The following is a 57671-nucleotide window of genomic DNA, read 5'->3' on the forward strand; positions in this document are numbered from 1 at the left end:
GCCCGCGCCGATGCGCCAGCCGCAGGCGGCGCTTCCTGCGCCTGCGCCGCATCCGCGACCGGCGTGCCGCCCGGCGCGGATGCGCGCAGCACTTGCTGCTCGTGCTCCGCACCGAGCAGCTTCAGCACGCGCCCCACCCACGGCTCCGCCGCGGGGGTGGGGCGCGTGGCCGTCGGCGAAGGCCCTGCGGGCCCTTCGCCTTGCGCCTGCGGCGCGGCCGCTGCCGCCGAGCCCGAGCTCGGGGCGGCCGCGGCCACGCCAAAGCCTCCCAGCGTGCCCGCGCTGGGAGGCGCGCCTGCCGGGCCGGCCGTGCCCCGGCCCGGCACCGTACCTGCGTCCATGCCATCCTGAAGCATGGCCCTTCCCAGCTCCGCCAACGCCGCCTGCAGCTTCGCGACCAGCGCCCCGCCGGATCCCTCGGCTCCCTGTCCCTGGATGCCCGCCTGGGCACCTTGGGAATCTGAGCCGACCGTAAATGCTCCCTGCCGGGCCAGCTGCACCAGGCTTGCCGCCTGGTTCGGCTGAGACGCTCCGCCGGCCGCAGCCGCGGAGTCCCCCGCATGCGTACCCGCCAAAGCGGCCGCTCCGGTCTGGGCCCCCGTCGCAGAAGCTCCCGCGCCGGCCCCTGGCGAACCCGGAGCCGCAGCGGCTTGCCCCGGTTGTCCCGTCTCCCCGGCAGCGCCACGGCCCACTGCGGCCCCGGCTCCCGCCGTTTCGTTCCCCGGCTGCCGCAGGGAATTCGCCAGCTGCTCCTCCAGCGAGGACAACAGCACATGCAGCGGCGGTCCAAAAACGGCCTGATGCAGTCCCGCCACCGATTCGCCGGTGATCGGAAGACCGCGGCTAAAAGCGATCCCCGCCGCCTGGATCCATTCCGACAGCGGCACGCCGGCCGGCTTTTGCCCGGATAGCTGCAGCATCAGCGAGACATTCTCTTTCGATAAAGGCAGCCCGCTTTTTTGCATCAACTGAAGCAGCTCCCGATTCGTCGCCGAATTGTCGAGGCCCAGCGATTCCAGCGCTTTGGCCAAGGATGCAGCCGATAACACGGTGGCCGGAGCAGAGTCCATCGGCTTTAGTATCGCAAGACCGCCTTTCGAGTCCGGCTGCACCTGAAGCATTGTCGTCTCCCCGGCGCGCAGCGGCGTTTCCAAGACGGCATGCAGTTTGACCCCCTGAACCTGGATCACGGCCTCTTGACCGTCTTCGGACACGGACAGCACCGTGCCGCGGACCACCTGCCCCGTTTTCAATTCCAGAGATTTCGGTTCTCCGGTTCGTACGTCCCCCATCATGCTGCGCAGCAGCGGTCCGATATTCATAAGTTCCCCCCTTGCCTCCCCTCGTAAGCGATACGATACGGAAAACCCGCCAGATGTGCCGGCGGGTCCTCCTAAAGCGGTTTAAAACAATGTTTGTTCCTCCACGAACAAATTGCGCATAAAACTTTTGCGATGCATCGGCGTTGGACCGAGAGCCTGGATTTGTTCGCGGTGCAGCTTGGTCGCGTAACCTTTATGTACGGCGATTCCGTATTCCGGATAACGCGCATCCCACTCGCCTTGGCACAACCTGTCCCGCGTCACCTTGGCGATGATGGATGCCGCGGCGATCGACTGGCTGGTCGCGTCGCCCTTGATGACCGCCAGCTGAGGAATTTTGACATCCACCTTCTCCGCATCGACCAAGAGAAAGTCAGGCTTGACCGGAAGCTGCTCCACCGCCTGCTTCATCGCCAGCCGCGTCGCCTGCTTGATATTGATCCGGTCGATCGTTGCGGCATCCGCGTAGCCGACTCCCACGGCAATGGCTTGTTCCATGATGATTTCGTACAGCTTGTCGCGTTTTTTCGCGCTTAGTTTTTTCGAATCGTCCACGTCTTGCAGCACGAGATTTTGCGGCAAAATGACCGCAGCGGCAACAACGTCGCCGAACAGGCAGCCACGCCCGACCTCATCGATTCCCGCGATCTGGCGATAGGATGACTGCCAGTACTCCCGCTCATATTTTAACAAATCGTCCATAGTGCCTCCTTGTTCTTGACGAACCTTCCCCCGGTGCTAGCTGTTCTAGGATGATAAATCTGGTTGTTCCGGTAACCCGGACATTCGAGGTTCCTTGCTTTGGAGTGCTACAATCGATCAACATCCGTCTCTATTTTTTGCATGTTCAAAAAGTCGGCTTTTCAGCATTGAGAAGGTTGGATGATGCTAGGGACTGAGTAGCGCAGCGTAGGTAAGCCTACGTGAGCAACTGAAATGTTTCCGCAGGAAACATACATCGGAAGCATACGCTAGTCCCGGCTGAACTCAAGATTCGACGTCGAATCCGCTTCCGGGAACTACATCGTGAGCAAAAGATGACTTTTTGAACGACCACTATAAGAATGCCTCTTCCCCTATTATCGGCTTCCCTTCCTAGATTCTACAGCCTTTCGCCGAAAAAACAAATAGCCGCCGGCAAGTTGCCGACGACTGTTGTTTAGTAAGGCGCTTCCAATGAATATCTGCCCAGCTTTCCGGCTCTGAGCTCCCGGAGCATGATACCCGACGCTTTTTCCAGATCGACCCGACCGCCGCTTACGAGGCAACCCCGTTTTCGTCCGACCGCTTCCATGACAGCGACGATTTCATCCGGATCCTCGTAATCCTTCGGCGGCTGACCCAGCTCGAACCTTTCGCGAAACGGCTCCCAATAATACCGGACCAGATATTTCACCGCAAAAAACGCGATGTCCTCCACGTTCAAAATCTCCTCGCGGATCGCGCCCGTCACCGCCAGCCGGTAGCCGACGTTTTGATCCTCGAACTTCGGCCACAAAATGCCCGGCGTATCGAGCAAGTCCATCTCCGTGCCGACCTTGATCCATTGCTGTCCTTTGGTGACGCCCGGACGATCCCCGGTCGCCGCGATTTTCCGTCCGGCCAACCCGTTGATCAGCGTCGATTTGCCGACGTTCGGAATCCCTACGATCAATGCCCGCACGGCTCGAGGATTGATGCCTTTGGCGATTTGCCGTTCGATCTTCTCCTTGAGCAGCTCTTTGGCCAGCTGCGGAATTTCCTTCAGCCCCTGGCCGCTGGAAGCGTCCGCTTCGACGGCCAGATGCCCCTCCTGTTTGAAATAGGCGATCCATTGCTTCGTTACGGAAGGATCGGCCAAGTCGGCTTTATTCAGCACGATCAAGCGGGGTTTCCCCTGCAATATTTCATCAATCATCGGATTCCGGCTGGATAAAGGCAACCTGGCGTCAAGCAGCTCAATTACGACGTCGATCAGCTTCAGCTTTTCTTGAATTTGCCGGCGAGCCTTGGTCATATGACCGGGAAACCATTGAATTGTCATGTTCGTTCACCTCATATTTCCAAAGAACGCGCCTATTCCTTCGGCTAATGCTTGATAAATTCGAGATCCGCCAGCGGCCAGAATACCAAATCGGCCCGCCCTACGATATCGCCGTATGGAACGAAACCGATCCGCCGGCTATCCGTACTGTTCGAGCGGTTATCTCCAAGCACAAACACATAACCTTCCGGCACGGTTCCTTCGGGAACCACTTCGTTCGGAAAATTCGCTTCTGTATTGTACAGTTCATTATTGTTATGTTTCTCAATAACGGCATCTTTGATGTAGGTCTCATCTACGACTTGCCCGTTAACGGTCACCGTATCCCCTTCCACCCGGACGGTGTCGCCGGGAACCCCGATCACCCGCTTGATGAAATCGCGTCCCTCGGACGGTACATGGAACACGACAACCTCCCCATGCTTCGGTTCCCGGATGTCGTAAATGATCTTGTTCACGATGATGCGTTCGCCGGTATGAAAATTCGGCTTCATCGAAGGGCCGTCGACGATAAACGGAGCAAAGAAAAGCCAACGAATCAGAAGAACCAGCACAACGGCGATCACAATAGCTTTCAGCCATTCCAGCGCCTCGCTTTTATCCTTTTTGCCTGAAGGCACGGCTTCCACTGCTCCCGGCTCCTCCGGTCGTTCCGGCGGGTCGGATGGTTGCGGATAGTCCGGATGGTCTTGTTGTTCTTGTTTCTCCATGGATCGTGACCTCTCCTTATCTCATAATATGTATGATAGAAAAAGTAAAGGGGCTTGAATGGATACAAGCCCCCTGTTCGTTAATGAAATTAACGACGCACTTCTTTAATTCTCGCTGCTTTACCGCGAAGTTCGCGAAGGTAATACAACTTCGCACGACGCACTTTACCACGGCGAGCCACTTCGATTTTATCGATTTTCGGGGAATGAAGCGGGAAAGTTCTCTCCACGCCTACACCGTTGGAAATTTTACGAACCGTAAAAGTTTCGCTGATTCCGCCGCCACGACGCTTAATAACAACACCTTCGAACAATTGGACACGTTCACGAGATCCCTCGATAACCTTAACGAACACTTTCAAAGTGTCACCAGGACGAAAGCTCGGAATATCTTTGCGAAGTTGTTCCTGCGTAATCGCTTGTACGATATTCATCTATGACTCCCTCCTTCCACTCAGGTGTTCATGCCTCTTCCGGAGAAACCTCGTGTTCTCCTTCATCATCCGCAGCGGACCACCGAATTCACAACAAAGAGAATTTTATCATATTTCCCTAGGCATAGCAAGAAAAATATGCATCCTCACCGATTCGGAGATGGGAGATATTCCTAATCCTATCATATCCCGTTTCCATAAAAAAATGCCCCCAATCGATTGGAGGCAAATGCATAATCCCTTTCCCGGTTAAATCAATGCAATCGCCAGCAGCGTGAACAGGCTGAGCGTTAAAATATCTTCGCTTGCCGCATAAGGGCCATAACCATAACCGTAGCCGTAAGGCGGGATAAACGCCGATGTTTGTACCCGGCCGCCCGGCGATTTTTTCAGATATACATTCTCCCGGTCCACCTTCACGATCGTACCTTCAAGAACACGTCCGTCACGGGTCAAAATCCGGACTTTCTTGTTCATGCAATGCAAACAATTATAATAGGCCTCGACCATTCCCCAAGTTCCCCTTCCTTTGCAAGCTAATGCATAGTATGAGCCGGGTGGACGGACGGTGTAGGCGGTCATGCAGGCGGATGCATCCTTCTTTTGCCCAAAAATTCGGTTCAATGATTTTCTTGATACAATTGTATTATATTATGTCGCCGATATGGATGTATCGGTTGCTTAAAATGGCTATCCACCAAAATACGCCGAATTTATCAATCAGATTGGAGCAACACGGATTCCAATCACATGGACCCAAGGGGTCAATAACGGTACCGCCGTCGCGTAATGTATCATAGGCCTTTTGCACAACCCTCTGACGTATACCTGCGAACTTATCTTCACCGTGCGCCCCTCCCGGATTTGATATAAATGGAACATCGACTTCATGCGCATAAGAAAAAGACGGTATAAATCTGCACATTTCAGAAAAAATGTTCAGACTCATACCGTCATTCATTATGATATCGGAGTAGCGGGATTCGAACCCACGGCCTCACCCACCCCAAGGGTGCGCGCTACCTGACTGCGCCATACCCCGACGTCAATTTCAGGTACCATTAATTATAAGCGATGAAGTCGCCGGCCCGCAATAACAAAAGTAAAACGCTATCAGAAAAAAAACCGCCGACAGAGCGGCGGATTATTCGTTAGATCAGGTTGCGGGAGACCGGGGATTACCCTTCCGATGGCGACTCCGCTTCCACCCGCAGCTGCTTCAACCAGCGTTTATCCTGTTCGGTCAGCTCCAGCCCGTCCAGCAGATCGGGACGGCGCTCCCACGTGCGGCGAAGCGCCTCTTTACGCCTCCAATCGGCGACGTTGGCATGATGCCCGCTTAGCAAAATATCCGGCACCTTCCACCCGCGGAAATCGACCGGACGCGTGTAATGCGGATACTCCAGCAGCCCCGTACTGAACGAATCCGTAACCGCGCTCGTTTCATTGCCGAGCACGCCGGGAAGCAGGCGCGTCACGCTATCGATAACCACCATGGCCGGCAGTTCGCCGCCGGTCAAAACGTAATCGCCGATCGAGATTTCGTCCGTCACGAGATGCTCGCGGATCCGTTCATCGTAGCCCTCGTAATGCCCGCAAATGAACACCAGATGCTCTTCCTTGGCCAGCTCCTCGGCTTTTTGCTGCGTAAACGTCTCCCCCTGCGGACACATCAGGATGATGCGCGGCGGAAGCCCGGCCTCATTCGAAGACAATCCGGCTTTATCCCGATCCTCTTGGGCCCGGACGGAGCCCTCCCCGCTTGCCGCACGCCCTAGCAGATCTTCGACCGCATGGAAGATCGGCTCCGGCTTCAGCACCATTCCACCGCCCCCGCCATACGGCGTGTCATCCACGCTGCCGTGTTTATTTCCAGAGTAATCGCGGAAATTCACCGCATTTAGCGAGACGATGCCTTTTTCCCGGGCCTTGCCAAGGATGCTGCTCCCGAAAACGCCGGCGAACATTTCCGGAAACAGGGTCAGGACATCCATCCGCATTCCTATAACAGTCCTTCCATTACATGAACTTTGACAAGCTTTTCCTTCACGTTCACGTCCAGCACGACGTCTTCGATCACGGGCAACAGCAGCTGTTTGCCGGACGGCAGCTTGACCACCCAAACGTCATTGGCGCCCGGACGCAAAATTTCCACGATTTCGCCAAGCTCCTCGGCTTCGTCGCTCACGACGCGGCAGCCGATGATCTCGTGGAAATAATATTCGTTTTCCGGCAACTCCACCGTTTCCTCTTTGGATACCTTCAGGTCGCGGCCTTTGAACTTCTCTACTTCATTGATATTGGAAAATTCGGCAAACTTCACGATATACATTTGCTTATAAGGACGTGACGCCTCTACGGTGACCGTCAACCGCTCCCCGCTTTCCTGGTGAAGGAGCAGGAGACGGGTCTTCGGAGCGAAGCGGACTTCCGGAAAATCCGTTTGCAGCAGCACCTTCAGCTCCCCGCGAATTCCGTGAGTATTTACGATTTTGCCTACCGACAATAAAGAGTCAGACATAACAACCTCCCAGTCCTGTGCGGCCGAGGCTCGCCTCAGTGCGTGCCCGGCGCATCCAAACCATACTTAGTTAACAACGAAAATATTGCATTTTGCACAACAATTATGCCTCTACAAAGCAATCTAAAGAGGAATTATTGTAAAAAGTGCAACATTTCAGTTTCTTTCGAAGAGTTAAAGCTATATTTGTTGTAGAGAATATAACATTTACTCGCTACCATAGTTATTTCGGTCTCATTGTTGTATATCGTGCAACAATTTTACCGTCTCCGCTTCCCCCTGTTTCAGCATGTACGAAAAAGGGCTAGGACAAACATCCTAACCCGCTTTCGTATATCTTTAAAAGGTTGTTCAAAAAGCCATCTTCTAATCACGCAGTAGGCCAAGAAGCAGATTCGGCGTCGAATCTTGAATTCAGCCGGGACTTCCGTTGCTCACGTAGGTTCGCCTACGCTCCGCTACTCATTCCCTAGCTTCATCCAACCTTCTCGGTGCTTAAAACCTGTCCTTTTGAACCTTCATTGAAACGGTTGTTCAAGACATGATGTCCACGGTGACCCGCTTATCCATCTTGACCGCTGCCGATGCCACAACCGTGCGGAGGGCCTTGGCGATTCTCCCCTGCTTGCCGATCACTTTCCCTACATCGTCGGGATGCACGGAAAGCTCATACACGATCAGGTGATCCTTCTCCACAACCTCCACACGGACATCGTCCGGATGATCAACAAGAGCCTTCGCAATAACGCCGACTAATTGTTCCATATACGACCCTCCGAATCAGCAATTATTTCTGCTGTCTAAGCTCATGGAATTTCTTCATAACGCCTGCTTTGCTAAGCAAATTGCGAACGGTGTCGGATGCTTGCGCACCGTCTTGGAGCCATTTCAATGCTTTCTCTTCATCGATGTTGACTACAGCCGGCTCAGCAACCGGGTTATAGTAACCAATCTCCTCGATAAAACGGCCGTCGCGCGGGGAACGGGAATTCGACACCACGATACGGTAGAAAGGAGCTTTATGAGCACCAATGCGTTTCAAACGAATACGAACTGCCACGAAATTCACCTCCTTCAAAGAATGAACTAAATGTATGAATACCTTCCCTCTTCGCCAAGCGGATCAACACCCGTTAACGGAAAGGGAATCTCATGCCTTTTCCGGCCTTGCCGAGCTGCTTCATCATTTTGTTGCCTTTGCCTTTCGGCCCCATCATATCGGAGAGCTGCTTCATCATCCGGCGCATTTCGTCAAACTGCTTGATCAGCCGGTTGACGTCCGTGACCGTCGTTCCGCTGCCGGCGGCAATCCGTCTGCGGCGGCTTTGATTGATCATGTCGGGATGTTGCTTCTCCTCTTTGGTCATCGAATGAACGATGGCTTCCACCCGGCCCATTTGTTTCTCGTCGACCTTGACGTCCTTCATCTGCTTCATCTTGCCCATGCCCGGGATCATATCCATGATCTGATCGATCGGGCCCAGCTTCTTGACCTGTTCCATCTGCTCCAGGAAATCGTCGAACGTAAATTCCGCGTTACGCATCTTCCGTTCCATTTCCTTGGCTTTTTCCGCATCGATGTTCGACTGCGCTTTCTCGATCAGCGACAGCATGTCGCCCATGCCGAGGATCCGCGAGGCCATCCGTTCGGGATGGAACGGCTCCAGCGCGTCGATCTTCTCGCCCAGCGCCGCGAACTTGATCGGGCACCCGGTGACCGCTTTGACCGATAACGCCGCACCGCCGCGGGTGTCGCCGTCCAGCTTCGTCAGCACGACCCCGGTCAGGCTCAATTGCTGATTGAAGCTTTCCGCCACGTTGACCGCGTCCTGGCCGGTCATCGCATCCACGACCAAGAGCACCTCGTCCGGCTTCGTCACTTCATGGATTTGCCGCAACTCCTCCATCAATTCCTCATCGATATGCAGGCGGCCTGCGGTATCGATCAGCAGGTAGTCGTTGCCGTTATCTTTGGCATGCTGCAGCGCTTGACGGGCGATTTCGACCGGGCTGTTGCCCTCGGGCAGCGAAAATACCGGCACTTTGATCTGTTCGCCGAGCACCTGCAGCTGCTTGATCGCCGCCGGGCGGTAAATATCTCCCGCCACCAGCAGCGGACGGTGATTGTCCTTGAGCAGCAGCTTGGCCAGCTTGGCCGAGGTCGTCGTTTTCCCGGCACCCTGGAGACCCGCCATCATGACGACGGTCGGCGGCCGATTGCTGCGGGCCAGCTTGGCTTGGCTTCCGCCCATCAGCTCCGTCAGCTCTTTGTTGACGATATCGATGATGACCATGCCCGGCGTAAAGCTGTCCATGACCTCTTTGCCGATGGCCTTCTCCTTGACCTTGGCGATGAATTCCTTGACAACTTTAAAGTTAACGTCCGCTTCCAGCAAAGCGAGCCGTACTTCGCGCATCGCTTCGTTGAGATCGTCCTCCGAGACCTTGCCCTTGCCCCGCAACTTGCTGAATACGTTCTGCAACCGGCTTGTCAAACCTTCAAATGCCATGTGGCCGTCACCTCCGTTCTCTTTAAAAGGTTGTTCAAAAAGTCATCCTTCGATCACGATGCTATTCATGGAAGGTTATTCGACGTCGAATCTTGAATTCAGCCGGGCCTTCCGTTGCTCACGTAGCTTCTCAGTCCCTAGCTTCATCCAACCTTCTTGGTGCTCAAAACCTGACTTTTTGAACTCTAACTTATAGCACCATCTTACAATTGCTCTGCCTCGCGAAGCAAATTTCTGGCCGCTTCTTTATGTAACGGGGACATCGAGCTGTCTTTCACCAGCTGCTCCAGCCGGAATAACACGCCGCTCCGCGCCTCATGCTTTTGTAATAGGCCCAGCTTCTCTTCATACGTTTCCAGCATGCCTTCGGCCCGTTTAATATGCTCATATACCGCCTGGCGGCTAATCTCGAACTCCGCAGCGATTTCCCCCAGCGAGAAATCATCGAGAAAATAATATTTTAGGAAGGTCTGCTGCTTTTCCGTCAGCAGCGTTTCATAGAAATCAAACAAAAGGTTGATCCGATTCGTTTTCTCAAGCCTATTCTCCTGACTCATTTGGGCACTCCCTCCGTCAAGGAAAAACACTTTACAGCGCATCAACTTTACCTATGATACAGAAAGCCGCAAAGGATGTCAAGCATTTTGCCTTAACATCCTGCGAAAGCGCTGATCCCTTCGTTTCCGCAGCAAAAAGCCGCCTGCCGAACGTCCCGGAAGGCGGCTTGAAGCCGTAACTTTAGTGTTGAGGCAGCAAGTACAGCAGGATTGCAAAAAAGTGGGTGACGCTGCCGCCCAGCACGAACAAATGCCAGATCGCGTGGTGGTAAGGAAAACCTCGCCAGACGTAAAAGACCGTGCCCAGCGTATACGATAACCCGCCCGCGACCAGCAGGACGATACCCTGATGCGGCATGGCCGCGGTCAGCGGACCCCAGACGATCACGATCAGCCAGCCCATGATCAGGTAAAACACCGTCGACATGAACAGGAACCTTTTGACGAAAAACGCTTTGAATACGACGCCTAGCAGCGCGATCCCCCAAATCGTCCCGAACAGGCTCCAGCCGAGGGGCCCCCGAACGGCCACCAGCAAAAACGGCGTGTACGTTCCCGCAATGTAGATATAGATGGAGGAATGATCGAAAAACTCGAACAAGTCTTTCGCTTTGCCTTCCTTGAAGCTGTGCACGAGCGTGGAGCACAGGTACAGGAGCAGCATGCTCGCCCCGTAAATCGTAAAGCTGACGACATGCCAAGCCGTGCCCTTCATGCTGGAAAAAACGATCAGCAGTACCAATCCCGCCACGCTAAGCAAGGCGCCGATGCCGTGGGTAATGGCGTTGGCGATTTCTTCGCGGCGGTCGTAAGTATGTGTATTTGCCATCCTGTCACCTCCTAAATTTACATTTGGTGCGAGTTCAAAAAGTCTGATTTCCAGGAATGCTTCCGAATTTAGTATGCCTTTTCGGGCTTTTGCCTATGACCATCATACGACGGAGCCGCACTTTCTGTTACACGGAATTGCCGGTTTTAAGCCTCGGCGGCTTCTTCCTCATCCGCGATCAATCCGGCGAACAAACCGTGTACGAACTGCTCGGAATCGAATTTTTGGAGATCGTCCACCTTTTCGCCGAGTCCCACGAATTTGACCGGAAGGCTGAGCTCCTGACGGATGGCGATCACGATGCCGCCTTTGGCCGTGCCGTCCAGCTTGGTCAGCACCAGACCGGTCACGCCGCTTTTCTCGCCGAACAGCTTCGCTTGGCTGAGCGCGTTTTGCCCGGTCGTAGCGTCGAGCACCATCAGCACCTCATGCGGAGCGGCAGGAATTTCCCGCTGAATGACGCGGTAAATTTTGTTCAGCTCCTCCATCAGATTGGATTTGTTCTGCAGCCGTCCGGCCGTATCGCACAGCAGGATGTCCGCCCCGCGCTGTTTGGCCGCCTGAACCGCGTCAAACATCACCGCCGCCGGATCGGAGCCAGCCTGCTGCTTGATCACGTCGACGCCGACCCGTTTGCCCCATACCTCCAGCTGCTCGATGGCTCCGGCGCGGAACGTATCGCCAGCGGCAAGGATTACCTTTTTGCCCTGCTGCTTATAGTAGTGGGCCAGCTTGCCGATCGTCGTCGTTTTGCCGACCCCGTTCACGCCTACGAACAAAATGACGCTGATTCCGTCCGGATTCAGGTGCATTTCATTGTCCTCGTCCCCGCGTAGCAGCTCGGTCAATTTCTCGGACAACAACGGCTGCAGCTCGGAGGCGTCTTCGATCCGGCGCTGCTTGACCTCTTTGCGGAGATCATCGATCAGCTTCAAGACCGTATTGACGCCGACGTCGGCGCCGATGAGAATTTCCTCCAGCTCTTCGAAAAATTCTTCATCGATTTTTTTGCGGCGGGTAACTAATTCCGCGACTTTCTCGACAAAGCCTTTGCGGCTTTTTTCCAGCCCGTCCCTGAATTGTTTGGTTACCGCTTCGGTTTTTGACGCGATGCTCTCTCTCAGCTTTTTGAAGAAACTCATTTGGGGATAACCCTCCTTTATGTAATTCGCAACGCCCTATATTCCGGACTATGAAATCTCCGCTATGAAATCTCCGCTTTCAAACCGATTTTCCAAAAATAGCGCCAAGAACAACCGTTATTCTCGGAAAACGGGACGTTCGCCCAAAATAACGCCGGTTATGACCGCTATCCTCGGGATTCATGCCTTCTCGGCTGCATAATTCTATTATTGCATACCGCGGAGGCCCAAGCAATTTCCAATCCTTATGCGAGCCGGATCAAAAAGCGGCAAAAAGGGCCAAGCAGATCCTTGGCCCCCGCGCCGCAGCATAAAGCAATTCCTGTCGCGATCGCTATGCGATTTCGACGGCATCCTCGTCCTCCAGCTTGACGGACACGAGCTTGGACACGCCGCCTTCTTCCATGGTAACGCCGTACAATACATCGGCTTCCTCCATCGTGCCCTTGCGGTGCGTCACGACGATAAACTGCGTTTGCTCGGAAAATTCGCGCAAATACTGGGCAAAGCGGACCACGTTCGCTTCGTCCAGCGCCGCTTCGACCTCGTCGAGCACGCAGAACGGCACGGGCTTCACCTGCAGGATGGCGAACAGCAGCGCCATCGCGGTCAAAGCCCGCTCCCCGCCGGAGAGGAGTTGCAGATTCTGCAGCTTTTTGCCCGGCGGCTGGGCGACCACGTCGATGCCGGTCTCCAGCAGGTTATCCTGATCGATCAGGATCAAATCGGCCCGCCCGCCGCCGAAGAGCTTCGAAAAGACGATGACGAATTCGCGGCGGATGGCATCGAACGTCGTTTTGAAGCGCTTGGACATCTCCTCGTCCATCTCGCGGATGACTTGGTAAAGCGTCGTTTTGGCCTCAACCAGGTCATCCTTCTGCTCGCTGAGGAATTGGTAGCGTTCGGAGACGCGGTTATATTCGTCAATAGCCCCCAGATTCACGTCCCCGAGCAGCGTAATTTGCCGTTTCAGCTCTTTGACTTCGGCCTGGGTCTGCGGCACGTCCTCCGGCACCGCATAGCGCTGCTTGGCCAGTTCATAGCTGAGCTCATAATCCTCGGACAGCTTGCGCAAAATGTTGTCGAGCTCGACGTCGAGGCGGTTCGCCTGGATTTCCGTCTGCCGCAGCTGGTCCTCCACGGCTTTGAGCTGGGTCCGCTGTTCCTTGGTTTCGCTTTCGCCTTCCTCCAGCTTCTTGACCAGCACGGCGCGCGACGCCCGCTCCAGCTCCAGCTGTTCGCCGGCACGCTCCTTCTTCAGCTTGAAATCGTTGAGTTCTTCCCGCTGCTTCACGGTTTGCTGCTCGTTTTGGAGCAAATCCGCTTCGATCGACTGCAGGATCGTGCGGTTCTGTTCCAGCTCCCGCTCCTGAATCTTGAACTCTTCCTCGGAGCGGCGCAGTTGCTCGCGCAAGGAGAAGCATTCCTGGTCCAGCTTGCCTTCCCGTACTTTCAGGCCGGTCAGCAAATCCTGCAACTCCTCCTTGGCCGATTCGCTCGCTTTGCGCGCAAATTCGGCGGCCCGGATCGACTGCTGGACGGATTGCTCTTCCTTCTCCAGCTCCACCAAGCGCTCTTCCGCCGCTTTTTTCGTCGCCTCGAGATCCTCGAGCTCTTTCTGATAATGGCCCTTCTCCTGGCCGTACAGCTCGAATTGCTCCGACACGTGCCGCCATTCGTGTTCGACCTGCTTGAGGTCGCCGGCGCTGGACTGCTCCTCCACCCGCTTCGCGTCCCCGGCTTCGCGCAGCCGCGTCAGTTCGCTTTCGGACTTGCCCAGCTGGCTGCGTACATCCGCCAAGCCTTTGCGCAGCTTGTCCAGCATTTCTTCGCTCTCGCGGATATCGTTCGCGAGCTGATCCAGCTGGCGTTTGCGGCCAAGCAGGTTGTTGTTCTTGCGATGCTGGCTGCCCCCGGTCATCGAACCGCCGGCATTGACGACGTCGCCTTCCAGCGTGACGATCCGGAAGCGGTATTGCAGGCGCGCGGCCATTTTGTTGGCCCGCTCCAGATCGCTGGCAAACACGACGTTCCCCAGCAGGCTGCCGACGATATCGGCGTACCTCGGCTCATAACCGACCAGCTCCGCGCCGATTCCGACAAAGCCGTCGGCTTCCTCCAACTGGCGTTTGTCCGCGGCGGAAATCTGGCGCGGACGGATAACGTCGAGCGGCAGGAACGTAGCCCGGCCGAGCTGGCGCTGCTTCAGGAACGCGATCGCCTGCCGGGAAACGGCTTCGTTCTCCATGACGATATGCTGCATCGCCGCGCCAAGCGCGGTTTCCACGGCGATCTCGAGCTTCTCCGGAACGCGGATCAATTCCGCGACCGCGCCGTGAACGCCGGACAACGCGGATTTCTTTGCGGCTTTCAGAACTTCTTTAACGCCGAGCACAAACCCGTCGTAATCGTCTTCCATCTCTTTCATCGTATCGCGGCGCGATACCAGGCCTTCGCGTTTTTGCTCCCATTTGCGGATGCTGCTCTGGCCCTCTTCCGCTAGCTTCTGCAGCGACTGGTGACGTTCGCTTTCCTGGATATACTGCCCGCGGAGCCCGGCGATTTCCTGCCCCATCTTGTCCAGGACCGTTTCCAGCTCGCTTTTGCGTTTCTTCAGACGATCCAGTTCATCCGTCCACTTTACGCCCTCTTCCTCGGCGCGTTCCATGCGCCGTTTGACGCTATCCTTCTGCTGTTCGGCGTAATGGATCTCGTTGCGCGACTGCGCCATGCGGTTCATGATGTCGAGCAGTTGGCCCTTCAGGCCTTCCTCCTGCGCCTGGCTGATGCCTCCGGTCACGCCGATCAGCTTGGCTTCCTCCGCGGCCAGCTCGGTGCGCAGCCCGGCGAGCTGCTGCTCGGCCGCGGCGAATTTGGCCGCCAGCTGTTCCAGCTCCTGCAGACGCTGGGCAAACCGCTCTTCGCTGACCGTCAGCGACTGGCGCAGCTGCTCGCGGTTTTGGGCCAGGTTTTTGGCGCGCTCCTTCAACACCTCGCCGTAGCCTTCGCTTTTTTCGTAGCTTTCGCTGTATTCCAGAAGCTGCCCCTGAAGCGTCTCGATTTGGTCCTCGACCTGGCGCAGCGCGAGACGGTCGCTCTCCAGCTTCGCATCGTGGGCGGATACGACCGTGGACAAAGCCAGCTGCTCTTCTTGAAGCTTCGCCAGCTTGGCGTTCGCTTCGCTCCACGACTCGTGGATTTGCTCGATTTGATGCACGTACAACGAAATCTCTTTATTTTTCAGCTGCTCGCGCAACTCCTTGTATTTCAACGCTTTCTCGGATTGCTCCTTCAGCGGCTCGATCTGATCCTCCAGCTCAACGACAAGGTCGTTGATGCGCAGCAGGTTCTGCTCCGTTTCATCCAGCTTGCGGCGGGCATCGCGCTTCCGGCTCTTGTATTTAACGATCCCCGAAGCCTCTTCGAAAATTCCGCGGCGATCCTCGGACCGCGTACTCAAAATCTCCTCGATCCGGCCCTGCCCGATGATAGAGTAAGCTTCCTTCCCGATCCCGGTATCCATGAACAGCTCGGTGATATCCTTCAACCGGCAGGATTGCTTATTGATGAAATATTCGCTGTCCCCGCTGCGGTGTACGCGCCGGGTGACCGTCACTTCGCTGAAATCGAGCGGCAACGCCTGATCGGCATTATCCAGCGTAAGGGATACCTCGCTGTAGTTGACCGCTTTGCGCGCATCGCTGCCGGCAAAAATAATGTCTTCCATCTTGCCGCCGCGTAAAGACTTGGCGCTTTGCTCCCCAAGCACCCAGCGAATGCCGTCGGAAATGTTGCTTTTGCCGCTGCCGTTCGGTCCGACCACGGCGGTGATGCCGCGGACAAATTCCATTTCCGTCTTGTCGGCGAAAGATTTGAAGCCCGCTAACTCGATCCGTTTCAAAAACATACGTTCACAATCACCTCTAACGACTATTGTAACATACAAAAAGCCCCGGAGGACAGGCATTGCGCACCGGCCAGAAAGCCCGGAATTCCGCGGCCCTCACTCTCTTGAAATCCGTTTTCCTTTTTGCTAGTGTGATAGACAATCTTATATCGGTAAAAGGAGCGTTGTTGATGAGAGAGAAAAACACGACGAAGCTGGCCGGTCTGTTGTTAGCCGCCTGCTTGGCTGCCGGCGTTTGGGCCCTATCGCCCGAATCGGCGGACGCCAAGCCGGAGCAAAGAACGGCTGCCGCTGCGGTAACCATAGACGGCCAAGCCGTTCCGTGGTCCACCGCCCCGATGAAGCGCCGCGGCACGATCTATGTCCCGCTCCGCGAAACCGCCGACCGGCTCGGCGCAACCGTGCGATGGAACCAAGCCAAACGCGCCGCCGAGCTTCTGATCCATGGCGATACGATTTTGCATCGTCCCGGAACGGCGTTATTCAGCGTCAATGGCGATCCGATCAAGGCCGCCGAAGCTTCCACCGATGCCGGCGGCACCACCATGGTACCGCTCCGGGCCTTAGCCGAGTCGTTGAAATCCGGCGTCTCCCCCACACTGTCGAACGGCCAAACCGCCGTAAATCTGACGCCGGATCGCGCCACGATCGCTTCTGCCGTTACGGAAGCGGCCGACCGTTATTTGATCGCAAGGCGGTATTCCGGCATCGCCCTGATCGCCAAGGACGGCCAAATTCTGCTCCGTAAGGGATACGGCTACGACGGCGACAACTGCCTCGTCCGCCCGGACCGCAAATCGCGGATCGCTTCGCTCACCAAATCGTTTACGGCGGCAGCAGTCATGAAGCTGGCCGAGGAAGGCAAGCTCCGGCTGGACGATACACTGGAAGGCTATATTCCCGGATTTCCTTCCGGAGACCGGATCACGTTGCACATGTTGATGTCCCACAACTCGGGCATGAATCCCAACTTCCCGCGCAATGCGGGCATGTCCTTGCAGGATACGATCGAAGCCATCAAAGCCAAACCGCTCCTTGCCGAGCCGGGCAACAAATTCATTTACAGCAACAGCGGTTACGTCGTGTTGGCCGGAATCATCGAGCAGGCGGCGGGCATGCGTTACGGGGAGTATTTGCGGGAAAGTTTTTTTCGGCCATTGGGCATGGACGAGACCGGGGAAGCTTTTTCCACCGTACCTGTGATTCAAGGATACGTAAGCGCCGGAGATCAGAAGTGGGCGCCTGCTGGCGACTATATCACCCAATCCGGTTCGGGCAGTCTCTACTCCACCGTCGACGAGCTCTTCGCCTGGACCGCGTCGTTCGAGACGGAGCAGGTCCTAAGCCAGGCTTCCATAAAGAAAATGTTCACCCCGCACTCCGTCAAAAACTACGGTTACGGCTGGATGATTCGGCAGGAAAACGGGACTACCCGCGTGTTCCATAACGGCAGCGGCAGCGGTTACGCCACCGGGATGTCCCGGGAACTGGGGGGAGGATACACGCTGATCCTGCTCGGCAATCATGCCGGGATGGATACGCTGACGCTGATGACCGAGCTCAGGATGCAGTTGCCGTAGTACCTAGCGGCAAATGAAGTTTGGGGAATGCAACAACATAAGGGGAAAAATGGCCCTATTTTAGGGAAATCCTCAATATTGAGTTGAATTCACTAGCGTTGCATTAAAGCTTTCATGAAATCCATGGAATTCCTAATCATCCAGGCTTGACAGTTAAGCCGGCAACCTTTTGGCGTTAGGTCAATACTCGCTGTCCGGAAGCTTTGCACAATTATCCCGTTTGATCAGGTAACAGAGAAACCGACAAGCCTCGGGGAAAGGGAAGAAAATATGGGGTGGAGAAAATAGATCGGTTCGAAGTCATGAGACGGGCCTTAGGCCAAAGAAGCAGGCGGGGGCAGTATGACGTTGCAGACGTTTCTGCAGACGGAAGGGCTTAGACTGCAGCAAAATCACAGTATTTTCGTTTCCACTGCATCTTGTCATGGATCTCCTCTCCGGTCTGCTTCACTTCTCCTAGCCCCCGACCTTTACTCCCTTAACGAAAGGGATAATCGTGCAAAGCAGCATGCGGAGACAACAAGACTCGAACCCTATAAGACCGCCACGCCAGGCAAATGTCTGGCACCCGACTTTGAAAGTATTATGATTGTGTACACACCTAGTAAATACTTCGGGCTGCGCAACGTAACCATGGACAAAAGCCAAAAAAGCACGTATTTCGCCTGAATGTTTTTCAGATTGGGGTCATAAATCATTTTGCCCAACCCGGCCGCCTCCTCTCAAGATTGAATGCTTGATTAGACACCGCTATTGATCATAGTGAACGAATGTCCCTTACACACTTTCACCTTGCAAGGTTTTTGTTCGAAAAACCGTTCAAAAAAAGTATAAAAGCACTCGTGTAACGAACGGGTTAACTCTCTAACGAAAAAAGGCCGTCCCCCGGTTAAGTTATGCCTCGCCATGGGGACGGCCTTCTTATTGAATTCTAATCAACTGCTCGGCTTAACCGCCAAACTCGGAGCCCTTCAGCAGCTCCAGCGCCACGGCGGCCGCCTGCTGTTCGGCTTCCTTCTTGGATCTTCCGGTGCCCTGGCCGAGCGTGCGCCCCTCCATGCAAACCTCGGAGACGAATTCACGTTCGTGCGCCGGTCCGCGCTCTTCGACGATGCGGTATTCCAGCGTTCCCATGCCGTGATGCTGCGTCAGCTCCTGCAGTTCCGTTTTGTAATCGCTGGTCTGCAGTTTGCCGTCTAATGTCAATTGGGGGAATACATGGCGATGCAGGAACGCAGTAACTGCTTCCAAGCCCTGATCCAGATATAAAGCGCCTATAAAGGATTCGAAAACGTCCGCGAGCAGAGCCGGACGGGTTCTGCCTCCCGTTAATTCCTCACCTTTGCCTAAAAGCACGTACCCTCCAAACTCCAGATTTTCGGCAAACTTCACAAGCGAAGGCTCGCACACGATGGCGGCGCGCAGCTTGGTCAATTCGCCTTCGGGACGATCGGGGAATAACCGATATAAATGCTCCGAAACGGTCAATTCAAGTACGGCGTCGCCCAAAAACTCCAGGCGTTCGTTATCTTCGTATTGACTAAATCGATGCTCGTTCACGTAAGATGCATGGGTGAAGGCCTGTTTCAACAGCTGCCTATTTTGGAATGCCAGTTCAAGTTTATGCTGTAACTGCTTCAGTTCTCCATTCACCAGACTTAACCCCTTATGCTTCGTATTTCTTCATTATGATCGTAGCGTTATGCCCGCCGAATCCGAAGGAGTTGGACATGGCCACCTGGACATCGGCGCGTCTGGCTTCGTTCGGAACGTAATCCAAATCGCATTCCGGGTCCGGATGCTCCAGGTTGATCGTCGGAGCGATCACGCCGTGCTTCAGCGTAAGCCCGCAAATAACGCCTTCCACGCCGCCGGCCGCGCCAAGCAAATGACCGGTCATCGACTTCGTCGAACTGATCGCCACTTTGTAGGCATGGTCGCCGAGCGCGCGTTTGATGGCGATCGTTTCCGATCGGTCGCCGACCGGCGTCGAAGTGCCGTGGGCGTTGATGTAATCGATTTGCTCCGGTTCGATGCCGGCATCGCGAATCGCCATTTTCATGCAGCGCTCCGGTCCGTTCGGATCCGGCTCCGTCATGTGGTGCGCGTCCCCGCTCAAGCCGTAGCCGATGATTTCGCCGTAAATCTTGGCTCCGCGTTTTTGCGCGTGCTCCAGCGATTCCAGAATGAAAATGCCGGCGCCTTCGCCCATCACGAAGCCGTCGCGCTCCGCATCAAACGGCCGGCTGGCTTTCTCCGGCTCGTCGTTGCGGGTCGACATCGCCCGCATGGAACAAAAGCCCGCCATGCCGGTAGGACGGATCGTTGCTTCCGCGCCGCCGCAAATCATCACATCGGCATCACCCCGCTGGATGAGCTTGTACGAATCGCCGATGGAATGAGTTCCGGTCGCGCACGCAGTCACCGCCGTCGTGTTCGGGCCCTTCGCCCCGAACAAGATCGAAACGTGCCCGGACGCCATATTGGCAATCATCATGGGAATAAAAAACGGGCTGACGCGTTTCGGGCCTTTTTCCAGCAAAATATTATGCTGATCTTCCCAGGTCCCGAGACCGCCGATCCCTGAACCGATCATGACGCCTACCCGCTCCGGGTCGGCCTGCTCGGCAATATTCAGACCGCTGTCCTCCACGGCGCATTTCGCCGCGGCGGTGGCAAACTGCACGAAACGATCCATCTTCCGCGCTTCTTTGCGGTCAATATAGTCTTCCGCATTAAAATCTTTCACCGAAGAGGCAATTTGCGTAGGATATTCGCTTACGTCGAACGCTTCGATCCGCGACACGCCGGATTTCCCCTGCACCAGGTTGTTCCAGAACGTATCAAGGTCGTGTCCGAGCGACGTAACGACGCCCATCCCCGTAACTACTACTCTATGCTTCAAACACACTCACCTCGTATGGACTTCATGTGTACTATAACAACTTCATAGATGGATAAACAAAAACTTGCAGAGCCTCAAGATGAGGAGAAGTCCCGCCTGCTAAGAAGGAGGTACGGGACTTTGGAATGACATTAGGTATGAGATTGTATGTAGTTTACAACTTCACCTACGGTCGTAATCTTCTCTGCATCTTCGTCTGAAATTTCCAGATCGAATTCATCTTCCAATTCCATGACCAATTCAACCACGTCTAGCGAATCCGCACCCAAATCGTCTTTGAAAGACGCTTCCAGGGTCACTTCGGCTTCATCAGCGCCAAGGCGATCCACTACAATGCGTTTTACGCGATCCAATACATCGGACATCCGGTTCACCTCCTCTTTGGTATTATAAGAGATTTGAAGTTAAAATGCCATAGAAGCAAAAACGCGATTTACATATACATTCCGCCGTCTACGTGCAGCGTTTGTCCCGTCATGTAGGACGCGCCGTCCGAGGCGAGGAATACGACAACGTTCGCGATTTCTTCCGGCTGGCCCAAACGGGCCAAGGGGATGTCGCCAAGCAGCTTGTGGCGGTATTCCTCCTGAAGCTGATCCGTCATGTCGGTCTCGATGAACCCGGGGGCGATGCAGTTCACGGTAATGCCCCGCGAAGCCAGCTCGCGTGCCGATGCCTTCGTCAGGCCGATGACTCCGGCTTTGGCGGCTGCGTAATTGGCCTGCCCTGCGTTGCCAAGCACGCCCGACACCGAAGAGATGTTGATAATCCGTCCCGAGCGCTGCTTCATCATGGGCCGGGTTACGGCTTTGACGCCGTTGAACACGCCTTTGAGGTTGGTCTCGATGACCTGATCGAAGTCTTCTTCTTTCATACGCATAATTAAATTATCTCTTGTAATGCCTGCGTTATTCACCAGAATATCGATCCGGCTCCATGCTTCCAGCATGGACTTCACCATATCTTCAAACTGCTCGCTGCTTCCCACATTCGCCTTCACCGCGTAGGCTTTACCGCCTAACGCCTCGATTTCGGCAACGACGCGGGCGGCAGCTTCCTCGTTGCCCGCATAGTTGACGGCTACGTCGGCTCCGGCTTCCGCCAAAGCCAGCGCGATGCTGCGGCCGATCCCGCGCGAAGCGCCCGTGACCAATGCCGTCTTGCCTTGAAGCGGTTTATTCATCTTTTCATCTCCTTTCGCCAGGTTTATGAGACTTGGCAGCTCCCGACATGCTATGGAGCCGCGTTACCTGCTCCTGTTATTGGTGCAATGCTGCATCGCCATTCCTGAAGCCTAGGGCTCCTTTGCGGCGATGATGAAACCCGGGCCGTGTGGCGGGGGAGCGGCGTTATTTCAATGCTTCCACAGCCTGCTCCAGACCGTCCAACCCGCCGACGTTCAACACGCGCACCGTTTTGTCGATCTTCTTGACCAACCCCGCCAGCACGCTGCCGGGACCGATTTCCACAAAGGTGTCCACCCCTTGCGAAATCAGCCAGTTTACGCTGTCCTCCCATAGGACGGGGGAGTAAACCTGGCGGATCAAGAGCTCGGCGATCTCCGCGCCGCTTTGGACCGGACGGGCGGTGACATTGGCAACCACCGGTACAGCAGCGTATTGGAACGAAACGGCGGAGAGCCGGTCGCCCAAACGCTCGGCGGCGGATTTCATCAGCGACGAATGGAACGGGCCGCTGACTTCGAGCGGGATCGCCCGCTTGGCGCCGATTTCCTTCACCCGTTCGATCACTTGCCCGACGCCTTCTTTGCTGCCCGACACCACGATCTGTCCCGGACAGTTGACATTGGCCAACTCGACGAGCGATCCGCCCGCCGCGATATCGGCGCAAAGCTGCGCCAGCGCCTCGCGTTCGCCACCAAGCACCGCCGCCATCGCGCCTTGGCCACCAGGCACCGCCTGCTCCATGAACTCGCCGCGCGCCCGCACGATCGACACCGCATCCTCGAAGGACAAGACGCCGGCCGCGGTTAGCGCGCTGTATTCGCCAAGGCTATGCCCGGCCACGTAATCGGGGGTAAAGCCTTTGGCCGCGAACGCCTCGTACAAGGCGACGCTCGTCGTCAGCAGCGCCGGCTGCGTGTTGGCCGTCTGCTTCAGCTCCGTGTCCGGCCCGTCAAAGATCAGTCCGCTCAGCTTGAAGCCAAGCTGCTCGTCCGCCTTCTCGAACCGTTCCCGCGCCGCCGGCAGCGCGTCATATATATCCTTGCCCATTCCGACGCTTTGGGAACCCTGTCCCGGAAAAACAAATGCCATTTTGCCCATCCTGTGCAACTCCTATCCTAAAAGTCCAATCCAGCCCTTGCAGCCGGCTCAGCTCTGCGATCCCGCCATGAAGCCGATGGCGAGATTCGAAGACCGCCGCGCCGTTTACCAAACGAGCACGGACGCTCCCCAAGTCAAACCGCCGCCGAAACCAACCAGCAGCACCGTGTCGCCTTCCTTCATACGGCCTTCCTCGGCCGCCTCCACCAACGCCAGCGGTATGGATGCCGCCGACGTATTGGCGTATTTATCCACGTTGATGACGCATTTCTCTTCCGGCAAGTCCAGCCTCTGCATCGCCGACTGGATAATGCGGATATTGGCCTGATGCGGAACAAACAGGTCGATATCCTCCTTACCTTTGCCCGCCTTGCGCAGCACTTCCTCAGTGGCCGATCCCATGACGCGGACGGCGAATTTGAATACCTCGCGGCCGTTCATGTAAATATAATGCTTGCGGTCCGCCACGGTCGACTCCGAGGCCGGAAGGCGGGATCCGCCCGCTTCCATCTTCAGCAATTCGCCGCCGGCTCCTTCCGCGCCAAGATCGAAAGACAGGAAGCCGCGCCCCTCCGGCACCTCGCCGAGAACGACAGCTCCGGCCCCGTCCCCGAATAATACGCAGGTGTTGCGGTCCGTGTAATCCGTAATCCGCGATAATGTATCCGCTCCGATTACCAGCGCATTACGGTACATCTCCGTTTGAATGAACCCGTTAGCCGTGGCCATTCCGTATACAAAACCTGAGCAGGCAGCGGACAGATCAAACGCTGCCGCTTTTTTGGCACCTAGTCTATCTTGCAAAATGCAGGCGGTCGACGGAAACGCCGAGTCCGGAGTAATCGTAGCGACGATAATCAGATCAAGCTCCTCCGCCGCAAGCCCCGCCGATTGCAGGGCGCGGACTGCCGCTTCATAGGCAAGATCCGAGGTCGCTTGCTCCGGTGCGGCGATATGCCGCTCTTTGATCCCCGTCCGCGAGACGATCCATTCATCGTTCGTATCTACGATTTTCTCCAAATCGGCATTCGTCAACACTTTCTCCGGAACGTATTTCCCGGTTCCGATAATACCTACCGAACGTAATTTCATCATATGGTCACTCACTTCCCGCTGATTTCCCGTGCTATGCTTTCCGTCAATTGGCCCTGCAGCGCCGTGCGCGCCTGGCGGACGGCGTTTTTGATCGCTCCCCCGTCGGAGGAGCCGTGGCCTTTCACCACAAGCCCGCTCAAACCAAGCAGCGGCGCACCGCCATGTTCCTTATAGTCGAGCGTTTTTTTCAAGCCGCGCAACGATGGCATTAATATGGCTGCCGCCAGTTTATTTTTCAAGGATTTCGAAAATTCCCGCTTTAGGATCGAAAACATCGTACCTGCCGTACCTTCCAGCGATTTCAGCAGAATGTTGCCGGCAAAGCCGTCGCACACCAGCACGTCGCAGGCCCCGGTCAAAATGTCGCGAGCCTCCACGTTGCCGACGAAGTTGATCGGCAGCGCCTCCAGGAGCGGGTAAGCTTCCTTGGTCAGCTCATTGCCTTTCATCGCTTCCGTGCCGACGTTCAGCAGCCCGACGCGCGGCTTCGCGATGCCGTGCACCTTCTCGCGGTATACGCTGCCCATCAGCGCGTACTGCGCCAGATGTTCCGGCTTGGCGTCCATGTTGGCGCCAAGGTCCAGCGCCAGCACGCCGCGCTCGTCGACGGTCGGAATCATCGGCGCCAGCGCCGGCCGCTCGATGCCCTCCATCCGCCCGACCACCAGGAGGCCGGTCGTCATCAGGGCCCCCGTGTTGCCGGCCGAGATCATCGCCTCCGCACCGCCTTCACGGACGAGCCGGCCGGCGACGACCATCGAGGCGTCCTTCTTGCGGCGGACCGCTTTCACCGGCTCGTCCTCGGCGGCAATGACCTCGGACGCGTGCTGAATCCGCAAATTGGCGGGAGCTCCCGCCAACATCGGCTTCAGCACCCGCTCGTCCCCGACCAGAATAATTTCGGTATCGCTCCATTCCTTGGCTGCGGCCAATGCGCCTTCGACCGTACTTTGCGGCGCGTGGTCCCCGCCCATGGCATCAATGGCGATTCTCATGCTGACTTCCTCCTTCGTGATTGTCGTCACCGGTGGACCGGTAAATGACGAAGTTTCCTTGGAAAACCATTTCTTCGCCGACGTAAGTGAAGACCTCTACCTTCGCTTTGCCTTTGTGGCCGGAAGCGGGTCTGACATATGCTTTGGCGATGCATTTTTCACCCAAATGAACCGAACGGACAAAGCGGATATCGGCGGAAAAGGTCAAAGCAATTTCGTCGTTGATCACGGCCACCGCCAAGGAATTCGCCTGGGCAAACACATGATGGCCGCGGGCGATGCCCGTCCGGGAGAAGACATGCTCTTCGCGGATCTCAAAGATGGAGATCCCGCTCTTATCCAGCTGCAGATCGACGATCTCCCCGATCACCTCATGCAGCGGCAGGGAACGGACCTGGTCGTACGATCGCTCCGCCATCAGCTTCATGCGTTCCCGCAGTTCGGGAATGCCCAGCTCCATCCGGTCGAGGCGGATCGTTTGAATGCTTACTTTGAGCTGACGGGTTAGCTCCTGGTCCGTGACGAACGGATTGGCTTCTATCATTTGGACGAGCTGCTGCTGCCTCGCCCTTTTCGGCAAACGTTCGATGGGTATCCCCCCTGGTTGATCATAAAGATATAATCCGTAAAATAGAATCAAGTTCTATATGCCCGAATCGCGATATTTCCAGTTAATTTTGATCTTTGGCTTGCTGCCCCAATATGTAATTTCCGCGCTCCCGTCTCCATCCCGGAGTCGTAATATTAAAATTTAATGCACGCCCTTTAGAACCTGGTACTAAAATGTAGTATAAAGCATCCGGCCCCAAAAGGAAAGCGGAATTGCCATAAACCTTACGCGCCGGGCGTTTTCGGGCAAAAAAAATAGCACCCCACCGAAATGAAGTACTACTTTGAGTTCGAGCGAATGAAGCTTATTGGTTGATAATTTCTCTCGATTTGTATGTTCCGCAAACTTTGCATACGTGGTGAGCAAGCTTCAATTCTCCGCATTGTTCACATTTTACCATGCCCGGCACAGCCAATTTGAAATGCGTGCGGCGTTTGTCGCGGCGCGTTTTGGACGTTCTCCGTTGAGGTACTGCCATGGTTCCCACCTCCTTATTCAAGTCAACCCGAATCCGGTGTTTTATTCGTTGTTTACTGGCTTACTTTTAAAAAAATCGCCGAGTGCTGCGAGCCGAGGATCGATCACGTCCGTTTTGCAGCCGCATTCCTGTTCGTTAAGATCGGTCCCGCAATTCGGGCAAAGCCCTTTGCAGGATTCCTGGCATACCGCGGCAAACGGCAGATTAAGCAATAACGTCTCCTCTGCATACGGCGCCAGATCGATTTTGTCGTCGGCGACATATTGCAAGTCCTCGTCTTCATCCTGCGTCTGCATGTCCGCCACGGGATCGTCGCTTTGTTTGAAGCTCTCCGCAAACTCCGCTTGAACGGCCCGTTTCATAGGTTTAAGACAGCGGGAGCAGGTCATATCGAGCTCCGCCGCAAGCTGGCCCTTGACGTCGACGACTCCACCGCCGGAGGCTTCCGCCATCAGATCAACCTGTAGCGGGCTGATCCCGGTTATGTCCTTGCGACCTTTAACGACACGGCTAACATCCAAAGCCTGATGGATCTCCACCGGCGCTTCGGATGATGTCACCTGACGTAGATAAATAAACATCAGCATCACTCCAAACAAACAAAAATTATTATACCGATTTTAAGTAAGTTTTGTCAACAGCAAAGCAGTTTTTCGAAGATATCGACGATTTCGGGTCCGGATTTCGGCCCCGCCTCGTTTTCATGGTATATTCATTGGTGGAAGATCCCGTTGAAATCAGCATCTAAACAAGGAGTAGAACTACTTGAACATTGTCGGACTCATTGTCGAATATAATCCGCTTCATAACGGACATGCCTACCATTTCGCCGAGGCCAAACGGCTGACCGGCGCCGAGGCCGCCATCGCCGTCATGAGCGGCGATTTCCTCCAGCGCGGCGAGCCGGCGCTCGTGGACAAGTGGGCACGGACGGAAATGGCGCTGCGTCTCGGCGCCGACGTCGTGCTGGAGCTGCCGGTCGCGTACGCGGCCCAGCCCGCGGAGTGGTTCGCCTATGGCGCGGTGGCGCTGCTCGCCGCGACGGGCGTCACGACGCACCTGTGCTTCGGCAGCGAAGCCGGCGCGCTTGAGGCGCTGCAGCCGCTGGCCGAGCGGCTGGCCGCCGAACCGCGAGCGCTCAAGGCGGCGGTCGCGGAGGAGCTCGCCACCGGGGCGAGCTACCCCGCGGCCTACGCCGCCGCAGCGGCGCGCACGCTTGCCGGCGCCGGCGATGCCGCCGCAGCGCGAGCGCTGCTGAAGCAGCCCAACAACAGCCTTGGGCTGCACTACCTGATCGCGCTGCGGCGGCTCCAGAGCGGCATCGCGCCGGTGACCGTCCGGCGCCGGGCCGCAGGGTACGGCGATGCCGAGCCGCGGGACGCGCACATCGCCAGCGCTACCGCCGTGCGGCGGCTGATCGCCGGCGGCGGACTCCCCGCGGCCGCGCCGTACCTCCCGCCGTTCACGGCGGACATCCTCGCCCGCGAGTTCGCGGCGGGACGCGGTCCCGTGACGTGGGAGAGCTTGGCCGCGCCGCTCTACCATCAGCTGCTCCTCGCCGCGCCGGAGCAGCTTGCCGCCCTTCACGAAGTCACCGAAGGGCTGGAATACCGCATCAAAAAAGCGCTGACGCACCTCACGGAACCCACCGTTGCCGAACTGCTGCAAAAGCTGAAGACGAAGCGCTACACCCATACGAAACTGCAGCGCACCCTGCTGCATATCCTACTGCAGCACCCGCGGGAGCTGCTCTCCCCCGAGAGGCTGGCTCAGGGTCCCGGCTATCTTCGGGTGCTCGGGTTCGGCACCGTCGGCCAGCGTTTGTTGAAGCAAATGAAGCGAAGCGCCACTCTGCCGATCGTCACCCGGGCCGCCGAGCTGGACCATCCACAGCTTGCGCTGGACATCCGCGCCGCCGCCGTTTACGCCAACGCCATGCCGGAATGCCGGGCGGAGGAGTTGCTTCGCGAATACCGGCAGCCGCCGATCCGCCTGCACAGCGACTTCGAGGCGTAACCCCGACCGTCGCCGGGGCTCGCCTCTTCAATCAGGAAGCTTTCGCCTCCAGCGTATTCAAATAATCCAGCGCATCGTCCAGCGTTTTCACCGGCACGAGCTTCATCGCGGAACCGATCTCCTCGGCTTTGGCCTTCGCGTCTTTATAGTTTGCTTCCGGCACGAAAAATATTTCCGCCTTCTCCCGGTCGGAAGCCACGATCTTGAACTGTACGCCGCCGATCGCCCCGACCGTTCCGTCTTCCGCGATCGTGCCCGTCCCCGCGATCCGGTAGCCTTTGCTCAGATCGCCCGTCGTCAGCTGGTTGTAAATCTCCAGCGTAAACATCAGCCCGGCCGAAGGCCCGCCGATGCGGGTATCCTCGAAATGGACCTCCTTGTCCTGATCGGCCGCCTCGACCTTGCGCAGCTCTCCGACCGTTACGCCAAGCCCCGCCTTATGGCTGCCGTCAGCGGCTTTAATATCCACCAGCTCAACTTCCTGCTCCACGGTTTTGCCGCTCCGTTCCATCTGAACGGGCACAAGGTCCCCCGCCTTTTTGCCCTGAAGCAGGGTGCCGAGGTCCTCGAAACGGGTCACCGGTCGGCCGTTTACCTGGCGGATAATGTCTCCCGAACGAAAATCGCCCTTCGGTTTGTTTTCCTTGGATAATCCGACGATGAACACGTATTCCGACACGACGTCGTATTTCACGCCCGCCTTGTTATAGGCCGCCATGATCGCGTTCGATTGCGAACTGCTCATGTAGTACCGCTGCTGCGTTTCGTATTCTTCGTCATTGCGTTCGGGCTCCTTGCGCACGACCTCGGCATGCTTGTGGAACCGGGCCGTGGCCAGCATCCACACGTTGGCATAGCTGACCGAAACCGTCGTCAGCATAAACGTCCCTTTCTCCTGCGCATCCCCCGCCTTGATGCTGACCATCGGCTTGATTGATTCCGCGGTCCCCGGCTGATTGATCATATAGGGCGTGGACATGTACACGACGACGTAAACGATCACCGCGATCGTGAGGACATATAACCCCGTCTTTAACGCATTGGATCTTGATTGGCGCATAATGGCTTCCTCCCTTCCTATGAGGCAACGGACATACCGGCGCGGAAGCATAGACCCTATTCCGGCGCCGGACCGCAAAACGGTTAGTCTGTCCTTCACGGCTGCTGCATAGCATGTACTATGCGCGATTTGCTATCGGTCTTTATCTAATGACAAAGAAGGTGGAACTATACATATGAATTTTCGACGTTTGGCCGCCAGCCCGCTTTCGACTTTGCTGACCGGGCTTCTCGCCGTATTGCTCGTCATTTGCGTCGTTTACGCCCCCGGCGAAGCGTTCAAGGCTTCCGGGGAAGGGCTGGCCATCTGGTGGCGGATCGTCTTTCCGGCTTTGCTGCCGTTCGTCGTGCTCTCGCAAATGCTGCTGGCCGGCGGCTTCGCCCATGGGCTCGGCACGCTAATGGAGCCCTTTACCCGCAGGCTGCTCGGGCTGCCGGGCTCTTTCGGCTGGGTGCTGCCGCTCGGCATGACCGCCGGCTTTCCCGCGGCCGCGGAAGCCGCAGCAACGTTATATAAACAAGGAAAAATATCAGCCCGCGAAGCGGAACGCATCGCCGCCGCCGCCCACTTTTGCAGCCCGATGCTGCTCGTCGTCGTCATCGGCGCCGGCTTTCTCGGGCGTCCCGAAATCGGCTTGCTCCTGCTTGGCTTGCATTGGGCAGCCGGCCTTGCCGCAAGCATCACGATGCATTTCTTGTTTCCGGAACGCGCCGACTCCTTTCAGGGGGCCACGCCGGAAGCCAAAGCCGGCCCGGCTTCGGCAAGCAAGCCCAAGGGCTCCCGGCTTCGGCTCGCCTTACGGCGCATGGAGGAGGCCCGCGAGGAGGACGGCCGCAGCTTTGGAAAGCTGCTGGGCGATTCCGTCGCCTCCGGCGTGCAAACGTTGATGATTACCGGCGGGTATATGCTTATTTTCGCAGTCATTATCCATGTCATTCTGCTGGCCGTCCCGCAACCCGTACCCAGCCCGTTCATTCCCGTTGCCGTCCAAAGCCTGTTCGAGGTTCATCTGGGCAGCTTCGCCATGTCCGAACTGTCTCCGTCGGCCCTGCCTCCCGCCATTGCGGCTTCCTTGCTGGGTGCGGCCCTCGGATGGAGCGGATTGTGCGCTTATCTGCAGGTTAGGGCGATTCTCGGGCCCGCCGGCGTCGGCGAGCGGTATTTTCTGCTTAATCGCCTGCTCCACGCTACTTATGCCTATATCCTGACCCTGGCGTCATGGAAACCGATAAGCCGCTGGTTCCCCGGCATCCTCCCTGCCTTCAACGGCAGCGAAGCGGCACCTTTAGGAAACGACACCCCGGCAGCCTGGCTGCCCGGCTGGCAGCAAGCGATCGGGGTGATGGAATGGCAGCTTTGGATGGTCGGCCTGCTGACGTTTGGATTTTTGTCCATCGCGCTCGTTTGGCGCCGACGCAACGAACCTTAATTCGTGCCCAGTTTGTGGACGTATTTCCCCCGCAGCGCCTTCTCGACCTCCGCCGGGACCAGATCGCTTACATCACCGTGAAAACTGGCGATTTCCTTGACGACGCTGGAACTTAAATAGGAATATTTCGGATGGGTCATCATGAAGATGGTTTCCACCTCGGGATTCAGCTTATGATTGGTGGAAGCCAGTTGCAGCTCATATTCGAAATCGGTTACGGAGCGAATGCCCCTTACGATCACATGGGCTTGTTTGTAAACCATATAATTGACCAGCAGATCGCGGAAGCTGTCCACTTCCACATTCGGCAAATGCACGGTCACCTCGGCCAGCAGATCCTTTCGCTCGTCTACCGTAAACAACGGTTTTTTGCTCAAATTGTTGAGCACCGCGACTATCAGCTTGTCGAATTGGCGGGATGCCCGCTGAATGATGTCCATATGCCCTTTCGTTACCGGATCGAAGCTTCCGGGATAGACCGCGATCCGCGGTGCTCGCTGTTCGTTCATGTTGTTGCCTCCTCCTTACTCTTCGGCTGGAACCGAACTTGTCTCTTCATCGTAAGTATAGATCGATACGGCCGTTTCTCCGTATTCCGCTTTGCGCAACTGCGTAAATTTACCGAAGCGGTCGGGATAGGCGTAGGAGGACTCGTATTCGAGCACGACCGTGGCTTGCGGCGCCAACAGCTTCAGTTCGTCCATCTGCATCATCAGCGCATCCCCATGCTTCATCCGGTAAGGCGGGTCCAGAAACACCAGCTCAAACGCCGCTTCCCGTTTCGAGAGGGCTTTAAGGGCCCGCTCGGCATCGTTCTTGTAAACCTCGGCCCGCTCCTCGAATCCCGTCGTCTTTAAATTCGCGCGGACCGTTTCCAAACTTTTAAACTCTTTATCGATAAACACGGCCTTGTCCATGCCCCGGCTTAACGCCTCGATGCCAAGGCCTCCCGTGCCCGCGAATAAATCCAGCACCGCTCCTCCTTCAAAATAAGGACCGATCATGCTGAAAATCGCTTCCTTGACCTTATCGGTCGTCGGCCTCGTCCCCATGCCGGGCACGGCTTGTAACGCTCTGCCCCGGGCGCTGCCCGATATGACTCTCATTGGTTCTTCACACCCTTAATTTATGCCTAAAAAATGCCTGTCGATATCGTACCACAATCCGCTAAAGAATGAAAAATCAAAAACGACGATCGACCGTTCGGCTCCGCCGAAAACCTATAAATCCATAAAACCTAACAAATTTTTACGATGGAGGTATAAAACCGGAGCGCCGGGACAAACTTGAACTATCGACATCACCAAATGTCGTAGACAACCGCGGAGAAGACTTACGTTTCCCCATAAGCTCTTCGTCCGGTTTCTCCTCTCCCATGATGGGCGTCCTGAAAGGGACGCCCGGACAAAAGCCCTTGTAGTCATTATTTCCTACGAGGGCTTTTGTCCTTTTTTTATGCGGTTCGTCATTTCATCGCAATTTCGTCGATATGGGCCTGTTCCAGATCCATCCTAAGATGTGCGGCTTCCGTGCGGTTCAAAGCAGGTGCGGCAAGAAGGACTTGCGCATCCGTCGATAGCCCGTTGCCCAGTTCAGGAGGAAGATCGGCTTGCCGCGCTGCCCAGAATATGCGCTTCAGCTCTTTATCCATGTAAACTTTGCCGTCCGCCTGCACGATTCGTTCCGCACCAACGTATTGAATGACGCTCGTTCCGTTATACATCATGCAGTTGGCGTACTCCCGTTCGTTGATCCGCACGGTCCCTTTAAAATAATCGCCCCGTTTGAAATAATAGCCGTCGAACGTCAACCTGACCGGTTGTTCGTAATCTGGAGCTTCCTCCATGTAAGCCACTCCCGCCAGCGTCTGCGACACTTTCACCGGCGAGACATGCTCGATGTACCATTTCGTATATAGCGTTAAGGCCAGTACTAGGGACGCTCCCCCAGATATCCATATCCAAAGCTTCCTGCTTATCGGAACCCCCGCCTTCCCCTGTCGCGAATATTTCCTTCCGCTCTCTCCTGTGAAGCAAAGCGGAATCAGTTCATCCAAATCTTACCACCTCTACGCTTGGAGAACAACCAACACGAAGAAAGACTGCTTAGAGCGGGCTCCGATATACGATTTCCCCATAAACAACGGATGTAAAAAGGGCTTAGCGCTGGTCCTTCTTATCGAACAAGCCCCTGCGATGCATCACGGTAATCAAGCGGTAAAAGTCCATGCTTCCCTGCTCCGGGTTATTGATCAGTGGCTCGTCCTTGCTGTAATCCACCGCCGCCGCAACCGCCTTCTTGGCCCATTCCGGCATGCCCGGACGGGTCCATTTCTCCAGCTCGGCGATTTTTTGGGCTTGGGCACGGACCGTTTCCTGCAATTTATCAAATTGGCGTTTCTCCTCCGCGGTCATCGGTTCGTCTCCTTCCGGCTTATCGTATTGAGTTAAATCGTAGCTGTCCATCAACCGGATCAGCTTATCGGCATACTTCGGGTCCGAAGCATATCCGGCAGCCGCGACGGCCCGGGCCGCCTCGGGCCCCGTCCGGTTTCGCGCTCCCGCATACCGGTTGGCGGACAGCAGTTTAGCATGATCGGCGATCGATTCGGACCAGGTGCGGTATTTGCGGAAGGCCGCATTGACCCGGACCGTCTTCCCGCCGCGGTATTCAGTCGTCGGCAGAATCAAGCTCCCTGCCGGTCCGCTGCCTTTAATGCCGAACAGATTGTTGGCTTGCCGGGCCAGCCCGCTCGTCCCCCAATTGGATTCCAGGGCGGCTTGGGCAATCGTCAATGAAGCCGGAACGCCGCTTTGCCTGAACTGGGCAACGGCGGCAGGGGCGACGGCTTCGATAAACTCGTTATTGTTCATCCGCGTTCACACCTCCTACATAGTTTATGAGCAGGTTGGGACAAAGGATTGGACCTTTTCCCCGCCCGTATTTTCGATGCATAGCTAAATGGTGTAAGGGTACCCTAACCTTGGTTCAGAAACCAACTTTGAATAGACCCGAGGAGGATTCAACGTACATGTACAACAACGTCAGTCAGCAAGTCCGCGAAATCGAGCAAACGATGCGCCAGCTTGAGCAGCAAACCCGCCAGGCCACGATGATGTACCAACAAATGCTGCAGCAGGAGCAGCAAAACGCCCAGCAGCTTGAAGAGCTGGCCCAGCGCGAACGCAGAGCCGTCCAAACGATTCAAACGGCGCTGCATGGGCATCAAACCGCGATGCAGCAGTTCCAGCGCGTCGCGCAAATGGCCTCGCAGCTCGAGAGCAGCGTGCACTCGATGTCCAGCATCGGAACCAGCTACACCCAGCCGGGCATCGGCCAAAGCTACAGTACCCAAGGCATCGGTCAATCCAACTACAACCCGAGCGGCATCGGCAGCTTTGGTTCCTCCGGGATGAACAGCCAAATGCCGGGATCGATCGGCTCCGGGTCCATGGGATCTATGGGATCCACCGGTTCCATGAGCTCCCCCGGCTCCATGGGGACGAGCAGCTCGATCGGTTCGGCCGGCTCCCTGCGCAGCTTCCAATAATAGCTACAGCCGCCCGTCAAGGGCGGCTGTTTTCATGACGTGTCCTTAAGCTCTGTGATATAATTGGAAATAATTATGTTTTGGGTGGAGGACTCGCATGAGTAAGTTTATGCTGTTTATTCTATTATCCTGGTTATTCGGCAATCCGTTTATCGCGATCATCGTCTTGCTGCTTATCCTTTATTTCATCGACCGGCGGTATGTCGGGTTGCTTCCCAGCCTATCCAAGCCGTTTAAGCGAGGCCGGAATATTTCCCGGCTGCGCCAGCAGCTGTCCGCAAGCCCGTTCGACGTTTCATCCAAACGCGAGCTTGCCCGCTTGCTGCTCGAACGCAAAAAATTCCACGAAGCTCACCGGTTGCTTGAGGAGGCCAAGGACGCTTCGGAATCCTCGGCGGAATTTTGGAGCGATTTAGGGGCCGCTTCTTTAGGTTTGGGTCGCATTGAAGAAGGCGAAGCGGAAATTTTGCATGCGTTAAGCTTAAACGACCGCGTGAAGTACGGTCAGCCTTATTTGCAGCTCGCTTCGGCTTTTCGCGAGAAAGACCCGCAGAAGGCCTTGCAATACGCCGCTAAATTCGGAGAGATTCAATCCTCCTCCAGCGAAGCTTATTATTTGCTTGGCAGCCTTTACCAGTTGCTGGGAAGCAAAGAGGAAGCCAAGCGGGCCTTTGGCGAGTCTATCGCCGTTTATCGTTCCCTGCCGAAATACAAAAAACGCCAGGAACGGAAATGGGCGCTCCGCAGTTTCCTGAAACGTGGAACGCTAGGGTAAGCAGATACAACAAAAAATGCCGGCTTCCACACGAGTGGAAGCCGGCATTTTATATGGCTTTCATTTACAAGTTCAGCGTTTGCCCTTGGTCCTGATTCTCGCCCATTCGGCGGTGAAACGGCCACCAGTTCGCTTGACCGAACATTTTGACCATCACCGGGATGAGGAACGGCAGAACGACGACGGCATACAGCGCCAACCCGGACAGCACCACCGTGGCGATTTGCAGCATGGACATGACGCCGGACGGATACATCGACGCCATCGTTCCGCCGAGAATGACCGCCGCGGACAAAATAACCGTGCCCATGTTGCGCATGGAGTGCAAAATCGCATCGCCGACGTTCCATTCCTTGTTCTCATTGAAACGGTCCATCAGGAAGATACTGTAGTCGACGCCCAGCGCGACCAAAATGACGAAGCCGAAGAACGGCGTTGCCCAGCTTACGCCGGAATAACCGAAGATATCGACGAATACCCATTCGGTGAACCCGATGGACGCATAGAAAGTCAATACCAGCGACAGGATGATGTATATCGGCATGACCAGGGAACGAAGCAGCAACACCAGGATGATGAAGATCCCTGCCAGCATTAAAATGACCGTTCGCGTATAGTCGCTGCCGGAAATCGTTTTAAGATCGTTAAACGTGCTGGTTACGCCGCTGATGGCGATATCCGCATTTTCCAGCTTCGTGTCCTTGACCGCGGTTTTTACGGCGGAATCCACGGTGGCGATCTGATCGATCGCCTCGCGCCCGTAAGGATTGCTGGAGAATACGACGTCGAGCGTCATGACCTTCCGGTCGGTCGACAGATAGGTATCGAAGACCTGCGTTATCTGCTCGTTCTCCATCGCTTCTTGCGGAACGTACCAGCCGTCCAGCCCGTTATCCGAACCGCCCACCTCCGTCAAGTAATCTTTGGCGGTATTCAGGCCGCCCGAAACCTGGGATAATCCGTCCACGCTTTGATCCAAACCGTCGGTCAGCTGGGAAATCTGTCCGGAGAACTCGCTGAACCCGGTTTGGATTTGTTCCTGTCCGTTTTGAATTTGCGCCAGGCCGGATACGACCTCGGGAATTTGCCCGACGATTTTGCCTTGCCCGTTCGCCGCCTGATTCAAGCCGGTTTCCAGCTGAGCGAGGCCGGCAACGATTTGTTTCAAACCGCCTGCCAGCTGTTTGCCGCCAGCAGCCGCTTGCGCATAACCTTGGTTGGCTTGGTTCAGACCGGCGGCGACTTGCGCCATTTGCTCTTCCACTTGCTTCAGGCCCGCGGCCATCTGGCCGATGCCCTTGCCGGTTTCCGACACCGTTCCGCGAATCGTCAAGTAGTCCTGGTCGGCAGCCAGTTCAGGGAATTTCCCTTCCAGGCTGGCAAACCGTGCATCGAGCGCCGTCAAGCCTTGCGATGCCGTGCCCAGCTGCTCGCGGATTTGCGTTAGGCCGACGCCGAGTCCGGATACACCTTGACCGATTTGTTGATACGATTGCAGCAGTTGGCCGTGGGCGTTCGCCAGATCTTCGGCGCTTTTTTGCGCCTGCTGGAGACCCTTCTTCAGCTCGCCGGCTCCCGACGAGCCGTCGCGGATCCCTTTTTCGATCGCCGACAAACCGCCGGACAACTGGTCTATGCCGTCTTTCAGTTGCGCCGTCCCTTCGACCAGCTTGCCTGTACTATCGGCCGCTTCCTTGAGCTTAGGGGCATTTTCCGAAAGCGCCTGGCTGGCGTCCGCCAAGCCGTTTTGAATTTGGCTCAGGCCCTCTCCGCCTTCGCCCAGCCCCTCGCCGACGGTCTTCACCTGGTTGCTCAGGGCAAAATCCTTGATGACCTCGCCCGTTGGACGGCTCATGCTCCGTACGCTGGCTACGCCGTCAACCTTCTCCACTTCGCGGCTGATTTTCTCCGCTAAGGCCATGTAGTCGGCGTTATCCATTCGCTCGTCATTTTGAATGACGATCTTCGAAGGCAGCGACTCGCCCGGTTCAAAGCTTTCCGCGATGATGTTGTACGCCTTGACGGATTCGTATTCTTCGCCGATTTCCTCCATGCTGTTGAAGGAAACGTTGCCGCTGTAGGCAATCAGGAACGGTACCGTAACGGCGGCTACGATCAGCAGCGCCGCCCATGGACGCTTCAGCGAAAAAGAGCCGATCGCGCCCCAAAAACGGTTTTCCTTATGCTCCAGCGAGCCGCGAACCGGCCAGAACAACTTGGTGCCCAGCACCGCCATGAAGAACGGTACGATCGTTACCAAGGCGATCAGCATCACCGCGATGCCGACCGCCACGGAGACCGCCGAACGATACAGCATAAATTGCGACAAGCCGATCGTCGAAAAGCCGACAAGTACCGCCAGGCCGGAGAAAAATACCGTTTTCCCCGCTTTGCGGTAAGTTTGAATGATCGCTTCCCATTGGTCGTTCGTATGCTGCAGTTCTTCCTTATACCGGCTGATCAGCAGGATGCAGTAGTCGGTACCGATCCCGAACATGACGGCTACCATAAAGATCTGGGTATACGTCGAAATCGGGAAGTTGACCGAATCGACGAGGAACGAAACGATGGACTGCGACACCAGATAACTGATCCCGACCGTCAGCAGCGGAACAAACGGCGCTACCACGGATCGGAATACCACAAACAGAATCAATAGAATAAAGATTACCGTAAAATATTCCGATTTTTTCAGCCCTTCCTCCGAGCTGACGACCATGTCTTCGTTGATTTGCTTTTGACCGGTCAAGTAGTGATCCACCTGGAGAGTATCGAGATTCCGGTGAATATCCTGCTCGATCTCCTTCAGCGGACGCTCCTCGTCCAGCACCGACAAAGAGGTCAGAATCGTCTTGCCGTCCGCGGATATCATTTTATCTTTGGCTTCCGGCGTGCCGAACGGGTCGGTAATCGAGGCGATGCCGATATCCCCCATATGCTCGCGCAGGGTGCCGATCGCCTGCTCTACCTCTTGCTGCTTGGCATCGTCGATGCCTTGTTCGTCATGAAAGACGAGAGCGATCTGCGTCTCTTTCGCTCCCCCCTTCATTTCCGCTGCCTCCGCTAGAATAGCCGAAGCTTCTGAAGATGAGTAACCGTCAGGGACGGTTATTTCGCCCTTCTCCCGCACCAAATCTCCCATCGAGGGTGCCGTTAACATCAATGTGGCCGCCAAAGCGATCCACAGCAGCAAGATCCACCATCTTGCCTTCAGTATGAATCTCATTTCCCCGAACTCCCTTCCCCGATTAGTCTTGCCAATTTCTCAAACGCGCTGATAAAACCTTCCACCTCATCCGCATCAAAATGCACCAAATAGGTCGAGACGGTGTTCATGATCTGTTCCTGGACAATGCGGTAATTGGCTTCTCCTTGTTCCGTCAACGTTAAGTATACGACCCGCCGGTCATCCTCATCCCGGGTACGCCGCAAAGACCCTTTATCCACCAGCCTCGTGATCATCGCCGTGATCGAGCTTTTGCCGACGGCAAAAGCCTCGGCCAACTCCGTCGACGTGCACCGTCCGCGGGCAGCGATATAATCCAAAATCTGATACTGCTCCATGGTGATGTCTTCCTGGATAATTTCGCGTATTTCCCCGTGCAGCCTTTTGGTGACCACGAAAAAAGCGGCCATGTATCTTTCGATCAGCTGCTTCGACTCAAGGTTCACCTCCCGAATCCCTCCTGACTCCCGGACCCGAATCTCGTCCATATAGTTTTACGATAAAACAGTTCGACAATGAAACTATAGGCGATTGTTCGGTGAAAGTCAAATCCAATGTCCCGTTATCCTTTCCTGCGGCGGGTCCTGCCCGCCAAAAAGAAAGGCCGCCCAAGGAAATCCCTCGGCAACCTCGATTCAAGGTATTTAATCTTCTTCATTTTCCTCTACGCGATACACGCAACGGAACCGTTCTTCGCCGGTGATCCCGTCTCGGAACCCGGTAATCCGAAAGCCGATGCTGCGGAAGAAATCCGTCCCTTCCTCATCGGTGACGGCCACGATGCTTTCCGGTTCGGACTCGGTCAGCGCCAGCAGCACCAGGGCCCGTCCGTATCCCTTGAGCCGCTCCTCCGGATGCACCGCAAGGTGGACGATCTCCAGCACCTTCGACGCATCCGCGAAGTAGCCGATCAGGCCGGCCACTTCGCCTTCGACCTCATAGCCGTACAGCTCGTACGCATCGTCGGTGCGATACAGGCGAATGGCCGCGGCCAGCTCGTCGGGATCGAAAATAACCGCGTATTCGAGCAGTTCCTGGATGCGCGGTTCGTCGATCCGCGTCTTTATTGGCTTGAACATGCGGCCTCCCTCACTTCGGTGCGCCCGTCTTCATAACCGGTCACGACCGTATGCGCGATTCCCACGAACAACCCGTGCTCGACGACGCCCGTCATCGCTTTCAACTCTTCGCTCAGCTTGCCCGGTTCGGCGATTTTGCCGAAAGAAGCGTCCACGATGTAGTTCCCGTTATCGGTTACGTACAGCCCGCCGTCCTTCATGCGCATTTCGAAAGGAACGTCGTAGCGGCTTTTCAGTTCTCTCAGCGTCCATTCGTAACAAAACGGCACCAGCTCGACCGGTAGCTTGAACTTTCCGAGATGGGGCACGATTTTGCCGCTGTCCGCGATGACGATAAACTTGTCGCTATTCATCGCCACCATCTTTTCGCGCAGCAACGCGCCGCCGCCGCCCTTGATCAATGCCATTTGCGGATCGACTTCATCGGCTCCGTCGATGGCCAGGTCCAGCCGTGCTACGTCCGCGGACTGAACGAGCGGAATATGATATTTCACGGCTAAGTCCTCCGAAGCATTGGAAGTGGCGATAGCGCGAATGCGCAGTCCGTTTGCCACCATTTCGCCGATTTTCTCAATCGCGTAATAAGCCGTCGATCCCGTTCCGAGTCCGACCGTCATCCCGTCCTTGACCCATTCTGCAGCGCGATATCCCGCCGCCTGTTTGGCATTCATGATTACCCCTCCAAAAATGATCCAAGATATCAATCCGTAAAGCCCTGGTGTATGTATCTTAACCCCTTGGCATTCAGCTCTTATCATACCAAAAAAGCCCGGACATTAGAACAGCGGGGCTCCATCGATGGAGTGTCCCGCTTTATGAGGATCCAAATGCCGGTTTCCCGGATACCTGCTCTTTATTCTTGGTGCAGCGCTCGAGGGGCCTTGGTTCGTTTGGCCGGTTTAGTCGGTTTGGTTGCCCCTCCGGGTCCCGATTCCGGCTTAACCATCAGCAACAGTAGAATCGCAGCCACCAGCGAAACGCCGGCGATGACGAAAAACATCGTCATGTGCCCCGCCTTCATCAGCAGGGACATGATCGGAGGCCCCGCCGATACCCCGATAAACCGCATGCTGCTATATATGGATGTAATCGTTCCGCGCATTTCCTTGTCGATCCCTTCCGTAATAAGCGCGTCCGAGCTGGGGAGGACGATCCCGATCCCCGCGCCGCAAACGATCAGGCAGGCGATCACGAAATAAATGTTGTTGAAGAAACCGATGCCGAACAATGCGCCTGTCGCGAGCACAAGCCCCGCCACGCCCGACCATTTCATCAGCTTTTTGTTATTGCCGATTTTTTTGCCGGTCACATACGAAGCCAAGCATAACGCGGCTAGCGGTATTGCCAGTACCAACCCTTTGACGACGCCGTCCAAGCCATGCTTGACCTCGAGTTGCTCCGACAAATAAAACAGTACGCCGAACAGCAAAAACATGCAGATGCAGCCGATGGCAAAAATAGCGTATAGCCAGCGCCCCTTCTGCTTGAATACCCCTTTGACCGAACTAACGAATTCGCGCAGCGGTTTGGCTTTTTCCCTTTCCTTCGGCTCCTTGACCAGAAAAAGCACGAGGATCAATGAAATCAAGCACAACATCGGGATCGAAAGCAACGGGACATACCAAATCCACGCGCCGAGAAGCGCTCCCAAAATCGGGCTGAGCACCTTGCCGAACGTATTGGAGGTTTCAATAATCCCCAAATTGTGGCTGACCTCTTCTTCGTCGTCGAACATGTCGCCGATAAGCGGAAGCACGATCGGAAAAGCGCCGGCGGCACCGATACCCTGCAAAAAACGTCCGCCCAGAATCAGCCAGTAGACAGCCATCCCTTGGGCAAACCAATCGGCCGCCCCAGCAATGCCGCCGCCGACGCCGGCGATGATCAGGCTGGGAAGAATGATCGCTTTACGCCCGAATTTATCGGACAAATATCCGGCAATAGGAATAAGCATAATGGCAACGACCGCATAGACCGTGATGAGCATGCTAACCTGAAACGAGGTTACGCGGAGTTCGTGGGCAATTTGGGGCAAAATGGGTATGAGCATGGAGTTCCCTAACGTCATAATCAACGGGATGGATGCCAGAGCTATAATATCGCCTTTTTTGTTGACCATCAAACATTCAGGCCACCCTTCTCTAAAGACGTTTAGAACAGACCCGGTTAGTGTAGTTCATTTCCGCGAAATTATACCGCAGGTTACCCCGGTAAGAAATCTTTAGGGGTGCAGCGCAAACCTCGCCGGGCTGGTCTCGCGAACGAACCGGCTCGGCTCTCCCAAGGAATAAATCCGCAGCAAATGCATAGCCCTCGTGCAAGCCGTATAAAACAGCTTCCGCTCGGCCTCCCGGGTATATTTGCGATCGGAGCCGTCATAAATGAGCACCGCATCGAATTCCACCCCTTTCGCTAAATAGGCCGGGATAATATGCACGCCTTTTTCAAAGGACAAGGTCGTTTTCTTGATCAGCTTTACCGTCAGCTTGGCGCTTAGATCATGATAGGCCGCCAGGCTCTCTTCCGCCGTTTTGCAAATAAGCGCAATCGATTCGAACCCTTCCCCGCGCAGCTTCCCGATCGTCTCTTCCAAAGAAGCATGGAGCTCGGCCCGATCCGAGACCAGCTGCACCACCGGCTTCTCACCTTCCCGGTTAAACGGAACGATTGCTTCGCCTCCGGGGATCATTTCCCGGGTGAATTCGACGATTTGCCGGGTAGAACGGTAGCTTTGCTCCAGAATGATCAGCTCGCTTTCCTCCGCGCCGTACAGGTCGCTAAGCACCGAAGACTGCTGCAAAACCGAGGCATGGGCATAGATCGCCTGGTTCAAATCGCCGAGCGCCGTCATTTTGGCCCGCGGGAACAAGCGCTTCAGGAAAAAGAGCTGAAACGGCGAATAATCCTGAGCTTCGTCGATGATGACGTGGCGAATCGAGGTGTTGGCCCGAAATCCGAGCACCAGCTCTTTTAAATATAGAAAAGGCGTAATATCCTCGTAGAACAGCTCGCCAGCGGCGATCTTCTCCAACGTCTGTCCGCAAATGTCCTCCCAATGGTCCGGCAGCGGCCCCGGATTCACCTCGCCAATCATCGCGGAGTCGCTGAACAATTGCGAATACAGTCTCGTGACATCGACGAAGCGCAGCGACTTGACCCATTTGCGCAGCGGTTTAAGGCGATCGCTGACCACCATTTTGGCCAAAATCGATTTTTCGTCCTCATAGTCGCTGAACGAAGGGCTTTTCCCTTGCTGTTTGCGCCGCATGCGCTGATAAGCCCGCTGATAATCCTCGGTATCGAGCAATTGGATTTGTTCCTCCACCCATGGCGAAGCCAATTCCGACTTCCCGAAAGCGGCAAGCTCCTTCAATAGCCATTCCTTCAGCAGCTCGCAGCGGTTGGCCAGCTTGATCGCGGGGTCAAAGGCGTAAAATTGCTTGGCGATCTCTTCGGCGCCGACTACCTCGCGGCCTTGAAAGCGCAGCGGTTTGAATTTCATCGCTTTTTGTTCCAGCAGCCGTTTATAGCGGGTAATGGCCTCCAGGAATTGCACCGATGATTTGTAACGAATTCCGTCGATCCGGGCTTCGTAAGCTTCGTCTTCCTTGGCGGAAAGCACGTATTCGATCTGCACGAACGGATCCTCAAGCTGGAATTCCCGCCCCAGCCGATGCTCCAGGTATTCCTGGAAGGTAGTTTGCTGCATGTTTTCTTCGCCGAGCTCCGGCAGCACCGTCGACACGTAGCTGTTAAACATCGGGTTCGGCGAGAACAGGATCATTTGGTCGGCCTGCAGCACCTCGCGGTGCTTGTATAATAAATAGGCGACGCGCTGCAGGGCGGCTGACGTTTTGCCGCTTCCCGCCGCGCCTTGCACGATCAGCATCCGGCTGCGATCGTTGCGGATGATCTTGTTTTGTTCCCGCTGGATCGTAGCTACGATGCTCTTCATCTGGGCGTCGGAGCTGCGGCTCAGCACCTGCTGGAGCAACTCGTCCCCGATCGTCACGCCGGTATCGAACATGAGCTTGATGTTGCGCCCATGGATCACGAACTGGCGCTTCAGCGACATCATGCCCGAGATCGTGCCGGAAGGAGTTTCATAGGAAGACGGACCCGGAACGCTATCATAATAAAGGTTGGAGATCGGTGCCCGCCAATCGTAAACCAGGAACGTTTCGTCGCCTTCCTGCAGCAGCGACGCGATTCCGAGATAGATGGCTTCCCCCGCCTCCCCGTCTTCGGCAAAATCGATCCGGCCGAAATAAGGCGATTGCTTCAAACGCTTCATTTTCCCCAGGGCGGCCGAAGCGTGTTGATGGCTTTTTTCCCGTTCCGAGAGCACCTGGGACTGCTGCCGCAGGCTGGTGGACGTCTCGCCGACATCATCGGCCTCACTGAAGTTCACCGTCACCTCGTCCCAGAAATCCTTCCGCATCGAGACGACATCTCCCCGAACTGCTCCAACCTCCTGCTCGAGTCTGCGGATTCTGGCATCGATTTGGTCGGCAACATATTCTACGCGGCTCTGTTCTTTCTGCCAAGCCTGATCTGTATTGTCCAATTGAATCGCTCCCTTGAATGGCTGCTTAGCACCAACATTCGATCTATTGACAAACGAATAATAGTATGATAAAATTCGATTAGAATATTTATGTCTTTGTATTATTCGTTTGCAGTCCGTTTTTTATTGTAGCAAGTTTGCTCTTGATTTTCAATCTATGTATTTGTTTTTTCGACATGAAAGTCCTGCCGCTCCGGCAGGACTTTTTTCTTTCTATTCCCCGGGCGGCGTCGTCGAATGATCCGCCAGCCTGTTCAACCTTTCCAATTGGTGGCCGTATTCATACATTTCCGCCGAGACGATGGATAATCGCAGAACTCCCGTGCGTTCCGCAGCATACCTATCCAGCATCCGCCGCAAAAACGCGTCGTTCTCCTGTTCGAATTGCATCGCCTCGCAATAGTTCGGCTTCAGCTTGTCATCGAACTTTAACATGATGTGCTCATGGAATTTCGTCAGCTTCTCCAGATGCTCGTCAAATTCCTTGTTCAGCTCCGGCGAACGGATCGCTTGGAAATAGTGCTGCTCGACCGCGTCCAGCACCTCGAAGCCTTTGCGCAGCGTCCGCAGCATTTGCTTATATATGACCAGCCCTCGATGGTCGCTGAATTTCGGCGCCTTCAGCTTCTTCTTGTCTTCCTCCATCAACTTGTACTTCTCCGCCAGCGAGCCGATCGTATCCTCCAGCGCCCGTTTCTCGCTGCGGAAAACCGTTTCCTTCATTTCATCGGAGATGGCCGTGCGCAGCAAAAGCGACAACTGGTCGAACGTCTGCCGGACCTGCTGTTCGTATTGAACCTTCGGTTTAGGAGGAAATACGACGATATTGATGATAAACGCGGAAAAAATGCCGATCAGGCTGAGCAAAAAACGGTTGAGGGCAAAATCCCATTGCCCCGAAGCCTCCATGACCGAAACCACGGTCACCAGCGTAATGCCGATCGTATCTCCCATTTTTAGCTGCAGGCAAATCATTATGACCAGAATGCACACCAAGCCGACGGCGATCGGTTCATTCGAAAATACCATGCCGCCCAGCATAGCCAAAATAGCCCCCAGCGTATTGGTTTGCAACTGATCGATCAAATATCGCCAAGAGCGATAGATCGTCGGCTGCATGGCAAAGATTGCTGCAACGGCTGCGATGACGGGCGACGACAACCCTAGCAAAACACCGGCATACAAAGCCAGAGTCACCGCCAGTCCCGTTTTAAGCATTCTTGCGCCAAATGTCACAAACATTCCCCCTACGTCGGCAACGCATTCCATTTATTTTAAGCCAAATTTTAAGAAATATTAAGCTTAATTTCAGATATCCTGTGCTTTTTTGGTCAAGACTGATGAAGGCAAGGACCAAATTATTCTAAACGAAGAGGTGAAAAAAGTCTATGTTGGAGTTGAAACTAAAACCTTTTGCCGGCAAATTGACCCTTGCGATCCTGCTGGCCGCAAGTTCTGCCGCCACCGCGGGCACCGTGCACGCGGAGACGGGTGCTCCCGCGGGTAAAACGCAGCAGGAATCCCCGAGTCCGTCGCAAACGGAAACGAAGCAACGCCATCCCCACGGTCATTTCCGCGGCGCCCATATCGTCAAGGATACCGCCGAGCTGCTTGGCGTCGAACCGAAGACGCTGCTGGAGCAGCTGAAGCAAGGCAAGACGCTGCTTCAGATCGTGCAAGCGCAGAAAGGCTGGAGCGAAGAGGAGTATTTGAAGAAGCTGACCGAATCGGCCAACCGCAATATCGATAAAGCGCTGGCGGAAGGCAGAATCGATCAGGACAAAGCGGCCAAGATCAAAGCCAAGCTTCCCGATAAGCTGAAGAAGGTCATCAACCGGTCCTGGAAGGACCGGCAGCCGGGTCAGCCGACGGTGGATTATCAGAACAACCAGGTCAACTGGAGCCACTTGCCCCACTAACGAAAACGCCGGCTCTGAGGGTGCATGACCCGTAAAAAAACCGCTGGACGGATGTTCGCCCAGCGGTTTTATGATCGTTCCCGGCCCGTTTATTCTTTGCTTGCGGGTTCCGGGACTTGGTTTGCCGCGCGCAACGGGTGTTTGCCCACGGGAACCTCGATGATATCCAACAGGAATATAAAGATCGGCACCCCGACGATCAAGCCCCAAACGCCGAGGAAATGCTCGGAAACGAGCAAGATCAGGAAGGTGAAGAAAATCGGAAGATGCGTTTTATTCGACATGAATTTCGGATTGAGGAAATAGGTTTCCACCGCATGGACTACGGCGATCATCACCAATACATAGACGATTTTCACCAAGCCGCCGATTTTAAAGGCAATCGCGCACAGCGGAATCAGCGATATGATAACCCCCATGACCGGGATCAAGCCGAGCAGAAAGATCATGATCGCCAGCGCAATTAGGTTCGGGAACCCGAAAATCCATAAGAAAACCGTAGACAACAAGGAGTTGACGAGGGCGATCAGAAATTGTACCTCGATCACTTTTCCGAAGGATTGGACGAATTTCCGGCCGAAATACTCCAGCTCTTTGAAAAGTCCCCCAACCCGGCTTTCTCTGAACGTCACCGTGAAATTGGTTACCTTCTCTTTTTCGAGCAGGAAAAACAAACTGAGCACGATCGCGATAAACAAGTTCAGGCTCCACTCGCCGATGTCCGTGATCGTGCTGAGCGCAAAGGCAAACCCGTTTTCGATATAATTCGATAAATCGATGTCCTTCAAGTATTCGACCACATAATTCAATACCGGATTATCCGGCAATACCGGAGGATTGGAGTAAAAGGAGATCACCTGATTCACCAGGTCGGTCAGCTCGGTTAGCAGAACGGGCATATAGTAATAAATCGCGGTCACGAGGAGCGTAATCATCACCATATAAATGAACAGTATCGTTATGGTCCTGTTGATGCGCACTACTTTGGCCACGTTGCGGCTGATGAAATTGTGCAAACGATTAATGAGATAAGTCAAAATAAACGTGATCAGCAGCATGTTCAGCATGCTTCGGGCAAAATACAATACCAAAACGACAAACAGCAAAGCCAGAACCCTGCGGAATCCCGCCATTTGAAAAAGTTCCTTGAAAAACGTCATTATCCCAACCTGCTCCTTCGTGTTTTAACTGGAGAATGAAAAAAAACCTCTGCGTTAATCTTAAGCGAGGCCATGTCACAATGCAAATGAAATCGGCCGATCAAAGGGTTAATTTCGCGTAAAACCAGGAAATTAGCCTCACGGCTATACTTTATTAAGGGAAAGCTGCAATGTTTCCTAGCGTTCATCCGAACTATTGCCATTTGTGCCGGACCGGCATATAATTTCGTATAATTAAACGACGATGACGGAGAAAAGTAAGCGAAGCGCGTCCTCCCAGGGACGGCGGTGCCATGGACTGAGAGCACCCCGAAGGTACGCCCCGCCGAAGTTCGCTCCCGAGTTGGCCTCTGAACAGCCGGCAGGTTCGGCCCATTAGGAGGATCCGGCCGCACACCGTTATCCGTGCCCGAAGCTGAGAAACGACAAAGTCGTCTAACGAGGGTGGTACCGCGGTTACCCCGTCCCTCGAGAGGCGGCTTTTTTTGTTTATCGCGAGGAAATCACGATCAAATGGAGAAGGAGAGAATCGCATGACTGATCAACTCGAGTTACTGCGCCGGAAATTGGACGGCATCAACGAGGAGTTGCTGCGTTTGCTGAACGAGCGCGCGGTCGTGGTCCGCGGCATCGGCGAGATTAAGGAGAAGCAGGGCGTGCCCAAATTCGACCCTGTACGCGAAAGAACGATGTTGGAGGAATTGACGCGCCGCAACCCCGGCCCGTTCAAGGACGCTGCGGTCAAACATATTTTCAAGGAGATTTTTAAAGCTTCGCTGAATCTGCAGGAGGAGGACCATGCCAAACAGCTGATCGTCAGCCGCAAGAATCAGCCGGAGGATACCCTAATCAAGGTGAAGGGAACGGTGATCGGCGGTAGCTCTCAAGTGATGGTGGCCGGACCGTGTTCCGTAGAATCGTATGAACAGCTTCGCACCGTCGCCGCAGCCTTGAAGGAAGCCGGCGTCAAAGTGATGCGCGGCGGGGCGTTCAAACCCCGGACTTCTCCGTACGACTTTCAGGGACTCGGGCTCGATGGCCTGAAAATGCTCAAGGAGGTCGCGGACGAATTCGGGCTTGCGACGATCAGCGAAATCGTCCATCCCGGCCATATCGAATTGGCGGAGCAATATATCGACGTCATCCAGATCGGCGCCCGAAACATGCAGAACTTCGAGTTGCTCAAGGCGGCCGGGGAAGCGCGGATCCCGGTGCTGCTCAAGCGGGGCATTTCCGCGACGCTGGAAGAATTCGTGCATGCTGCCGAATATATCGCCGTCAGCGGCAACACCCGCGTCATGCTGATCGAACGCGGCATCCGCACCTACGAAAAGTGGACGCGGAACACGCTGGACATCTCGGCCGTGCCGCTGCTGAAGCAGGAGACGCATCTGCCGGTGCTGGTCGACGTCAGTCACTCGACGGGCCGCAAAGACATCCTGCTGCCTTGCGCCAAAGCCGCTTTGGCCGCCGGTGCCGACGGCGTGATGGTCGAGGTGCATCCCGATCCGCAAACGGCGTTGTCCGACGCCGCCCAGCAGCTTGATATCCCGCAATTTATGCAGCTTTGGAGCGGAATTCGCGAATCGGGGCTGTTCCAAGAATAACCTGCCGGCACAAAAAGAGACTCCTCCGAAGCGTTTGTTCGCTTGGAAGAGTCTTTTTTATTTCAATCTACAGTAATACCGGCTTGACGCAAACCGGTTTGGATACGTGCACGATCCGGCCGGTAAACGCAAGCTTGCCGTCGTCCGGGTTCACCGTAAACCAGGCCAACAAATTGTCGTCGCGGTTAGCGACGATCAAATGCCCACCATCCGGAGTAAGCGCGAAATGGCGCGGATGCCCGCCCTCGCTGGAGACATGTTCAACCAGCTTAAGCTTGCCGCTCGCCGGATCGACTGCGAACTGAACGATGCTGTCATGTCCGCGATTGGAGCCGTAGACATACCGGCCGTCCGTGGAGACGGCGATCTCCGCCGTCGTGTTTTCGCCGTCGTAATCCTCCGGCAAGGTCGGAACGGTATCGGCCAAAGCCAAATGACCGGTCTCCGAGTCGTATCGGAAAACGGAGATCGACGAATTGACTTCATTGATAGAATACAGCCATTGCCCGTTCGGGTGGAAGGCCAGGTGGCGCGGCCCCGCTCCCGGCGGCGTGGAGACCTCGCTTTGATACGCCAAGCCGCCGCCGGCTTGATCGAACGCATATACGGTTATTTTATCCAGGCCCAAATCGGCGACCAGCGCAAAACGGTTATCCGGGCTGAAGGTCACCGAGTGCGGATGCGGCCGGTCCTGCCGGACCGGATCGGCCCCCTGCCCTTCGTGCCGGCGCTCGTCCAGAAGCTGGCCGACCTGCCCCTCCGGCATAACCTCAACAAGTCCGACGTTCCCGCCGTGATACCCGGCGACGGCCGCAAAACGATTGCTCCGATCCAGCTGAATATGCGATGAAGAAGGCCGGATCGAGACTTTGCGGTTAAGCTCTCGCAGTGTGCCGGCGGTTACGTCGATATCAAATGCAACGACCTCCCCGATCCTTTCCCCCTCCAGGCTGGTTTCGGCAATGGCGTACAGCTTGCGGTTATCCTGATCCACGCTGAGAAAGGTTGGATTTTTCAACCCGGTCGCTTGATCCAAAGCCCGGATTTCGCCGCCGGATGGATTCACTTCATATAAATAAACTCCGGGATCGCCCGCCTCGGCATAAGATCCCACAAATAACAACAGACGCGAATGAGATTCTGACAACATGGATTCCTCCTTCTTGTACGCAAACTTAAAACATCTTCTTTATTTTTTCGTAAATTGGCATAAAAGTCCAGTCTTCGCCCGCAAAAGCTCAAAATTTTAAATTTTGACCAGTCACCTACCCAAAGCCGTTATAATATGATATACTGTAAGCGCTTCCGAAACATCTTCTAAAGGGGGATTTGGAATGATGAACGTCGGACTCGAAGCAAGGGACGTGTATGACGATCTCAACCCGCATGACACGTACTTCTTCAAGATCGGAGCTCACGGACTGGTTTGCTTCCATGGCCGGAATTACAGTATTAAACAGAGATTATCCGCCGAACAGACCTCGAAAATGATCTCAGACCCTTCGTTTTACCGCATCAGCACCAACTGCTACGTCAACCTGTCCAAAGTCTCCGAGATTCGCGACAATGTCGTATTGTTCCGGGATGAACGGCACGGCATCAAGACGATCCACGTTCCAAGACGTAATTTGGAGCAGATGAAGCGTCTGGTTCCGTCGCTGCAGGGCGGCAAAGTAACTGCAGGGGTCAATTAAACCGTCCTTCCGGCATTCCCGGAAAGACAAGAAAAAGCAGCCTGACCGGCGCCATCTAGGAACGCGGTCGGCTGCTTTTCCATGCCTGGATGAGTTACTTGATATAGAAACGAGAGGTTTCTTCCCAAATCTCGCCGGGCTTCAAGCTGAATAATCCGATTTCCTCGGCCGGTAAATCAACCTTGGGTGCATTGACCAGATTAACCTGCGGCTCGGGGCAGAAGAAGCCCTCCGTTCCCCCGTTATTCCAAATCATCCACTGCTTGTACGAAGTGCCGACGTCGTAGACCAACGTGACGCCAAGCTTCGTATCGGTCAGTTCCATGCGGTTTCTGCCGTTTTGCGGAACCGCCGTGTAATGGTTGTCCATCGACGCAAAGAAAGGATACACGCCTTCTCCCTGCAGTTTCTTCTCCTCGCCGGTCAGCTCCTGGAACGACCCCGTCGGAAGCATCCGCTCGCTCAAATGCCAGCGTTGCCCGATCGTCAGCTTCACGCGGTAGTCCTTCGCTTCGCTTCCCGGCGCAAACGGAGCATTCACCGCCGTATGGAACGCCAGCAAGCAAGGCATTTCCGCATTCCCGTCGTTGCGGATGAACAGCTGCTGCGACAACCCGTTGTCGCCCAGCGAATATTTTAGCCGAATCGTGAATTTGAATGGCAGGTACTGATAGACCGGATGGTTTTCGTCAACCGCAACCTTGACCGCGACATAACTTTCCTGCGGAGTCTGGCCGAAATCCTCGACCTCCCAGGCCGTAGTATGCAAAAATCCATGCAGATGGTTGTGGGTCGCGGCCTCGTTGACCGGAAAACGGTAGACCTCGCCTTTCCACGGAAACAAGCCATCCTCATAGCGGTTTGGCGGAAACAGGACGGGAATGCCGTGTACGCCCGGATTGCCTTTGAAGACGTCCATCTCGCTCTCTCCGGGTTCCCGCAAAAAGCGGTAACCGCTTTCGACATCGCGGAAAGCGATCAGATTGCCGCCGATTTCCGGCAGCATCACCGCTTCGTAACGTCCGGATTTCAACCATATTGCTTTTTCGCCTTGATAAGTTCCTTCATAAGCCGTTCTTTGTGCCATTGAACTCTTCTCCCTTCAATGCTTAGCTGCTCCATTTGTAATATACATTAAAGCGCCACCAAAAGTCACCCCTGCGCGTCACAAGGCGAAACGGCCGCACGTATCCCGGGAGGCGCGGAGTTTCCCCGCTCCCATTCACTCATCTCGCAAGATTCGCCGGCCCAAGAAGACGGCCAACAAAATCATGCCCGCCCCTACGACTAACTGCATGCCGAATACCTGAACCCACGACGGCCAGCTTTCGATCCACTCAAGCGCCTGGCCGCCCAGCAAAGGGCCGAAAAAAGAGGCCACGCCGGTGATGGCCGAATACATCGCCATATACATCGGCCGCTCCGACTTCGGCGTATCGCCGATCATAAAGTTGAAAGCCAACTGGTTAAAGCCTCCGACCCCCACCCCGAATACCATATGGGCGAGGAACAGCACAGGCAGCATCGGCAGGAAAGACAGGCCGCCCCAGCACAGGATGGCCAACGCGATGATCGGCAACGTCCAGAACAACAGCCGGCGGTTGCTGTAACGCGCATTCAGATTGCCCCAGACATAGAAGCTGGCCATCATAAATACGGTTTGCGTCACGTTAAGCAGCGAAATCGTCTGGTAATTGATGTGCAGCAGTTCCAACATAATGTAGGAATATAGCGGCACCACCAGATTTTGCAGAAACAAAAAGCCGGCCAGGAACAACGTCGCTTTCATGAAGCCCACGTCCCGCAGCGGCTTGCCCAGCATCGGCAAAAATTTGCTTTCCGCCGAGCGCACGAACGTCACGTCCGGATAAAACAAAAAAATGATTATATTGGCGGCGGCGAAGATCCACACAATAATATACAAATACAAAAATCCTTGCGACTCGGGATAATAGTCCAGCATCATCCCGCCTAAAAACATGACCAGCGTATTCAACGCATTAAGGACCGTGTTGCGGATGCCGAAATACCTGCCCCGCACACGAGCCGGTACGATATCGCTGATCAGCGAGTTCCATAACATCGCGCCGACCGTGTTGAAGATAAACGCGGCGATATATAGCCCAATAAACGCGGGAACCCAATACGCATGGGGAAACAAAAACGGGACGAGCCCCGTCGACGTCCACAGGATCCGGTGCACCCCGATAAACAAAACCAGGGCCCATTTACGGCTGGTCAACCGCTGAATCAGGAACGCCACGGCGATCTGGGCGATATTGACGAAGGTCGTGATCGCCAGCACGAAACCGATTTGGGCCGACGTGGCCCCGAGGTACAGCAAGTACCCGGTCAGAAACTGCCCCCCGAGCAAGGTCTGAAATATCGTGGAAGGAACGCCTTCCCAAGTAGCGATCGCGAGATTGCGGCGCTGCCGGGAAGGCTTGCGCACAACGTTTGGTTTACTCCTTAAGTTGGTCCACATGATGACGAAACTCCTTTAGCCCCTGCCCGAATAGTTATCTCTATTTTTTTGCATACTTCAATTGATCGTAAACCAAATGATTGGAGTGCATCTGACGAATGCGCAGTTCTGTAAAATCAACCCTATCCCTTGCAGGCATGGCCGTTTTGCTGATCTTGACCGTCTCTTGCGGCCAGCAAGCCGGTCCCCGCACCAACTCCATCCCTCCCGCAAGCCGTTCGCCGGTAAAAACGGAAGCGGTTGCGGATGCAGGCAGCGCCTCCTGGGTTCCGTTATCGCAAGTCGCCGAAACCCTCGGCCTCCGGCTGCAGGAAAACGACAACTCGGCCAGGCTCGGCTTCACGGACGTGATGTTCGAGGTTCAACCAAGTCAAAGGCAAGCCATTTCCTTCGGCCAGCCCATCACCCTGCCTCAGGCTCCGGTTCGTGAAAACGGCCGGCTGTACGTAACCATGGACGCCCTTTCCGCCCTGCTGCAAACGGGAAGCCGGATCGACGCGCGCACGGGCGCCTTGGAGTTTGACCGGATCAAACCGGCCGGCGGCGCTTCAGAACCTCATGGGAACAGCGTCAGCCGCTACGGAATCCTTGGCGTGGCCGAAAACCGCGATGAAATGGTGTCCTACGCCAAGCAATATTTGGGCGTCCCTTATGAATTCGGTGCCGCGCCTTACGAACAATCCAAGACGTTCGACTGTTCTTCGTTTACCCGCCACGTGTTCAAGAGATTCGGCCAGGACCTCCCCCGCCTGGCCCGCGATCAAGCCGAGGAGGGCATCCCCGTTACGCGCGACAGTCTGCAGGTGGGCGACCTGATCTTCTTCACCGTGCCCGGGCGTTTCAAAAGCGACAATATCGCCGGCCATGTCGGAATATATATCGGCGACGGCAAATTCATTCATACCTGGGGCGATCCCGGCGTGCAAATCAGCCCGCTCGACACCGGGTATTGGAGCGACATGGTCATCTCCATGCGCCGCGTTCGCTGAGGTTAAGCTTGTTAGAACCCATGAAGGCCGGGAAACGCTAGGTTTTCCCGGCTTTTCCTATGATTCCCCGCACTCATTTCCCTTCGTTACAAATACAAAGTATAATAAATGTAAGCGTCACTTTCCATATAATATTTCTACATATAAAACCCGATGAAACTAAGGAGAACGACCGATGAACAAGGACAATCTGAAACAGGCCTACGAGCTGCTGGGCCTGCCCGAAAACGCTTCCCGCGAGGAGGTAGAAAAGGCATTCGACATTTTGCTGCGCAAATCCCGTTCCCGTACGCAAGACGGAAGCAGCGAAGAATACGACAGGCAAGTCAAGGCCTATAAGCTGATCATTCAAGCCGAGGAACAGCAAAAAATCGCGGAATTAAGCCGCAAACGCTACGGCAAATGGGGAAAATTTGCCGGTACCGCCGAGAAAGTCGATGATTTCTTCCGGTTATACAAAAATTACGTGATTATCGGACTTATCGCTTTGGTAGTTATCATTTTCGGCACGAACGCTTATCTGGACCACCGCGAGGAGCAACGTCGCCTGGCTGCTTTGCCTCCCGTCGACCTGTCGGTCCTGATGATCGGCAACTTTATCACCGACGAGGAGAACGGCGGAATCGACGCGCTGGAACAGGCCATGGCGGCGCAGATCCCGGGCTTCAAACGCGTGGAAATCGAGCTGGTTTTTCTGCCCCCGCAAGGTGAAGCGGGCATGGGCAGCGCGGATATGGCTTATCAGCAAAAGGCGATGGCCGTCGTGGCCACCTCAAGTCCGGATATTTATATTACCGATAAAGGCTCCTTTGAATGGCTGGCGCGCGGCAGCGCATTCCTGAATCTCGACGAGGAAGCGGCCGGAGAATTAAAACCGGTGTTGCATGGAGATGACGCCGTGAAAACCAAAACCGACGAGGATACCGCCGAGCACGTATACGGGATCGACGTGACGGACAGCGAACTGGTAAACCAGCTCCCTCTGGCCAAGCAGGAAATGATTATCGGGCTTCGGGGCGACACGAAAAACAAGGACAAAGCGATTCAAATGATCGAGCAATATCTGGAAAGCACCCCCAGGACGGCTGAATAGCCGTCTTTTTTGCGTTATTTTTCGCCATTGATTATTTAGGCGGGATGTTTTAAAATAGCCGTATAAACGCGCGTTTACGAAAGTGGGGACAACCTTTATGCGCAGCGAAGACATAGCCAAACTTGCCGGGGTGTCCCGCAGCACCGTATCACGGGTGATCAACAACTATCCGAACGTACCCGAAGCAACGCGGGCCAAAGTGCTCCGGGTGATCGAACAGCATCACTATGAGCCGAACAGTTTTGCCCGGGCGCTGGCCGGCAAACGGACGGATACGATCGGCCTGTTTGCCATCAGCATGACCGAGAAGGAAGATGCCAGCCGGATCTACCAGAACAGCTATTTTGCCCCGATCGTCGATATGGTGGTCGATACCGCGAATGCCCGCGGCTTCTATGTGCTGATCCATACGGTGTATTCGCCGGGCGATTTCCAGAAGGTCAAGCAGGCTTTTCTGCAGAAACGGATCGACGGCGGCATTCTGGTCGGCACGCAAAAGGACATCGAGCTGGTTCGGGAAATGCTCGGACAGGAAGCGCCGCTGGTGCTGATCGATTACGACATTTCCGAAATCATGGCGGAGCGGTTGAACAAAAACAACCTTGCTGTCATCAACTCGATGGACTACGAAGGCACGGCCGAGGCGATCGAATACCTGATCGGGCTAGGTCACCGCGAAATCGGCATTCTCAAGGGCAGCATGAATACTTATTCGGGCCGCGAACGCTACTTGGCCTATGAGCACACGCTGCAAAAGCACGGTTTGCCGCTACGGAAGTCCTTCATCCTTGAAGGCGAATTCCTGAAGGAAAGCGCGTATCGGGAAGCCTCGTCCTTGATCCGGCGTGGAACGCTGCCGACGGCGCTGTTCTGCTCGAACGACGATATGGCCATTGCCGCTATGGAAGCGTTTGCGGATCATGGGATCAACGTGCCGGACCAGCTGTCCGTCATCGGCTTCGACGATGTCGAGCTGGCTTCCCGGATTACGCCCAAGCTGACGAGCGTCCGGCTCCCGGTTGACGAAATGGCCAAAGCCGCCGTGCTGAAGGTGATCGAACTGTGCGAAACGGAGCGGCCTTCGTTCAGCACGGTCAGCTTCCCTACTCGGCTGGTCATCAGGGATTCCTGCAAGCCGTTCGTAAAGTAGGCCAAAGCTATCCCCCCTCTTCTGCCCCGCCTTGGAGGGGAAATCTTTTTGCAATAAAATAAACGCGCGTTCACAAATGAAGGGAGAGTTACGATTCATGAAATTCGGAGCTTTTGACGATGGGCGCAAAGAGTATGTCATCCATACGCCGCAAACCCCTTATCCGTGGATTAATTACCTTGGAAACGAACAATTTTTCGGACTGATCTCTAATACGGCCGGCGGCTATACCTTCTATCGGGATGCGCGCTTGCGCCGCCTGACCCGTTACCGTTACAACAACATCCCGCTGGATACCGGCGGACGCTACTACTATCTCCGCGACCATGATAACAACGATTTCTGGACGCCGGGCTGGATGCCGGTCAAACGCGAGCTCGATTTCTACGAATGCCGGCACGGTCTCGGCTATACTTCGATTACCGGGGAACGCGGCGGCATTTCGGTGACGCAATTGGCGTTCATTCCGCTTGGCTATAACGGCGAAGTGCATCGCTTGACGGTGAAAAACACGAGCTCCGAGACGAAAAAGGTCTCCCTGTTCTCGTTTGCCGAATTCTGCCTTTGGAACGCGCAAGACGACATGACGAACTTTCAGCGCAACCTGAGCACCGGGGAAGTGGAAATTCTCGATTCGGTCATCTACCACAAAACGGAGTACCGCGAGCGCCGCAATCATTACGCCTTCTATTCGGTTAACCGCGACATCGACGGGTTTGATACCGACCGCGAATCGTTCGTCGGGCTGTACAACGGCCTGCATGAGCCGCAAGTGGTCGTGGACGGCAAAGCTTCGAACTCCGTGGCCAGCGGCTGGTCGCCGATCGGCTCCCACGAAGTAACGATGAAGCTGGCGCCGGGCGAAGAGCAAAGCCTGGTCTTCGTTCTCGGCTATGTCGAGGTTCCGGAAGAAGACAAATGGGAATCCCCGGGCATCATCAACAAGCAGCCGGCTCTCGAAATGATCGAGAAATTCGCGACCGACGCCGACGTGGATCGGGCTTTGGCCGACCTGGCCGCTTATTGGGACGGCCTGCTGTCCAAATATCAAATTGCGAGCGGCGACGATAAGCTGAACCGGATGGTCAACATATGGAATCCATATCAATGCATGGTCACGTTCAATATGTCGCGCTCGGCTTCCTATTTCGAATCCGGCATCGGCCGCGGCATGGGCTTCCGCGACTCCAACCAGGATTTGCTCGGCTTCGTGCATCAAATTCCGGAACGGGCCAGAGAGCGGATTCTCGATATCGCCGCCACGCAATTCGAGGACGGGAGCGCCTACCATCAATACCAGCCGCTCACCAAAAAAGGCAACAACGAGGTCGGCAGCGGCTTTAACGACGACCCGCTGTGGCTCGTGCTCGGAACGGCCGCGTACATCAAGGAAACCGGCGACGTCGGCATCCTCGACGAGCAAGTGCCGTTCGACAGCAATCCGGACAACACGGCAACCTTGTTCGAGCACTTGAAGCGTTCCTTCTATCATGTGGTGCACAACCTCGGTCCGCATGGCTTACCGCTGATCGGCCGGGCGGACTGGAACGATTGCCTCAATCTGAATTGCTTCTCGAAGGAGCCTGGCGAATCGTTCCAAACGACCGCGAACATTGAAGGACGCGTAGCCGAATCCGTGTTTATCGCGGGCCTGTTCGTTTTCGTCGGCCCGGATTTCGCCGAAATTTGCCGCATGCGCGGGCTTGAAGCGGAAGCTTCCGAAGCGCTCTCCCTGACGGAACAAATGCGGAAAACCACGCTGGAGCACGGCTTTGACGGCGACTGGTTCCTTCGCGCTTACGATCATTACGGCGAGAAAATCGGCAGCAAGGAAAATGCGGAAGGCCAAATCTTCATCGAGCCGCAAGGCATCTGCGTGATGGCCGGCATCGGCATCGAAGAAGGCCTGGCCGAGAAGGCGATGACTTCCGTCGCGGAGCGTCTGGATACGAAATACGGCATCGTCTTG

Annotated in this window: 52 protein-coding genes, 1 tRNA gene and 2 pseudogenes (1 of these 55 running past the window's edge); 12 read left to right on the forward strand and 43 right to left on the reverse strand. The window is 55.5% G+C overall.

Features of this window, described 5'->3' with window-relative positions; translation table 11 throughout:
* The 16 genes and pseudogenes from ACQ4N8_RS10550 to smc form a co-directional block, all read right to left on the reverse strand.
* Positions 1-1322: pseudogene (locus ACQ4N8_RS10550) on the reverse strand (flagellar hook-length control protein FliK); the annotation flags it as partial.
* A gap of 81 nt (positions 1323-1403) precedes the next feature.
* Positions 1404-2030: pseudogene (locus ACQ4N8_RS10555) on the reverse strand (ribonuclease HII); the annotation flags it as partial.
* Positions 2031-2481: 451 nt separating this feature from the next.
* A complete protein-coding gene (gene ylqF, locus ACQ4N8_RS10560; protein ID WP_430704318.1) occupies positions 2482-3345 on the reverse strand; it encodes a ribosome biogenesis GTPase YlqF in 864 nt (287 codons plus the stop codon).
* Between the two features lie 44 nt (positions 3346-3389).
* Complete coding sequence (lepB, locus tag ACQ4N8_RS10565) at positions 3390-4055, reverse strand: signal peptidase I (protein ID WP_430704319.1); 666 nt, start codon at positions 4053-4055, stop codon at positions 3390-3392.
* Positions 4056-4144: 89 nt separating this feature from the next.
* On the reverse strand, positions 4145-4489 hold the full coding sequence (gene rplS, locus ACQ4N8_RS10570) for a 50S ribosomal protein L19 (protein ID WP_059045398.1): 345 nt from the start codon (positions 4487-4489) through the stop codon (positions 4145-4147).
* Between the two features lie 249 nt (positions 4490-4738).
* A complete protein-coding gene (locus tag ACQ4N8_RS10575; RefSeq protein ID WP_430704320.1) occupies positions 4739-4999 on the reverse strand; it encodes a hypothetical protein in 261 nt (86 codons plus the stop codon).
* Positions 5000-5457: 458 nt separating this feature from the next.
* A tRNA-Pro gene (locus ACQ4N8_RS10580) sits at positions 5458-5531 on the reverse strand.
* A 136-nt stretch (positions 5532-5667) separates the two neighbouring features.
* Positions 5668-6489, reverse strand: coding sequence for a tRNA (guanosine(37)-N1)-methyltransferase TrmD (trmD, locus tag ACQ4N8_RS10585; RefSeq protein ID WP_430704321.1), 822 nt, complete (start codon positions 6487-6489; stop codon positions 5668-5670).
* Positions 6490-6491: 2 nt separating this feature from the next.
* Complete coding sequence (gene rimM / locus ACQ4N8_RS10590; RefSeq protein ID WP_430704322.1) at positions 6492-7010, reverse strand: ribosome maturation factor RimM; 519 nt, start codon at positions 7008-7010, stop codon at positions 6492-6494.
* A gap of 534 nt (positions 7011-7544) precedes the next feature.
* Positions 7545-7775 carry a KH domain-containing protein gene (locus ACQ4N8_RS10595; RefSeq protein WP_059045410.1) on the reverse strand — a complete coding sequence of 77 codons (231 nt, stop codon included), beginning with the start codon at positions 7773-7775 and terminating at the stop codon, positions 7545-7547.
* Positions 7776-7797: 22 nt separating this feature from the next.
* Positions 7798-8070, reverse strand: coding sequence for a 30S ribosomal protein S16 (rpsP, locus tag ACQ4N8_RS10600; RefSeq protein WP_009222977.1), 273 nt, complete (start codon positions 8068-8070; stop codon positions 7798-7800).
* 73 nt (positions 8071-8143) lie between these two features.
* Positions 8144-9520: a signal recognition particle protein gene (gene ffh / locus ACQ4N8_RS10605; RefSeq protein WP_430704323.1), complete on the reverse strand. Its 1377-nt coding sequence runs from the start codon at positions 9518-9520 to the stop codon at positions 8144-8146.
* Positions 9521-9723: 203 nt separating this feature from the next.
* A complete protein-coding gene (locus ACQ4N8_RS10610; protein ID WP_430704324.1) occupies positions 9724-10077 on the reverse strand; it encodes a putative DNA-binding protein in 354 nt (117 codons plus the stop codon).
* 181 nt (positions 10078-10258) lie between these two features.
* Positions 10259-10906 (reverse strand): PAQR family membrane homeostasis protein TrhA, encoded by a 648-nt coding sequence (gene trhA / locus ACQ4N8_RS10615; RefSeq protein ID WP_430704325.1) that lies wholly within the window; start codon positions 10904-10906, stop codon positions 10259-10261.
* Between the two features lie 146 nt (positions 10907-11052).
* Entirely contained in the window at positions 11053-12048 is a 996-nt protein-coding gene (gene ftsY / locus ACQ4N8_RS10620; protein ID WP_430704326.1) for a signal recognition particle-docking protein FtsY, read from the reverse strand.
* Positions 12049-12382: 334 nt separating this feature from the next.
* On the reverse strand, positions 12383-15955 hold the full coding sequence (smc, locus tag ACQ4N8_RS10625; protein ID WP_430704327.1) for a chromosome segregation protein SMC: 3573 nt from the start codon (positions 15953-15955) through the stop codon (positions 12383-12385).
* Positions 15956-16125: 170 nt separating this feature from the next.
* On the opposite strand from smc, the gene ACQ4N8_RS10630 reads away from it, so the two are divergent.
* On the forward strand, positions 16126-17535 hold the full coding sequence (locus ACQ4N8_RS10630) for a serine hydrolase (RefSeq protein ID WP_430704328.1): 1410 nt from the start codon (positions 16126-16128) through the stop codon (positions 17533-17535).
* 533 nt (positions 17536-18068) lie between these two features.
* Here the strand turns inward: ACQ4N8_RS10630 and ACQ4N8_RS10635 are convergent.
* The 11 genes from ACQ4N8_RS10635 to ACQ4N8_RS10685 all read right to left on the reverse strand — a co-directional run bounded on the left by ACQ4N8_RS10635 (position 18069) and on the right by ACQ4N8_RS10685 (position 26484).
* Positions 18069-18242 carry a hypothetical protein gene (locus ACQ4N8_RS10635; RefSeq protein WP_430704329.1) on the reverse strand — a complete coding sequence of 58 codons (174 nt, stop codon included), beginning with the start codon at positions 18240-18242 and terminating at the stop codon, positions 18069-18071.
* Positions 18243-18483: 241 nt separating this feature from the next.
* On the reverse strand, positions 18484-19188 hold the full coding sequence (gene rnc, locus ACQ4N8_RS10640) for a ribonuclease III (RefSeq protein ID WP_430704330.1): 705 nt from the start codon (positions 19186-19188) through the stop codon (positions 18484-18486).
* Positions 19189-19201: 13 nt separating this feature from the next.
* Positions 19202-20440 (reverse strand): beta-ketoacyl-ACP synthase II, encoded by a 1239-nt coding sequence (fabF, locus tag ACQ4N8_RS10645; protein ID WP_430704331.1) that lies wholly within the window; start codon positions 20438-20440, stop codon positions 19202-19204.
* Positions 20441-20571: 131 nt separating this feature from the next.
* Positions 20572-20805: an acyl carrier protein gene (acpP, locus tag ACQ4N8_RS10650; RefSeq protein ID WP_018750834.1), complete on the reverse strand. Its 234-nt coding sequence runs from the start codon at positions 20803-20805 to the stop codon at positions 20572-20574.
* Between the two features lie 68 nt (positions 20806-20873).
* Positions 20874-21623 carry a 3-oxoacyl-[acyl-carrier-protein] reductase gene (fabG, locus tag ACQ4N8_RS10655; RefSeq protein ID WP_430704332.1) on the reverse strand — a complete coding sequence of 250 codons (750 nt, stop codon included), beginning with the start codon at positions 21621-21623 and terminating at the stop codon, positions 20874-20876.
* 166 nt (positions 21624-21789) lie between these two features.
* Entirely contained in the window at positions 21790-22725 is a 936-nt protein-coding gene (gene fabD, locus ACQ4N8_RS10660; protein ID WP_430704333.1) for an ACP S-malonyltransferase, read from the reverse strand.
* Positions 22726-22830: 105 nt separating this feature from the next.
* On the reverse strand, positions 22831-23820 hold the full coding sequence (locus tag ACQ4N8_RS10665; RefSeq protein WP_430704334.1) for a beta-ketoacyl-ACP synthase III: 990 nt from the start codon (positions 23818-23820) through the stop codon (positions 22831-22833).
* 8 nt (positions 23821-23828) lie between these two features.
* Complete coding sequence (gene plsX / locus ACQ4N8_RS10670) at positions 23829-24815, reverse strand: phosphate acyltransferase PlsX (RefSeq protein ID WP_430704335.1); 987 nt, start codon at positions 24813-24815, stop codon at positions 23829-23831.
* Positions 24799-25395, reverse strand: coding sequence for a transcription factor FapR (gene fapR / locus ACQ4N8_RS10675; RefSeq protein WP_430704336.1), 597 nt, complete (start codon positions 25393-25395; stop codon positions 24799-24801). The genes plsX and fapR overlap by 17 nt, the downstream gene beginning before the upstream one ends.
* A gap of 334 nt (positions 25396-25729) precedes the next feature.
* On the reverse strand, positions 25730-25903 hold the full coding sequence (gene rpmF / locus ACQ4N8_RS10680) for a 50S ribosomal protein L32 (protein ID WP_018750828.1): 174 nt from the start codon (positions 25901-25903) through the stop codon (positions 25730-25732).
* Positions 25904-25944: 41 nt separating this feature from the next.
* On the reverse strand, positions 25945-26484 hold the full coding sequence (locus ACQ4N8_RS10685) for a YceD family protein (RefSeq protein ID WP_430704337.1): 540 nt from the start codon (positions 26482-26484) through the stop codon (positions 25945-25947).
* A gap of 184 nt (positions 26485-26668) precedes the next feature.
* Here ACQ4N8_RS10685 and ACQ4N8_RS10690 point away from each other — a divergent pair, with 184 nt between their 5' ends.
* The gene (locus ACQ4N8_RS10690) at positions 26669-27919 is read left to right on the forward strand and encodes a nucleotidyltransferase (RefSeq protein ID WP_430704338.1); all 1251 of its coding nucleotides are present in this window, start codon (positions 26669-26671) and stop codon (positions 27917-27919) included.
* 31 nt (positions 27920-27950) lie between these two features.
* Here the strand turns inward: ACQ4N8_RS10690 and ACQ4N8_RS10695 are convergent, their stop codons facing one another.
* The gene (locus ACQ4N8_RS10695) at positions 27951-28979 is read right to left on the reverse strand and encodes a SepM family pheromone-processing serine protease (RefSeq protein WP_430704339.1); all 1029 of its coding nucleotides are present in this window, start codon (positions 28977-28979) and stop codon (positions 27951-27953) included.
* 175 nt (positions 28980-29154) lie between these two features.
* On the opposite strand from ACQ4N8_RS10695, the gene ACQ4N8_RS10700 reads away from it, so the two are divergent.
* The gene (locus tag ACQ4N8_RS10700) at positions 29155-30408 is read left to right on the forward strand and encodes a nucleoside recognition domain-containing protein (RefSeq protein WP_430704340.1); all 1254 of its coding nucleotides are present in this window, start codon (positions 29155-29157) and stop codon (positions 30406-30408) included.
* Here the strand turns inward: ACQ4N8_RS10700 and coaD are convergent.
* From coaD to ACQ4N8_RS10720, 4 genes are all read right to left on the reverse strand, one after another.
* The gene (coaD, locus tag ACQ4N8_RS10705; RefSeq protein ID WP_430704341.1) at positions 30405-30917 is read right to left on the reverse strand and encodes a pantetheine-phosphate adenylyltransferase; all 513 of its coding nucleotides are present in this window, start codon (positions 30915-30917) and stop codon (positions 30405-30407) included. The two genes, ACQ4N8_RS10700 and coaD, sit on opposite strands and share 4 nt — an antisense overlap.
* Positions 30918-30932: 15 nt before the next feature.
* A complete protein-coding gene (gene rsmD, locus ACQ4N8_RS10710) occupies positions 30933-31514 on the reverse strand; it encodes a 16S rRNA (guanine(966)-N(2))-methyltransferase RsmD (RefSeq protein ID WP_430704342.1) in 582 nt (193 codons plus the stop codon).
* Positions 31515-31873: 359 nt separating this feature from the next.
* Positions 31874-32464, reverse strand: coding sequence for a hypothetical protein (locus tag ACQ4N8_RS10715; RefSeq protein WP_430704343.1), 591 nt, complete (start codon positions 32462-32464; stop codon positions 31874-31876).
* A 103-nt stretch (positions 32465-32567) separates the two neighbouring features.
* Positions 32568-33281, reverse strand: a complete 714-nt coding sequence (locus ACQ4N8_RS10720; protein WP_430704344.1) for a glycoside hydrolase family 73 protein — start codon at positions 33279-33281, stop codon at positions 32568-32570.
* Between the two features lie 158 nt (positions 33282-33439).
* Here ACQ4N8_RS10720 and ACQ4N8_RS10725 point away from each other — a divergent pair, with 158 nt between their 5' ends.
* Both ACQ4N8_RS10725 and ACQ4N8_RS10730 read left to right on the forward strand, forming a co-directional pair.
* On the forward strand, positions 33440-33958 hold the full coding sequence (locus ACQ4N8_RS10725; RefSeq protein ID WP_430704345.1) for a hypothetical protein: 519 nt from the start codon (positions 33440-33442) through the stop codon (positions 33956-33958).
* 97 nt (positions 33959-34055) lie between these two features.
* A complete protein-coding gene (locus ACQ4N8_RS10730; RefSeq protein WP_430704346.1) occupies positions 34056-34733 on the forward strand; it encodes a tetratricopeptide repeat protein in 678 nt (225 codons plus the stop codon).
* A 64-nt stretch (positions 34734-34797) separates the two neighbouring features.
* On the opposite strand, the gene ACQ4N8_RS10735 is transcribed toward ACQ4N8_RS10730, so the two are convergent.
* The 7 genes from ACQ4N8_RS10735 to ACQ4N8_RS10765 form a co-directional block, all read right to left on the reverse strand.
* On the reverse strand, positions 34798-37959 hold the full coding sequence (locus ACQ4N8_RS10735) for an MMPL family transporter (RefSeq protein WP_430704347.1): 3162 nt from the start codon (positions 37957-37959) through the stop codon (positions 34798-34800).
* Positions 37956-38405, reverse strand: coding sequence for a MarR family winged helix-turn-helix transcriptional regulator (locus ACQ4N8_RS10740; RefSeq protein ID WP_430704348.1), 450 nt, complete (start codon positions 38403-38405; stop codon positions 37956-37958). Before ACQ4N8_RS10740 ends, ACQ4N8_RS10735 begins: the two co-directional genes overlap by 4 nt.
* A 198-nt stretch (positions 38406-38603) precedes the next feature.
* Positions 38604-39038: a GNAT family N-acetyltransferase gene (locus tag ACQ4N8_RS10745; protein ID WP_430704349.1), complete on the reverse strand. Its 435-nt coding sequence runs from the start codon at positions 39036-39038 to the stop codon at positions 38604-38606.
* The gene (rpiA, locus tag ACQ4N8_RS10750) at positions 39023-39709 is read right to left on the reverse strand and encodes a ribose-5-phosphate isomerase RpiA (RefSeq protein ID WP_430704350.1); all 687 of its coding nucleotides are present in this window, start codon (positions 39707-39709) and stop codon (positions 39023-39025) included. Before rpiA ends, ACQ4N8_RS10745 begins: the two co-directional genes overlap by 16 nt.
* 182 nt (positions 39710-39891) lie before the next feature.
* Positions 39892-41157 (reverse strand): MFS transporter, encoded by a 1266-nt coding sequence (locus tag ACQ4N8_RS10755; RefSeq protein WP_430704405.1) that lies wholly within the window; start codon positions 41155-41157, stop codon positions 39892-39894.
* 102 nt (positions 41158-41259) lie between these two features.
* Positions 41260-43605 (reverse strand): RNA polymerase recycling motor HelD, encoded by a 2346-nt coding sequence (gene helD, locus ACQ4N8_RS10760; RefSeq protein WP_430704351.1) that lies wholly within the window; start codon positions 43603-43605, stop codon positions 41260-41262.
* Positions 43606-43818: 213 nt separating this feature from the next.
* On the reverse strand, positions 43819-44841 hold the full coding sequence (locus ACQ4N8_RS10765) for an FUSC family protein (protein WP_430704352.1): 1023 nt from the start codon (positions 44839-44841) through the stop codon (positions 43819-43821).
* Positions 44842-44993: 152 nt separating this feature from the next.
* On the opposite strand from ACQ4N8_RS10765, the gene ACQ4N8_RS10770 reads away from it, so the two are divergent.
* Positions 44994-45524, forward strand: coding sequence for a hypothetical protein (locus tag ACQ4N8_RS10770; RefSeq protein ID WP_430704354.1), 531 nt, complete (start codon positions 44994-44996; stop codon positions 45522-45524).
* A gap of 89 nt (positions 45525-45613) precedes the next feature.
* Here ACQ4N8_RS10770 and ACQ4N8_RS10775 read toward each other — a convergent pair whose 3' ends face one another.
* Positions 45614-46684, reverse strand: coding sequence for an AI-2E family transporter (locus tag ACQ4N8_RS10775; protein WP_430704355.1), 1071 nt, complete (start codon positions 46682-46684; stop codon positions 45614-45616).
* Positions 46685-47217: 533 nt separating this feature from the next.
* On the opposite strand from ACQ4N8_RS10775, the gene ACQ4N8_RS10780 reads away from it, so the two are divergent.
* The gene (locus ACQ4N8_RS10780; protein ID WP_430704356.1) at positions 47218-48291 is read left to right on the forward strand and encodes a bifunctional 3-deoxy-7-phosphoheptulonate synthase/chorismate mutase; all 1074 of its coding nucleotides are present in this window, start codon (positions 47218-47220) and stop codon (positions 48289-48291) included.
* Between the two features lie 67 nt (positions 48292-48358).
* On the opposite strand, the gene ACQ4N8_RS10785 is transcribed toward ACQ4N8_RS10780, so the two are convergent.
* On the reverse strand, positions 48359-49441 hold the full coding sequence (locus ACQ4N8_RS10785; RefSeq protein ID WP_430704357.1) for a lactonase family protein: 1083 nt from the start codon (positions 49439-49441) through the stop codon (positions 48359-48361).
* 184 nt (positions 49442-49625) lie between these two features.
* On the opposite strand from ACQ4N8_RS10785, the gene ACQ4N8_RS10790 reads away from it, so the two are divergent.
* Positions 49626-49985 carry a LytTR family transcriptional regulator DNA-binding domain-containing protein gene (locus ACQ4N8_RS10790; RefSeq protein WP_430704358.1) on the forward strand — a complete coding sequence of 120 codons (360 nt, stop codon included), beginning with the start codon at positions 49626-49628 and terminating at the stop codon, positions 49983-49985.
* 94 nt (positions 49986-50079) lie between these two features.
* On the opposite strand, the gene ACQ4N8_RS10795 is transcribed toward ACQ4N8_RS10790, so the two are convergent.
* Complete coding sequence (locus ACQ4N8_RS10795; protein ID WP_430704359.1) at positions 50080-51072, reverse strand: aldose 1-epimerase; 993 nt, start codon at positions 51070-51072, stop codon at positions 50080-50082.
* 135 nt (positions 51073-51207) lie between these two features.
* Positions 51208-52470 (reverse strand): MFS transporter, encoded by a 1263-nt coding sequence (locus ACQ4N8_RS10800; RefSeq protein ID WP_430704360.1) that lies wholly within the window; start codon positions 52468-52470, stop codon positions 51208-51210.
* A 98-nt stretch (positions 52471-52568) separates the two neighbouring features.
* Here ACQ4N8_RS10800 and ACQ4N8_RS10805 point away from each other — a divergent pair, with 98 nt between their 5' ends.
* The 4 genes from ACQ4N8_RS10805 to ACQ4N8_RS10820 form a co-directional block, all read left to right on the forward strand.
* Complete coding sequence (locus ACQ4N8_RS10805) at positions 52569-53459, forward strand: NlpC/P60 family protein (protein ID WP_430704361.1); 891 nt, start codon at positions 52569-52571, stop codon at positions 53457-53459.
* 175 nt (positions 53460-53634) lie between these two features.
* Positions 53635-54552: a molecular chaperone DnaJ gene (locus ACQ4N8_RS10810; RefSeq protein WP_430704362.1), complete on the forward strand. Its 918-nt coding sequence runs from the start codon at positions 53635-53637 to the stop codon at positions 54550-54552.
* A 97-nt stretch (positions 54553-54649) separates the two neighbouring features.
* Positions 54650-55702, forward strand: coding sequence for a LacI family DNA-binding transcriptional regulator (locus ACQ4N8_RS10815; protein ID WP_430704363.1), 1053 nt, complete (start codon positions 54650-54652; stop codon positions 55700-55702).
* A gap of 97 nt (positions 55703-55799) precedes the next feature.
* A protein-coding gene (locus ACQ4N8_RS10820; RefSeq protein WP_430704364.1) for a GH36-type glycosyl hydrolase domain-containing protein crosses the window boundary here: on the forward strand, positions 55800-57671 show its 5' portion. The gene runs 570 nt beyond the window's last position; the window shows 1872 of its 2442 coding nt (coding positions 1-1872); its start codon is at positions 55800-55802; the stop codon falls past the right edge of the window.

Source organism: Paenibacillus macerans, assembly GCF_050565405.1.
GTDB lineage: Bacteria > Bacillota > Bacilli > Paenibacillales > Paenibacillaceae > Fontibacillus > Fontibacillus macerans_B.

Excerpts from the sequence above, each read along its gene's own strand:
- ACQ4N8_RS10810 (WP_430704362.1), top strand. The coding sequence starts at position 53,635 with ATGAACAAGGACAATCTGAAACAGGCCTACGAGCTGCTGGGCCTGCCC.
- rimM (WP_430704322.1), bottom strand. The coding sequence starts at position 7,010 with ATGTCTGACTCTTTATTGTCGGTAGGCAAAATCGTAAATACTCACGGA.
- ffh (WP_430704323.1), bottom strand. The coding sequence starts at position 9,520 with ATGGCATTTGAAGGTTTGACAAGCCGGTTGCAGAACGTATTCAGCAAG.
- ACQ4N8_RS10725 (WP_430704345.1), top strand. The coding sequence starts at position 33,440 with ATGTACAACAACGTCAGTCAGCAAGTCCGCGAAATCGAGCAAACGATG.
- ACQ4N8_RS10745 (WP_430704349.1), bottom strand. The coding sequence starts at position 39,038 with ATGTTCAAGCCAATAAAGACGCGGATCGACGAACCGCGCATCCAGGAA.
- trmD (WP_430704321.1), bottom strand. The coding sequence starts at position 6,489 with ATGCGGATGGATGTCCTGACCCTGTTTCCGGAAATGTTCGCCGGCGTT.
- ACQ4N8_RS10800 (WP_430704360.1), bottom strand. The coding sequence starts at position 52,470 with ATGTGGACCAACTTAAGGAGTAAACCAAACGTTGTGCGCAAGCCTTCC.
- plsX (WP_430704335.1), bottom strand. The coding sequence starts at position 24,815 with ATGAGAATCGCCATTGATGCCATGGGCGGGGACCACGCGCCGCAAAGT.
- ACQ4N8_RS10815 (WP_430704363.1), top strand. The coding sequence starts at position 54,650 with ATGCGCAGCGAAGACATAGCCAAACTTGCCGGGGTGTCCCGCAGCACC.
- ACQ4N8_RS10795 (WP_430704359.1), bottom strand. The coding sequence starts at position 51,072 with ATGGCACAAAGAACGGCTTATGAAGGAACTTATCAAGGCGAAAAAGCA.
- fabD (WP_430704333.1), bottom strand. The coding sequence starts at position 22,725 with ATGGGCAAAATGGCATTTGTTTTTCCGGGACAGGGTTCCCAAAGCGTC.
- coaD (WP_430704341.1), bottom strand. The coding sequence starts at position 30,917 with ATGAACGAACAGCGAGCACCGCGGATCGCGGTCTATCCCGGAAGCTTC.
- ACQ4N8_RS10785 (WP_430704357.1), bottom strand. The coding sequence starts at position 49,441 with ATGTTGTCAGAATCTCATTCGCGTCTGTTGTTATTTGTGGGATCTTAT.
- ACQ4N8_RS10595 (WP_059045410.1), bottom strand. The coding sequence starts at position 7,775 with ATGGAACAATTAGTCGGCGTTATTGCGAAGGCTCTTGTTGATCATCCG.
- ACQ4N8_RS10610 (WP_430704324.1), bottom strand. The coding sequence starts at position 10,077 with ATGAGTCAGGAGAATAGGCTTGAGAAAACGAATCGGATCAACCTTTTG.
- ylqF (WP_430704318.1), bottom strand. The coding sequence starts at position 3,345 with ATGACAATTCAATGGTTTCCCGGTCATATGACCAAGGCTCGCCGGCAA.
- rsmD (WP_430704342.1), bottom strand. The coding sequence starts at position 31,514 with ATGAGAGTCATATCGGGCAGCGCCCGGGGCAGAGCGTTACAAGCCGTG.
- ACQ4N8_RS10665 (WP_430704334.1), bottom strand. The coding sequence starts at position 23,820 with ATGATGAAATTACGTTCGGTAGGTATTATCGGAACCGGGAAATACGTT.
- ACQ4N8_RS10790 (WP_430704358.1), top strand. The coding sequence starts at position 49,626 with ATGATGAACGTCGGACTCGAAGCAAGGGACGTGTATGACGATCTCAAC.
- ACQ4N8_RS10685 (WP_430704337.1), bottom strand. The coding sequence starts at position 26,484 with ATGTTTATTTATCTACGTCAGGTGACATCATCCGAAGCGCCGGTGGAG.
- rpmF (WP_018750828.1), bottom strand. The coding sequence starts at position 25,903 with ATGGCAGTACCTCAACGGAGAACGTCCAAAACGCGCCGCGACAAACGC.
- ACQ4N8_RS10770 (WP_430704354.1), top strand. The coding sequence starts at position 44,994 with ATGTTGGAGTTGAAACTAAAACCTTTTGCCGGCAAATTGACCCTTGCG.
- rplS (WP_059045398.1), bottom strand. The coding sequence starts at position 4,489 with ATGAATATCGTACAAGCGATTACGCAGGAACAACTTCGCAAAGATATT.
- ACQ4N8_RS10630 (WP_430704328.1), top strand. The coding sequence starts at position 16,126 with ATGAGAGAGAAAAACACGACGAAGCTGGCCGGTCTGTTGTTAGCCGCC.
- ACQ4N8_RS10735 (WP_430704347.1), bottom strand. The coding sequence starts at position 37,959 with ATGAGATTCATACTGAAGGCAAGATGGTGGATCTTGCTGCTGTGGATC.
- ACQ4N8_RS10700 (WP_430704340.1), top strand. The coding sequence starts at position 29,155 with ATGAATTTTCGACGTTTGGCCGCCAGCCCGCTTTCGACTTTGCTGACC.
- fabG (WP_430704332.1), bottom strand. The coding sequence starts at position 21,623 with ATGAATAAACCGCTTCAAGGCAAGACGGCATTGGTCACGGGCGCTTCG.
- ftsY (WP_430704326.1), bottom strand. The coding sequence starts at position 12,048 with ATGAGTTTCTTCAAAAAGCTGAGAGAGAGCATCGCGTCAAAAACCGAA.
- ACQ4N8_RS10730 (WP_430704346.1), top strand. The coding sequence starts at position 34,056 with ATGAGTAAGTTTATGCTGTTTATTCTATTATCCTGGTTATTCGGCAAT.
- ACQ4N8_RS10720 (WP_430704344.1), bottom strand. The coding sequence starts at position 33,281 with ATGAACAATAACGAGTTTATCGAAGCCGTCGCCCCTGCCGCCGTTGCC.
- acpP (WP_018750834.1), bottom strand. The coding sequence starts at position 20,805 with ATGTCCGATGTATTGGATCGCGTAAAACGCATTGTAGTGGATCGCCTT.
- ACQ4N8_RS10755 (WP_430704405.1), bottom strand. The coding sequence starts at position 41,157 with ATGGTCAACAAAAAAGGCGATATTATAGCTCTGGCATCCATCCCGTTG.
- smc (WP_430704327.1), bottom strand. The coding sequence starts at position 15,955 with ATGTTTTTGAAACGGATCGAGTTAGCGGGCTTCAAATCTTTCGCCGAC.
- ACQ4N8_RS10805 (WP_430704361.1), top strand. The coding sequence starts at position 52,569 with ATGCGCAGTTCTGTAAAATCAACCCTATCCCTTGCAGGCATGGCCGTT.
- ACQ4N8_RS10775 (WP_430704355.1), bottom strand. The coding sequence starts at position 46,684 with ATGACGTTTTTCAAGGAACTTTTTCAAATGGCGGGATTCCGCAGGGTT.
- trhA (WP_430704325.1), bottom strand. The coding sequence starts at position 10,906 with ATGGCAAATACACATACTTACGACCGCCGCGAAGAAATCGCCAACGCC.
- ACQ4N8_RS10575 (WP_430704320.1), bottom strand. The coding sequence starts at position 4,999 with ATGGTCGAGGCCTATTATAATTGTTTGCATTGCATGAACAAGAAAGTC.
- lepB (WP_430704319.1), bottom strand. The coding sequence starts at position 4,055 with ATGGAGAAACAAGAACAACAAGACCATCCGGACTATCCGCAACCATCC.
- ACQ4N8_RS10695 (WP_430704339.1), bottom strand. The coding sequence starts at position 28,979 with ATGCGCCAATCAAGATCCAATGCGTTAAAGACGGGGTTATATGTCCTC.
- rpiA (WP_430704350.1), bottom strand. The coding sequence starts at position 39,709 with ATGAATGCCAAACAGGCGGCGGGATATCGCGCTGCAGAATGGGTCAAG.
- ACQ4N8_RS10780 (WP_430704356.1), top strand. The coding sequence starts at position 47,218 with ATGACTGATCAACTCGAGTTACTGCGCCGGAAATTGGACGGCATCAAC.